The sequence below is a fragment of the Citrobacter telavivensis genome (assembly GCA_009363175.1).
In the GTDB taxonomy this organism is placed as follows: domain Bacteria; phylum Pseudomonadota; class Gammaproteobacteria; order Enterobacterales; family Enterobacteriaceae; genus Citrobacter_A; species Citrobacter_A telavivensis.
On sequence record CP045205.1, the window covers coordinates 1,955,158 to 2,012,466 of the forward strand.

The window sequence follows — 57,309 nt, forward strand, 5'->3', positions numbered from 1 at the left end:
TATGGCGGCTGGCGCAACCGGAAGCTGATCGACTTTTTTGTCCGCTTCGCAAAAGTGGTCTTTACCCGCTATCAGCATAAAGTGAAGTACTGGATGACCTTCAATGAGATCAACAACCAGGCCAATTTCCATGAGGATTTTGCGCCGTTTACGAACTCTGGTCTGAAGTATCAGCCTGGCGAAGATCGTGAACCCGTGATGTACCAGGCCGCGCATTACGAGCTAGTGGCCAGTGCGCTGGCGGTGAAGGTCGCACGAGACATTAACCCGTCGTTACAGATAGGCTGCATGATTGCCATGTGCCCAATCTACCCACTGACCTGTGCGCCGAATGACATGATGATGGCGATGAATGCCATGCACCGTCGCTACTGGTTTACCGACGTGCATGTGCGGGGGAAATATCCGCAGCATATCCTCAACTATTTTGCGCGCCGCGAGTTTGACCTTGATATTACTGAGGAAGACCGCGTTGCCCTGTCTGAAGGCTGTGTGGATTACATCGGCTTCAGCTACTACATGTCGTTTGCTACCAAAGCGACGGACGATAATCCACAGCTCGATTATGACGAGAGTAAAAGCCTCGTTTCCAACCCCTACGTACAGAAATCGGACTGGGGCTGGCAGATTGATCCGGTGGGGCTGCGCTATTCGCTGAACTGGTTCTGGGATCACTACCAGCTACCGTTGTTTATCGTTGAGAACGGGTTTGGCGCGATTGATGTTCAGCAACCGGACGGCACCGTGGACGACAGTTATCGTATTGAATACATGGCCGCGCACATTCGCGAGATGAAAAAAGCGGTCGAAGAGGATGGCGTGGACCTGATGGGTTATACCCCATGGGGATGTATCGATCTGGTCTCTGCGGGAACGGGTGAAATGAAAAAACGCTACGGGTTTATCTACGTCGATAAAAATAATGACGGTAGCGGGACGCTGGCACGGCGGCCTAAAAAATCTTTCGCCTGGTATCAGCAGGTGATAAAAAGCAACGGTGAATCCCTCTGATTTCAGCCACTTGACACCCAGCCCCGCACAGAATGCGGGGCGTGTTTTATACTCATCACCCAAACGTATACCACTTTGCTTGATCCAGGTCATGCATACGTTATGTTGCGCCAGAGAGGAAAAGCGGTATAATCCGGCGATTTTTTTGTGGTTGCCACTCGTCTGAGGAAAGGAGAAGAGTATGAAGATCGTGGAAGTCAAACACCCACTCGTCAAACACAAGCTGGGTCTGATGCGTGAGAACGATATCAGCACCAAACGCTTTCGTGAACTCGCCTCGGAAGTAGGCAGTCTGCTGACCTACGAAGCGACTGCGGGCCTGGAAACTGAAAAAGTGACCATTGAAGGCTGGAATGGTCCGGTCGAAGTGGATCAAATCAAAGGCAAAAAAATTACCGTCGTGCCTATCCTGCGCGCAGGCCTGGGGATGATGGACGGCGTGCTGGAAAACGTGCCAAGCGCGCGTATCAGCGTGGTCGGCATGTACCGTAACGAAGAGACGCTGGAGCCGGTCCCGTATTTCCAGAAGCTGGTTTCTAACATTGACGAGCGCATGGCGCTGATCGTCGACCCGATGCTGGCGACCGGGGGGTCCGTTATCGCAACCATCGATCTGCTGAAAAAAGCGGGCTGCAGCAGCATTAAAGTGCTGGTGCTGGTGGCGGCACCGGAAGGCATCGCCGCGCTGGAAAAAGCGCATCCGGATGTGGAACTGTACACCGCATCGATCGACCAGGGCTTAAACGAGCACGGATACATTATTCCGGGGCTTGGTGATGCCGGCGATAAGATTTTTGGTACCAAGTAAGTGAATAATGACTAAATAGCCGACTTTAAGAGTCGGCTTTTTTTTGAATAAAACAACTCAACAGCTAATGACCATCACACTCAGAGGAAAACACTATGACGCGCCGTGCTATCGGGGTGAGTGAAAGACCGCCGCTTTTACAGACAATCCCGCTTAGTTTGCAACACCTGTTCGCCATGTTTGGCGCAACCGTGCTGGTGCCAGTTCTGTTTCATATTAACCCGGCCACCGTTCTGTTATTCAACGGGATCGGGACATTGCTGTATCTCTTTATCTGTAAAGGAAAAATCCCGGCCTATTTAGGCTCAAGCTTCGCCTTTATCTCACCGGTTTTGCTGTTGCTGCCGTTGGGATATGAAGTGGCGCTGGGCGGCTTCATCATGTGTGGCGTGCTGTTCTGCCTGGTGTCTTTCATTGTGAAGAAAGCCGGTACCGGCTGGCTGGACGTTATGTTTCCTCCTGCGGCAATGGGCGCAATCGTTGCCGTCATCGGTCTGGAACTGGCAGGCGTTGCCGCCGGAATGGCCGGACTGCTGCCTGCGGAAGGACAAACTGCGGACTCAAAGACCATCATTATCTCGATGGTGACGTTGGCGGTTACCGTGTTCGGCTCGGTGCTGTTCCGCGGTTTCCTCGCGATCATCCCTATCCTGATTGGGGTACTGGCAGGTTATGCGTTGTCATTTGCGATGGGCGTGGTCGATACCACACCGATTGCCGAGGCGCACTGGTTTGCACTGCCGACCTTCTACACTCCTCGCTTTGAGTGGTTCGCTATTCTGACCATTCTGCCTGCGGCGCTGGTGGTGATTGCCGAACACGTTGGTCACCTGGTGGTGACAGCGAATATCGTCAAAAAGGATCTGGTTCGCGATCCGGGCCTGCATCGCTCGATGTTTGCTAACGGTCTGTCGACGGTGATTTCCGGCTTCTTTGGCTCCACGCCGAACACCACTTACGGTGAGAACATTGGCGTAATGGCGATCACGCGTGTTTACAGCACCTGGGTGATCGGCGGTGCGGCGATTTTTGCCATTCTGCTCTCCTGCGTCGGCAAACTGGCGGCGGCTATCCAGATAATCCCACTGCCGGTTATGGGCGGGGTGTCATTGCTGTTGTACGGAGTGATCGGCGCGTCCGGTATTCGCGTGCTGATTGAATCGAAAGTGGATTACAACAAAGCGCAGAACCTGATCCTGACCTCCGTTATCCTGATAATCGGCGTCAGCGGGGCGAAGGTACACATTGGTGCGGCGGAGCTGAAAGGGATGGCGCTGGCGACAATCGTTGGGATCGCGCTGAGCCTGATCTTCAAGCTGATCTCTGTCCTGCGCCCGGAAGAAGTGGTGCTGGACGCGGAAGATGCGGATACGCCGCAACAGTAACATGGGATCCGGGCAGTGATGCTGCCCGGTTCTAACACGACAGAATTCTGTGATAAACTCATCGCGATTGAATGAAATCTGGATTGAGGTCTCTCTGAACACACCGGCACAGCTCTCTTTGCCACTTTATCTTCCTGACGACGAAACTTTCTCAAGTTTCTGGCCGGGGGATAACGCCTCTTTACTGGCTGCACTGCAAAACGTGCTGCGCCAGGATCATAGCGGATACATCTATCTCTGGTCGCGTGAAGGCGCGGGCCGTAGTCATTTACTGCACGCCGCGTGCGCTGAACTGTCTCAGCGTGGTGATGCGGTGGGCTATGTGCCGCTGGACAAACGCACCTGGTTTGTCCCGGAAGTGCTCGACGGGATGGAACATCTTTCATTAGTCTGCATCGACAATATCGAATGCGTCGCCGGGGACGAACTGTGGGAGATGGCCATTTTTGATCTCTACAATCGCATTCTGGAATCTGGAAAAACGCGGTTGCTGATCACCGGCGATCGTCCGCCGCGTCAGTTAAACCTCGGTCTGCCCGATCTGGCCTCGCGTCTGGACTGGGGACAAATCTACAAGCTACAACCTCTGTCGGATGAAGACAAACTGCAGGCGCTGCAGTTGCGCGCGCGGCTGCGTGGATTTGAACTCCCGGAAGACGTGGGACGCTTCTTGCTCAAGCGACTCGACAGGGAAATGCGCACGCTGTTTATAACGCTCGATCAGCTTGATCATGCGTCCATCACCGCGCAGCGCAAATTAACCATCCCGTTCGTGAAAGAGATCCTGAAGCTGTAGCCGGAATACAAGGTTACGTATCACAGTAGGCCTGATAAGCGTAGCGCCATCAGGCATCCGCTGCCGAACAAACGCCGTAACGCCGGGGTTTACTTCTCAACTGCCAGCTCGTTAAACAAATGCTGCATCAGCAGTGGAATGGGCCTGCCCGACGCCACGCTTTTCCCTCCTTCGCGCCACAACGCCGTACCGCTGACGTCGAGATGCGCCCACGGGATAGTTGCCGGACAAAAATGATGCAACAGCCAGGCCGCTGACGCGCTGATCGCGGCATTGTTCGTGGGCGTATTACAGAGATCGGCAATCGCGCTTTCGGTTTGTTTCTGCAAGCGCGCGTCCAGTGGCAAAGACCAGACTTCATCGCCACATTTTTTCCCTGCCCGGGTGAGATTATCCCGTAGCGACTCATCCTGTGTCATCAGCCCGCTCAGTTCGTATCCCAGTGCTTTCACTACCGCGCCGGTTAAGGTCGCCATATCGATGATATAACGCGCCTGCGGATGGCGTTGGCTGGTCCAGGCGATGGCGTCAGCGAGCACCAGTCGCCCTTCGGCATCGGTATTATTAATCTCCACCGTCATACCGTTGCAGGCGCGCGCCACATTGCCCGGTTGCATCGCATTCGGCCCGATGGCATTTTCAGCCAGCGCCAGTACGCCCATCATGCGCACCGGCAAATTTAACTCTGCTGCGCTAAGCAGCAGACCCAACACATTTGCCGCGCCGCACATATCGTATTTCATGGTGTACATGCCTGCGCCTTCTTTCAGCCAAAGTCCTCCTGTATCGAAGGTGATGCCTTTTCCGACATAGCAGCGGACAGGGCCGTCGGCTGCGCCATCGTAATGAATGGCAACCAGACGCGGGGGGCATGCCGCGCCTTTGCCAACCGCATGTAACAATCCGAGGCCCTGCTCAACAATCTGCTGCTCATTCAGCACTTCGCAACGCAGAGTGGGGAAGGCGGCGCAAAGCGCTTGCGCCTGGTCGGCGACAAACTGTGGCGTACAGCAGTCGGATGGGATGTCGGCAAGACGGCGGGCGGCGACCATTCCGTTGGCAATGGCCTGCTGTTGACGAAAAATTATCTCTAATGCTTCCTGCTGCCCGGGTAAACAAAGCGCGTCGATGTGGGAGAGTCGCACCGTCGCGTTGTCTGCTGTTTTCAGCTGTAGATCATTCAGGCGATAAACCTGATTGAACAGAAAACGCAGAACCTGAAGCAGCACGGCTTCGTGAATGTCGCGGATATCAATAATCACGCGGGCACTGGCCGGCGTGGCGAACAGTGGACGCAGGGCCTTCAGTAAACCGTCAGTCAGGTTGTCCTGCCACAGCGCTGGCGGAATAAGGGTAATACGTTTGAAGGGGGCGCAGCCGAAACAGGCGTCCGCTATGTTACCCGTTGCACGCATTTCGTTTATCAGCGTGCTGTCCGGTAACGGTTGGCTTGTGGACGGAGCAATCAGGTGCGCGTTGGGTTGCGCCTCTGAAAGGGAATGAATCAACTGATAGGTAATCATTATTCTTCCTCTATTGGCGCACGGATCCGTGCCGCATAGGCCTGCATCCAGGCCTCATCGACAGGCTGGTAGTGGGTCTTTTCGTGTCGACGTTCAGCGAGATAAACGGTGAGCGGCTGGCTGGCTGTGGCAACGGTAAACGTGAAGGTTTTGATATTGGTCGCCGCGCCAAACTCTCCCCGGTTGTTCATACAAACGACAGACAAATCGCCCACCCGACCAAAGCGGGACATCAGGTTGTCCTCAAGTTCAAAAACCACCGAGTCCGCTGCCTGCTGCGGCGTCATGCCTTGCGCCATACGGCGAACGATCTCGTAACTGGTGCAGCCCTTCATCAGGTCTTCGCCGACGCCCGTGGCGGTTGCAGCGCCGATTTGACTATCACAGTAGAAACCGGAGCCAATAATCGGTGAGTCCCCCAGACGACCGCGTTTTTTCATAAACAGACCGCTGGTGGAGGTCGCCACGCTCATCGAACCGTGTGCGTCCAGCCCGATGATTCCGACGGTATCGTGGCCGTCATAAGGACTCAGCCCCTTATCCAGCGTTTCGCGACAGCGTTTGCGATAGTGCTGGATGGCGCGATCGGTAAGCATGGTTTTTTCAGCAAACCCCTGGCTAAGCGCCCATTCGCGAGCACCCTCGCCAACAAGCAGGCTGTTATAGCGCTGGCGGCTCAGGGCGTGCGCTACGCGTACCGGATTCGCGATGTCCACGAGATTTCCCACGGCGCCGAACGCCAGCGTGTCGCCATCCATAAATGCGGCATCCAGTTCCACCTCACCATTTTCTGTTGGCAGCCCGCCGTAGCCAACGGACTTGTACAATGGGAAGTCCTCAACAGCGGCAACGGCATCCACCACCGCGCGGGCAGTCGGTTGTCCTGCAGACAGCGCAGAAGCGGCCTCCGTAACGCCTTCAAGCGCCATTCGCCAGGTGGCGATAATTCCCCACATGTTTTACTCCTGTTTAACGGGTGTGCTCTCGTTTTGTGTCAGTGTGGCGATTTCCGCCGCGCGGTATTGTTTATCGACAATGCGCATGAAGGGCAGATAGAGCATTGCGCCAATCAGTAAATTAATGATTTGCATGACGCTGCCGCTGAGATGGCCTGTGACGATAAAACCACTGATAACCGGCGGCAGTGTCCACGGGATGAACACCCCGGTAGTGACGGCGACAGCCCCGATTTTCATTGCGACGTACTGGATGGTGACTAATACCAGAGGCACCAGGTTGAACGGGATAAGCATGATAGGGTTCATGATAACCGGCAGACCGAACAGAATGGGTTCATTAATATTGAAAATCGATGCGCCGGCCCCCAGTCGGGCTACTTCCCGCATATTTTTACTGCGAGCAAAAATCAGCATCGCGATGACCAGCGATAAGGTTGCGCCAGCCCCGCCCATCCAGATCATGTCAAAAAACTGCTCGGTGATAATATGCGGCGGCGTAACGCCCGCCTGAATTGCGGCGATGTTATCCGTTTGGTTCTCCATCCACAATGGACGAATAATGCCATTGATCATCGACCCGGAGTTGATGCCCACCGACCATAAAATGGTGATGCTGAATACGGTCATCAACGCGCCAAAATAAGAGGTGCCATAGTGGCGAACCGGCGTTGCAACCACGTCGTAGATAAACCGGTGAATGGTCTGGTAGTGAGTATTTTCAAACAGGATGCGAATGACCAGCACCAGGATCATCACTAACAGGGCCGGGATCAGCGCGGCGAACGATTCCTGTACGGCAGGCGGAACCCCTTCGGGCATCTTGATGACCAGCTTTTTGCGTTTCAGCCAGCAGAACAATTCCGTCCACAGCAATGAGCCAATCATCGCAACGAACAGCCCTTTAGTGCCGATCCACTCCACAGGTATCACGGTGATACCGCCGTTATCCGCAACTTTGATAAACGGGGTGAGGATCAAAAAGCTGACCAGCGCCAGAATGCCGCAGGAGATACGGTCTTCAGCGTAGTGTTCCGCCAGACGGTAGGCAACCAGGAAACTGATAAACAGTGACATTGTTGAGAACACCGCGTTGAACGGGATCTCAATAATGCTGCTCCAGCTTTCGCCAAACGCGCCAGACATAAATTGCTGATAGGTCTGGTTCGGAAAAGAGGAGATAACCAACAGAATGGAGCCGACGATAATAAACGGCATAAAGGAAACATAGGCACCGCGGATCGCACCCAGGTGACGCTGCTGCGCCGTTTTGGCCGCAAGCGGCATCAGTTTTGCTTCAAGAAATCCCAGAACATTGTTCATTGTGAACTCCGTACAAGATCGGCTGAGGGTAGTTGTGTTATGCCAATGGATTATCAGTGAAGGATGCTGGTCGAAAGGTGAGTCTGGTCACAATGTGTTCGCTACATAAATGTAAATCTCATATGATTAGTTATCTTTGCGAAAAAGGATTTGGCGATGGAAATAAAACTACATGCCAATGCCACCACCACACCGCGTATCCGACGTTATCTGCAGCAGTCGGATAAAAGCGACAGGGCGCTGGCCGCTGAGCTGGGGATTTCGGTCACTACGGTCAGACGCTGGCGTCAACGTGAGCAGACTGCCGATCGGCAAACCACCCCGAAAGTGATACATAAAGCGATGAGACAGGAACAAATTGCGCTGGTTAACGGACTGCGGGATGCCACCGGCGCGCCGTTAGATGAACTTCTGTTGCTGGTCAATGAGGGACTGGGAATTCGCGTCTCTCGTGCGACGCTAAATCGTTATCTTAAACCGGCGATGGTGCAGCGTCAGGGGGCGTGTTTGCAGGGAAAAAAAGCACTGAAGGCCGGGCAGTTCCCTCATTTGCTTGAGGTACGCCATCTCCCGCTGTCATTGCATATGGAGGATGGCGGGGAGCATCATCTGCTCTGGGCTCGCGAACCGGTGAGCGGCTGGTGTTATGCGCGTTTGTATGCGGGGATTTCGCCGCATCTGGTCATGAAATGGCTGGATGCGCTACTGGCGGCCTGTCCTGTTGATATACAATCTATTGAGACTTTCATTACTGACGCGAATTGCGTTGGGCTGGAACAGAGGCTGATAGCGCGGGGGATAACGCACAAAATAAACCGGAACGTGCAGAATGCTGTCCAGGTCAATCTTCCGCTGGCGGCGATCGTTCCACGGGTAAAGGATGTATCGGCCAGCCGGCTGCTGATAGAGATTAGCGAAAGTTACAATACTGGCAAGGCGCAAAAAAAACTGGGGGAGATGACGCCGCAGGCTTTTCTTGAAGCGCTACGGCGTAGTGATTAGCCGATAATGTCCAGTACCTGCTCCGGCGGACGGCCGATGCGCGCCTGGCCGTTCGCAACGACAATGGGGCGCTCCATCAGTTTCGGGTTTTCCACCATTGCCTGAATCAGTTCCTCTTCGCTCAGGCTGCTGTCTGCCAGGTTGAGTGATGCGTAGAGATCTTCTTTCCGGCGCATCAGTTCCCGGGCGCTGGACATACCCAACATCTTCAACAGCTGACGCAGCGTTGCGGCATCTGCGGGCGTTTCCAGGTAAAGCACCACTTCCGGTTCCACCCCGTGCGATTGCAGCAGATTCAGCGTTTCGCGGCTCTTTGAGCAACGCGGGTTATGGTAGATTTTTACGGCCTTTGACATGGTGAGTCCTTATTACATTTTCGTGTACGGCTTAAAGCGTTCCTGCAACTGGCGTAACTGGTCGATGCGTGCATCGTAACGTGCCTGCTGTTGGCTACCCAGTTTCACCTGCGAACTGGCACTGCTCAGTAACGAAATGGCCTGATCGAGACGGCCCGCCAGCGCATACCCTTCCGCACGGGCGGCCAGTTCCTGATCGCGGTTAAACAGCGCCGCTTCCGCCTGCGCCAGCAGATCCCAGCCGTTGGCGTCGTCTTTGTTAGTAAACGTATAGCGGTTGAGGATGGTCGCCGCTTCTTGTGGCTGACCGCCCTGCAGCAGGGCGTTTGCAAGGTTGAGTTGCAGGACCGGGTTGACGCGCAAATCACGCGCCTTTTTCAGTCGGGCAATGGCGTCGTTGGTTTTCTTCTGTCCGAGGTCGATATCGGTTGCCAGATCCAGATACCAGGCGTTATTCGGTTCTGCAGACAGCAGCGGTTGCAGCGCTTTGCGAGCGTCGTCGTATTTACTGGCTTCCATCGCCTGTAACGCACGACCATACTGCGCCGCGCGCTGTTGTCGGACATTCCCTTTTGCCCACTCGTCCAGCATGTCGCTGGTCAGTTGGTTGCGCCCGGAATTATACATTCCCAGCGTTCGCGCTTTCGCCAGGTAGAAATCTTCAGAGGATTGCACGACCACCGGACGCATCTGGTTTGCGCGGTTGCGGGTATCCGAGAGACGGCTTTCTGGCAGGGGGTGGGTCAGCAAAATTTCAGGCGGACGAGAGGAGTAACGCGCCTGGTCGAGCAGTTTTTCCAGGAAGGTTGGCATTGCCTGAGGATCGAATCCGGAACGTTGTAAGACTTGAATGCCGATACGGTCGGCTTCCTGTTCGTTCTGCTGGGTAAAACTGATCATCCCCTGACGACTTCCCGCCAGCGTACCGGTGAGTGCGGCCATCCCGGCCTGTGGGTTAGCCATCGCTAACAGAATGGAGCCTAGTGCGCCAACCCAGGTCAGCGGTGCGTTGCGTTTCTGATCTTCCATAGCGCGCGCCAGGTGGCGCTGGGTGACGTGTGAGATTTCGTGCGCCATGACGGAGGCGAGCTGACTTTCGTTGTCGGAATAGCGAAACAGCGCGGAGTGCAGCACGACGTTACCGCCAAAAAAAGCAAAGGCGTTGATTTCATCGTTATTGATCAAAAAGAAATGGAAGGGCGTCTTAACCGAATCGGCGTGTGAAACCAGACGCATACCTAAGCTATTAATGTACTGAACCAGTAGCGGATCGTTAATCAGCGGCGCGCTGCCGCGCAACTGGCGTACATAATAATCTCCCATCTGCATTTCCTGCCCGATGGAGAGCGTGCTGGCCGCCGAGGTTCCCATGTCCGGCAGGTTGTCCGCAGAGTCTGCGAACGCGGGAGCCACCTGACCCAGGGTCAGCGCGGCAATGAGGGTCGCCACCAGGTTTTTCTTGAACTGCCTGAACATAACCTCTGTCCTGTTTTCTTTGAGATAGTCATTTGACCGATGCCGGGCTGTATCGTTCCGTTTAGCCGACACAGGCAGTGTAACGGCGAAATTTGTCGATGAATACCCTGCACAAATGACTTTTCAGTTTCCAGAATCAGCAATAAAAAGCGAAGTCTTTTTTGTGACATTTCGATACAATTCGGGATCGCAATCCCGCTATTGAGGTTCAGGGAAGGTTTTATGCTCGAAATGTTGATGCAATGGTATCGCCGTCGCTTTAGCGACCCCGAGGCGATTGCCTTGCTGGTTATTCTGGTCGCCGGGTTTGGCATTCTTTTCTTTTTTAGCGGATTACTGGCGCCGCTGCTGGTCGCCATTGTGCTGGCTTATCTGCTGGAATGGCCAACGGTGCGTCTCGAAGCCATCGGCTGCTCGCGCCGCTGGGCGACCTCTCTTGTGCTGATTGTATTTGTCGGCATTCTATTGCTCATGGCCTTTGTGGTGATGCCAGTGGCATGGCAACAGGGGATCTTACTGATTCGCGACATGCCTGGCATGTTGAATAAACTGTCGGATTTTGCCGCCACCCTGCCGCGTCGTTATCCGGCCTTAATGGATGCGGGCATCATCGATGCCATGGCGGAAAACATGCGCACTCGCATGCTGACAATGGGCGATTCGGTGGTGAAGTATTCGCTGGCCTCTCTGGTCGGCTTGCTGACCCTGGCAGTTTATCTGGTGCTGGTGCCGCTAATGGTGTTCTTCCTCGTTAAAGACAAAGATCAGATGCTAAACGCCGTGCGTCGCGTGCTGCCGCGCAATCGCGGTCTGGCAGGACAGGTCTGGAAGGAGATGAACCAGCAAATTACCAACTATATTCGCGGTAAAGTGCTGGAGATGATGGTGGTGGGCGTAGCGACCTGGCTTGGTTTCCTGCTGTTTGGCCTGAACTACTCGCTGCTGCTGGCTGTGTTGGTAGGGTTTTCTGTGCTCATTCCCTATATCGGCGCTTTTGTGGTGACCATCCCAGTGGTTGGCGTGGCGCTGTTCCAGTTTGGTCTGGGGACCGAATTCTGGAGTTGTTTCGCCGTCTATTTGATTATCCAGGCGCTGGACGGCAACCTGCTGGTGCCGGTGCTGTTTTCTGAAGCGGTGAATCTGCATCCGCTGGTGATTATCCTGTCGGTAGTGATCTTTGGCGGACTGTGGGGATTTTGGGGGGTTTTCTTCGCTATTCCGTTGGCGACTCTCATCAAGGCCGTTGTCCATGCCTGGCCGGATGCGCAGGTTGTTGACGAGTCGTAATGCGCTCCGGGCGAAAGATAAGCGGATGGTGCGAGATAAAAAGGCGTGCGTAAAAAGGACGTTTGAACAGGCAGCAAATTACCCGGCCTACACACTGTAGGCCGGACAGAACGTTAGCCGTCATCCGGCAGCGCGAAAATCAGGCGTTTTCTTTCAGCCAGTTCAGCACCACATCGTGGTGATTGCTGGTTTTAAAATCATCGAAAACGTGTTCAACCTTGCCGTTCGCGTCAATCAGGAAGCTGATGCGATGGATCCCGTCATAGGTTTTCCCCATAAAGGATTTCTCGCCCCAGACGCCAAACTGCTCGCAGACCTGATGATCCTCGTCGGACAGCAGGGTAAAGTTAAGCAGCTCTTTTTCGGCAAAACGGGAAAGCTTTTCAGGTTTATCCGTGCTGATACCCAGCACGTCCACACCCGCTTTTTTCAGCTCATCCATGTTATCTCGCAGGCCACAGGCCTGAACGGTACAGCCTGGCGTCATGGCTTTCGGATAGAAATAGACCAGCACACGCTGTCCCTGGAAGTCGGTCAAATTTACTTGTTCCCCGTCTTGATCCGGCAAGCTAAATTTCGGTGCGATGTCACCGGCTTTCAGTGGATTCATTACTTAACTCCATCCTGTTCATCATGTTGTGAATAATTAACAACGTTAATACTGCCTTGTGCATTGAGTTCTGTACATAGTGCTTTGAAGGCCTGCTCAATATTTGCAGCATCATCTGACGCCGGACTGTGGGCGGTAATCTGGATGTATAACTGCGCCACCTTATCATTTTCAGCAGGTTGCGTGCGCGAAACCAGTTCCGCGATGTTCATACGATGGTTATCGAACAGGGCCGTAAATCGTTCAATTAAATGTGGCGAATCCGGCACATCGACCTGTACCCATACCGTTGCCGGCATTGGCGGGCGGGGATGCGCCGTCGTACGTTTCATCACAATCAGTAAATCCAGCTCTGCACCTTTCAACGGCAGGGTCGATTCGATCAGGGTGATGGCATTCCAGGTACCCGACAGCAGCATGATAAACGTAAACTCATCGCCCAACATGGCCAGGCGACTGTCTTCGATATTACAGCCGCAACTGCTGACATGGCGGGTGATCGTGTTCACAATTCCCGGGCGATCGGCACCCAGCGCAGTAATAACCAGGTAATGTTGCGATGAAGGTGTCAAACCTGTTCTTCCTTTGAGAGGTGGGGTAATCATAAGGAAAGCATAAAAAAAACCTGCATACAACAATCAGAAGGGCTCTCGTCGCTTGCTTTTATTGTCGTACCAAACGTAACATTGAGACACTTGTTTGCACAGAGGATGGCCCATGTTCACGGGAAGTATTGTCGCGCTTGTTACACCGATGGATGAAAAAGGTAATGTCTGCCGGTCAAGCCTGAAAAAACTGATTGATTATCATGTCGCCAGCGGCACCTCGGCGATCGTTTCTGTTGGCACCACCGGTGAGTCTGCCACGCTTAGTCATGACGAACATGGCGACGTGGTGATGATGACGCTGGAGCTGGCTGATGGACGTATCCCGGTGATTGCCGGAACGGGCGCAAACGCGACCGCAGAAGCCATTAGTCTGACGCAGCGTTTCAATGACAGCGGGATTGTCGGCTGTCTGACGGTGACGCCTTACTACAACCGTCCGACTCAGGAAGGTCTGTTCCAGCATTTCAAAGCCATCGCTGAACATACTGACCTGCCACAAATTCTGTATAATGTGCCATCCCGTACCGGTTGCGATATGCTGCCGGAAACCGTTGGCCGTCTGGCGGAATTAAAAAATATTGTCGCAATTAAAGAGGCGACAGGGAACTTAAGTCGGGTTCACCAGATCAAAGAGCTGGTTTCAGATGATTTTCTGCTGCTCAGCGGCGATGACGCGACCGCGATGGATTTTATGCAGTTAGGCGGTCATGGCGTGATCTCCGTGACGTCTAACGTTGCGGCGCGTGACATGGCGGAAATGTGCAAACTGGCAGCAGAAGGGCACTTTGCCGAGGCGCGTGCCATTAACCAGCGTCTGATGCCGTTACATAACAAACTGTTTGTCGAACCCAACCCTATCCCAGTGAAATGGGCATGTAAGGCGTTGGGCCTTGTGGCGACCGATACGCTGCGCTTGCCGATGACACCGATCACGGACAATGGTCGTGAAATTGTCAAAGCGGCGCTCAAGCATGCCGGTTTGCTGTAAAGTTTAGGGAGATTTGATGGCTTACTCAGTACAAAAGTCGCGCCTGGCCAGGGTTGCGGGTGTTTCGCTTGTTTTGCTGCTCGCGGCCTGTAGTTCTGACTCGCGCTATAAGCGCCAGGTGAGTGGTGATGAATCCTATCTGGAAGCCGCACCGCTTGCTGAACTTCATGCGCCTGCCGGTATGATTTTGCCGGTGACCACGAGCGACTACAACATTCCGGTCACCAACGGCAGTGGTGCGGTAGGAAAAGCGCTGGATATCCGTCCGCCGGCACAGCCGCTGGCGCTGGTCTCCGGGGCCCGGACCCAGTTTGCGGGCGATACTGCAACGCTGCTGGTGGAGAATGGGCGTGGAAATACGCTGTGGCCGCAGGTGGTCAGCGTGATTCAGTCTAAAAACTACACGATTGAAAAACGTGATGATGCCAGCCAGACGCTGACGACAGGTTGGATTGACTGGAACCGTCTGGACGAAGACGAGCAGTATCGTGGTCGTTATCAAATCTCGGTTAAACCGCAGGGCTATCAGCAGGCGGTGATGGTGAAACTGGTGAACCTTGAGCAGGCTGGTAAACCTGTTGCGGACGCCGCTTCACTGCAGCGTTACAGCACTGAGATGATGAACGTGATTTCTGCGGGGCTCGATAAGACCGCGACAGATGCCGCGAATGCCGCGCAGAACCGTTCTACCGCTACGATGGACGTGCAGAGCGCCGCCGATGACACCGGTTTACCGATGCTGGTGGTGCGTGGTCCGTTCAACGCCGTTTGGCAGCGCCTCCCGGCAGTACTGGAGAAAGTCGGTATGAAAGTGACCGACAGCACGCGTTCGCAGGGGAGCCTGGCAGTAACCTACAAACCGCTGTCCGACAGCGGCTGGCAGGAACTGGGCGCTCGCGATCCTGGGCTCTCTTCCGGTGACTACAAACTGCAGGTCGGTGATTTAGATAACCGCAGCAGCTTGCAGTTTATCGATCCGAAGGGGCATACCCTGACGCAGAGCCAGAACGACGCGCTGGTTGCTATCTTCCAGGCAGCGTTTAGCAAGTAAAAAAACAGGGCTGGAGAAATCCGGCCCTTTTTATTTCCGTGCTACGCAAACGTGTGCGTGGCATAATATTCCCCGTTTTGAATACAAATGATCACACCCAGGAGTAATGAAGATGCAAAAGCAAGCTGAGTTGTATCGTGGTAAAGCGAAGACCGTATACAGCACGGAAAACCCGGACCTGTTGGTGCTCGAATTCCGCAATGATACGTCAGCAGGGGATGGCGCACGCATTGAGCAGTTTGATCGTAAAGGCATGGTAAATAATAAGTTTAATTATTTCATCATGACCAAACTGGCCGAAGCGGGTATCCCGACGCAGATGGAGCGACTGCTTTCCGATACCGAATGTCTGGTGAAAAAGCTGGATATGGTGCCGGTCGAGTGCGTGGTGCGTAACCGTGCGGCAGGCTCTCTGGTTAAACGTCTGGGTATTGAAGAGGGCATCGAACTGAATCCGCCGTTATTCGACCTGTTCCTGAAAAACGATGCAATGCATGACCCGATGGTCAACGATTCCTACTGCGAAACCTTTGGTTGGGTGAGCAAAGAGAATCTGGCACGAATGAAAGAGCTGACCTATAAAGCGAATGACGTGCTGAAAAAACTGTTCGATGATGCGGGGCTGATCCTCGTCGACTTCAAACTGGAGTTCGGTCTGTACAAAGGTGAAGTGGTTCTCGGTGATGAATTCTCTCCGGACGGCAGCCGTCTGTGGGATAAAGAGACCCTCGAAAAAATGGACAAAGACCGTTTCCGTCAGAGCCTGGGTGGCCTGATTGAAGCCTATGAAACCGTCGCACGTCGTCTGGGTGTGAATCTCGACTAACTCGCCTTTCGGGCCGGGGAACATTCTCCGGCCTGCTCTGCGCACTTCAATCGCGCTTTCCTGTGGTAATCTTGCGCTGAACCGCCTACGATCATCATCATAACGAATATATTGTTGAGGTGAGTATGCGCTGGCAAGGGCGTCGTGAAAGTGACAATGTGGAAGACAGGCGCAGCAACTCGGGTGGCGGTCCTTCTCTGGGCGGGCCAGGGTTTCGTCTGCCGAGCGGCAAAGGCGGGATTATTCTGCTCATCGTCGTGCTGGTTGCCGGGTATTACGGTGTCGATTTAACGGGACTGATGACGGGACAACCGGTCTCACCGCAGCAGTCTTCGCGTTCCATTAGCCCGAATGAAGACGAAGCGGCAAAATTTACCTCGGTGATTCTGGCGACAACGGAAGACTCCTGGGGTCAACAGTTTGAAAAAATGGGCCGCACCTACCAACCGCCAAAACTCGTGATGTACCGTGGGGCGACGCGTACCGGTTGCGGTACCGGACAATCCATTATGGGGCCGTTTTACTGCCCGGCGGATGGCACGGTCTATATCGATCTCTCCTTCTACGATGACATGAAAGAAAAACTGGGCGCGGAGGGGGATTTCGCTCAGGGCTATGTGATTGCTCACGAAGTGGGACATCACGTCCAGAAACTGCTGGGCATCGAACCGAAAGTACGTCAGATGCAGCAGAACGCCTCGCAGGCGGAAGTCAACCAACTCTCTGTGCGTATGGAACTGCAGGCGGACTGCTTTGCTGGCGTCTGGGGTAACAGTATGCAGCAGCAGGGCGTTCTGGAGTCTGGCGATCTGGAAGAGGCGCTGAATGCCGCCGAAGCGATTGGTGACGATCGTCTCCAGCAGCAAAGTCAGGGCCGCGTCGTTCCGGACAGTTTCACCCATGGAACGTCAGAGCAGCGCTATAGCTGGTTTAAGCGCGGTTTTGATAGCGGCAACCCGGCGCAATGTAATACCTTTGGCAAAGGTTTTTAACTTCTGAGGCAGGGATGTCTGGTTATACCGCGCTGAATGCGTTAACCGCACAAATGACCCGGGAGGGGATTCGTCGTCTGCTGGTGCTGAGCGGCGAGGCGTCCTGGTGTCATGAACAGGCGCAGCGCCTGCGTAACACATTACCCGGCGACTGGCTATGGGTTTCCCCTGGTGCGTCCGCTGAACCCTGCTGCACGCCGCTGGCGCTGCAAACGCTCCTGGGGCGCGAATTCCGCCATGCCATCTTCGATGCGCTGGCAGGGTTTGATGCGGCGGCCTTTGCCGCGTTAAGCGGAACGCTGCGAGCGGGCAGTTGGCTGGTGCTACTTGCGCCGCCACTGGCGCGCTGGCATCACTGCCCTGATACGGATTCGCTGCGCTGGAGCGACTGCGCGCAACCTATTGCGACCCCCCATTTTATCGATCACATCCGTCGACTCATTGCGGCGGATGAGCAGACGCTGTGCTGGCAGCAGTCTCAGCCGTTTTGTGTACCACATTTTCCTGAACGTCCCCACTGGCAGTCCGCAACCGGTGCGCCGCTGCCTGAACAGGCGGCTATTCTGGCGCAGTTGTTACAGATGCCCGAAGGGATCGCCACGGTCACCGCCGCGCGTGGGCGCGGTAAATCGGCGCTGGCGGGGCAGTTGATTTCGCGCATCAAGGGCAGCGCTATCGTGACCGCGCCGGCAAAAGCGGCAACGGACGTGCTGGCTCAGTTTGCCGGCGACAACTTCTGCTTTATGGCACCGGATGCGCTGCTGAGTACGGAGGTGCGCGCCGACTGGTTGGTGGTAGACGAAGCCGCGGCGATCCCCGCGCCGCTCCTTCTGCGCCTTGTTTCCCGTTTCCCGCGCACCCTGTTGACCACAACGGTACAGGGCTACGAAGGTACCGGACGCGGCTTTTTGTTGAAGTTCTGCGCCCGCTTTCCAAAACTACAGCGTTATGAACTCCGGCAACCCGTTCGCTGGGCGCAGGGCTGCCCGCTGGAGAAATGGGTCAGCGACGCGCTGGTTTTTGATGATGACCGTTTTGCGGCCACGCCGCAGGGCAGCATTACGATTGCCCCTTTCGAACAGGACGCCTGGCGTACAAGGCCGGAAATGCCTCTGGCGGTCTATCGACTGCTTTCCGGGGCGCATTACCGCACCTCTCCACTGGATCTACGCCGAATGATGGATGCGCCGGGCCAGCATTTTTTCAACGCCGCCTGTGATGGGCAAATCGTCGGGGCGCTTTGGCTGGTTGAGGAAGGCGGCCTTGCTCCCGAACTCAGCCAGGCCGTCTGGGCGGGATTTCGGCGACCTCGGGGGAATCTCGTCGCGCAGTCGCTGGCGGCGCACGGCGGCGATCCGCTGGCGGCGACCTTGACTGGTCGTCGGATCAGCCGCATCGCCGTCCATCCGGGACGTCAGCGCGAGGGTATTGGACAACAGCTGATCGCGCAGGCTCATGCGGCAAACTGTGACTACCTTTCCGTTAGTTTTGGCTATACGCCTGAGCTGTGGCGCTTCTGGCAGCGCTGCGGTTTCATCCTGGTGCGCGTAGGGAATCACAAGGAGGCCAGCAGCGGCTGCTATACCTCAATGGCACTCCTGCCGCTAAACGCGGCGGGAAGACGTCTGGCTGAATATGAGCATCACCGCTTACGTCGCGATGCCGACATTCTTGCGCGGTGGAATGGGGAGGCGATTCCGGTTGAGCCGTTGAAAACGACTACGCTTAATGAAGATGACTGGCTGACGCTGGCGGGGTTTGCCTTCGCACATCGTCCGTTGTTGACCTCGCTTGGCGGTTTGAGCCGCCTGCTGGCGACCAGCACGCTGCCGTTACCGGCGCTGCGGGGCAGCCTGCAAGCGCGGCTTAGCGATGCAGATCTCTGTCTGACGTTGCGCCTTTCAGGGCGTAAAGCACTGCTGAAGCGTCAGCGAGAAGAGGCGACGCAGGCGTTAACCGCGCTGGACCCCGAGCGGACCGATCATGACCGTAATCGCATTCTGCAATGGCAATTTTTTCACTAACTCCTTCAATTTTCTGGCATGGTCATTGCGATTGAGCAGCGTAGAATTAACGGCATCAGTTAAGGAGACCGCCATGAAACATGACCATTTTGTTGTTCAAAGTCCGACCCAACCTGCTCAACAGCTGTTGCTGCTGTTTCATGGCGTGGGCGATAACCCCGTCGCAATGGGTGAGATCGGTTCGTGGTTTGCCCCTCTCTTCCCGGACGCGCTGGTGGTCAGCATCGGTGGCGTTGAGCCGAGCGGTCCGGCATCCGGGCGTCAGTGGTTTTCAGTGCAAGGGGTGACGGAAGAGAATCGCCAGGCGCGGATTGACGCGATCATGCCGGTATTTATCGAAACGGTGCGCTACTGGCAAAAACAGAGTGGCGTAGGGGCTAATGCCACGGCGCTGATTGGTTTCTCTCAGGGGGCAATTATGGCGCTGGAGAGCATCAAAGCCGAGCCGGGCCTTGCCTCGCGGGTGATTGCGTTTAACGGACGCTATGCCAGCCTGCCGGAAACCGCGTCGACCGCCACCACTTTCCATCTGATCCACGGTGGTGAAGATCGGGTGATTGAACTTTCGCATGCGGTGGCCGCTCAGGACGCGCTGTTAAGTGTAGGTGGAGATGTCACGCTGGATATCGTGGAAGACCTCGGTCACGCGATAGACGACCGTAGCATGCAGTTTGCCCTCGATCATTTGCGCTATACCGTGCCGAAGCACTACTTTGATGAAGCGCTCAGCGGCGGTACGCCAAATGATGATGACGTGATTGAGATGATCTAAAAGACAAGGCCGGAAGGGATCCCTTCCGGCCTTTGGTTATTTCTTCGGTTGGTCTTTCTTCGGCCAATCGTCGTCGTCATCCCACTTATCGTTAAAGTCACGATGCGGAGGAAGTTCCGGCTTATTGGCGAGGAATTTTTTGTGGTCGACGCGTTTGAGATCCTTGATCACGTTCAGCAGCACACCTACCAAAAACACCAGCACCAGAATCCACCAATATTTTGCCAACCAGTCCATGCGCGTTACCTCTTGCAGGAACCTCGTCAGGCGACGAGTTGTTCCATAATACGTTGATACATACGGGCAAGTAGCTGCAGGTCGGCGGCGTTCACGCATTCATTGATTTTATGAATCGTGGCATTCACCGGACCCAGCTCCACGACCTGTGCTCCCATGCGAGCGATAAACCGTCCATCAGACGTACCGCCCGTGGTCAGCAACTGCGGTTTAATTTCATTATAGTGCTCGATGGCGTTCACGACGGCATCCACCAGCTTCCCGCGATCGGTCAGGAACGGCTGACCGGAGAGCCACCAGTCTACCGTATAGCGCAACTGATGTTTTTCGAGCAGCGCGTGCACCCGCGCTTTGATCATCTCATCGGTCAGTTCGGTACTGAAACGGAAGTTGAACTGCACGAACAGTTCCCCGGGGATGACGTTATTGCTACCGGTGCCAGCCTGGACGTTGGCAATCTGCATGCTGGTGGCCGGGAAAAATTCATTGCCCTGATCCCACTCAATGCTTACCAGTTCATTAAGCATCGGCGCGGCGCGGTGTACCGGGTTATCCGCCAGATGCGGATAGGCGACATGCCCCTGCACGCCATGAATGGTCAGGTTGCAGGTCAGTGAGCCGCGACGACCGTTCTTCACCACGTCACCAACCACTTCGGTGCTTGAGGGTTCGCCGACCAGACAGTAATCCAGGCGCTCATTACGCGCCATCAGCGCGTCGACAACCTTGACGGTGCCGTTTTTTGCGCTGGCCTCTTCATCTGAGGTGATCAGAAACGCCAGACGTCCTTTGTGGTTTGGGTGCTGAGCGACAAAGCGCTCTGCCGCCACCACCATGGCCGCCAGCGAACCTTTCATATCCGCCGCGCCGCGACCGAACAACATCCCGTCGCGAATAGTTGGCTCAAAAGGCGGGTTGATCCAGCGATCGGCATCGCCCGCAGGCACAACGTCGGTGTGACCGGCAAACGCCAGCGTCTCACCCTGTCCGCGCCATGCCCAAAAATTCTGAGTATCGGCAAAATCCATACGCTCAACGGTAAAACCGATCGCGCGCAGGCGTTCAATCATCAACGCCTGACATCCCGCATCATCTGGGCTCAGGGAAGGGCGGCGAATAAGCTGCTGTGTCAGCTCAATAACCGGGCACGACATAGACTACACCTCGTCAAAAAACTGCTGATAACTGGATTCACTAAAACCCAGCAGCATAGGCTTCCCGGGCGCGCAGAGCAATGGGCGTTTGATGATTGCCGGCATTTCAGTCATTAATGCGGCGGCAGACGCTGCATCTGTGATGTGACTGCGCGTGGTTTCGTCCAGCTTGCGCCACGTTGTTCCACGGGTGTTGAGAAGCGACTCCCAACCTAATTCATTGATAAATGAAGTGAGAAGTGTGTTGTCCAGACCATCGACACGATAATCGTGAAAACGGTAGTCAATGCCACGCGCTTCCAGCCAACGGCGGGCCTTTTTAATGGTGTCGCAATTTTTAATACCGTAGAGGGTAATCATTTGCATCCTTATTAACGTAAATTGACTATATAGTCATCAATATCGTTACGTCCGATAATACATTTTGTCATTTAATCGTGATCGGTAAATATAACATTGTTGAAGTAATGTGAATAATAATTCCTGAATCCGGGGAGATTTACGGCTTAATCAAAATTCGGAATTTCCCACTTGCAGCCACCTGTTTTTTAATCAAAATTGAAGGAGTACCAGATAACGTATGATTGTGTCGAATTATTGCTGTATGTCACATAAAATTTATGGGTAGCGCGCCATAGTGATGACATTACCCCACACCCCGGAGGATGTAATCACAGCAATTGGTTAATTTGTCTTCACCAGGAGATAATATTTTTGTAGAATGCCCATAATAAAAAGCAGAGGTTGTTATGATTGAACGCGAACTGGGGAACTGGAAAGATTTTATTGAAGTGATGCTTCGCAAATAAATTTCTGGAAGGATGACCAAATAACAGAACATACCGTGTGAGATTCATCACACAGAAAGGGCGACCCGTTGGCAGGTCGCCTTTTTTTATCGCTTATTCCTGGCGCGGTTTCAATGGGAAACGGCGACGGACCAGGACGAAGAACAGTGGCACAAAATAGATAGCCAGCACCGTTGCCGAGATCATCCCGCCCATGACGCCCGTCCCGACGGCGTGTTGACCGCCGGAACCTGCCCCGTTGCTGATAGCCATCGGCAGCACGCCGAAGATAAACGCCAGCGAGGTCATCAGGATCGGACGTAAGCGCTGCCGACAGGCGTGCAGCGTCGCATCCAGAAGATCGTGTCCTTTCTCGTTCATCTCATTGGCAAATTCAACAATCAGAATGGCGTTTTTGGCGGAGAGACCAATGACCGTCAGTAGCCCGACCTGGAAATAGACATCGTTTTCCAGACCGCGGATCCAGGTAGCGAGCAGCGCACCAATGACCCCCAGCGGCACCACCAGCATAACCGAGAACGGTACCGACCAGCTTTCATACAGCGCGGCCAGGCACAGGAATACCACCAGCAGAGAAATGGCATACAGGGCCGGTGCCTGCGCCCCGGAGAGCCGATCCTGGTATGACATGGCAGTCCATTCCAGACCAAATCCGGTTGGCAACTGACGCACCAGCGACTCCATCACATCCATCGCCGTCCCGGTGCTCACACCGGGCGCAGCTTCACCGACAATCTCGATGGCAGAATAGCCGTTGTAGCGCTCCAGGCGCGGAGAACCGGTCTCCCAGCGTGAGGTGGCGAAGGCAGAGAAAGGCACCATGCCGCCGCTGTTATTGCGCACGTACCACAGGTTGATATCGTCTGGCAGCATGCGGTATTTCGCAGCAGCCTGGACGTAAACCTTCTTCACGCGGCCGCGATCCATAAAGTCGTTGACGTAGCTCGACCCCCAGGCGGTCTGCAACGTATCGTTGATATCGTCAATGGATACGCCCAGCGCCTGGGCTTTGCGCTGGTCGACATCAATTTGCAACTGTGGGCTGTCGTCCAGACCGTTGTGGCGCACACGGGTCAGGGCGCTATCCTGCGACGCCAGACGAATCAACTGGTCGCGTGCGGCCATTAAGGCGTCATGACCGGCACCGGCGTGATCCTGCAGTTCCATGTCAAAGCCTGCGGAACTGCCGAGACCGCTGATGGCTGGCGGGCTGCTGGCGAATACGCGCGCCTCTTTGATTTTGTTAAAAGCCTTCGTCGCACGTTCGATAATGGCAAACGAGGTGCCGGTGGTGGAGTCGCGTTCGCCCCAGTCTTTCAGGCGTACGAACATACGCGCCACGTTCTGACCGTTGCCACCCGGCCCGGAACCGACTGTCGCAAACACGGACTGGACATTATCTTTTTCGTGGGTGGAGTAATATTTCTCGACTTCCTGCACCACTTTTAAGGTTTGCTGCTGCGTAGAGCCACTCGGCAACTGAATCGACGTGGTAAACATGCCGCGGTCTTCCAGCGGCAGGAACGAGGTTGGCAGACGCAGGAACAGAACCACCATCGCGCCAAGCAGCAACACATAGATCAGGATCCAGCGCAGGCTGCGATGCAGAATTTTGGCTACGCCTTTCTCGTAACGCTCGGCGTTACGGTTGAAGGTGCGGTTAAACCAGCCGAAGAAACCGGTTTGCCCGTGATGCTCGCCTTTGTGCAGCGGTTTAAGCAAGGTGGCGCACAGGGCAGGGGTGAGGATCATCGCCACCAGAACGGAAAGCACCATTGCCGCCACAATGGTAATGGAGAACTGACGATAGATTGCCCCGGTGGTCCCGCCAAAGAAGGCCATCGGCACAAAGACGGCTGACAGCACCATCGCGATACCGACCAGCGCGCCCTGAATTTGTCCCATCGATTTTCGCGTTGCCTCGCGCGGCGTGAGACCTTCCTCACTCATAATACGCTCGACGTTTTCCACTACCACGATGGCGTCATCCACCAGCAGACCGATCGCCAGTACCATCGCAAACATGGTCAGGGTGTTGATGCTGTAACCGAAGGCATAGAGCACCGAGAAGGTGCCCATCAGCACCACCGGTACGGCAATCGTCGGGATCAATGTGGCGCGGAAATTTTGCAGGAACAGGTACATCACGAGGAATACCAGCGCGATGGCTTCCAGCAACGTTTTCACCACGTCTTCAATGGAGGCTTTAACGAAAGAGGTGGTTTCATAGGCCACCTTGTACTCCAGACCGTGCGGGAAGTATTGCGCCAGCTCATCAAGGCGCTTAATCACCTGCGTCGCGGTGGACATTTCGTTGGCTCCCGACGCCAGTTTAACCCCAAGCCCGGACGCCGCATTGCCATTGAAGCGGCTGAGATAGTCATACTTCTCAGCCCCCATTTCGACGGTGGCGACATCGCCCAGGGTCACTTCTGAACCATCCTGATTGACGCGCAGCGTAATGGCGCGAAACTGTTCCGGCGTTTGCAGCAGCGACTGGGCGTTAATGGTGGCGTTCAGCGCCTGGGTATCAATGGAAGGGGTTCCACCTAACTGTCCGACGGCGATCTGCGCGTTTTGCGACTCAATGGCGTCAGTGACATCTTTCGCGGTCATCTGGAAACTGTTGAGCCTGGCCGGATCCAGCCAGATGCGCATGGAATATTGCGAGCCGTAGGCATCGATATCGCCGACGCCGTTCACCCGGCTGAGTGGATCCTGAATATTACTGGCAACGTAGTCCGCAATATCCTGCTTATCCATCGAACCGTCAGTGGAGACAAAGGCAATCGTCAGGATGTTGGTATCCCCGGTCTTACGTACCGTCACGCCCTGGTTCTGTACCGCCTGCGGCAGTTTACGCATCGCTGACTGCAGCTGATTCTGGACCTGCTGTACGGCTTCATCCGGATCGGTGCCGGCAACGAAGCTCAGCGTCACCGACGCTTGTCCGGTACCGCTGCTTTGCGATGACATGTACATCAGATTATCGAGGCCGGTCATGTTCTGTTCAATGACCTGGGTGACGGTGTTTTCCAGCGTTTGCGCGGAGGCGCCGGGATAGTTCGCGGTGATGCGCACGTTTGGCGGCGCCAGATCCGGATATTGTTCCACCGGCAACGAGAAAATAGCCAGGGTACCTGTCAGACACAACAGGATAGCCAGCACCCAGGCAAATATGGGGCGATCGATAAAGAAATTCGCCATCAGAAAGAGGACCTCATTATTCTACATATCTTTATAGGTATGACTTGCTTCACTGTAGCGGGAAGGTACGAGCCAAACGTGGAGAAAAAAAGGAGATAATGTAAATTATCATGCCTGATTACAGCGTTTGTCAGCTTCCCGCACGCTCACGTCCGGTTTTGTGCGAATTTATGTCAGATGACTCGCGTCCTCTTCTGATTCCGTCGAGCGAAAGCTAATGCTCACTAACGTCCCGCCGCCGGAAGGCTGCGAGAAACTTAATGTACCGCCAAGACGTTCCGCACGCTCGCGCATAATGTTCAGGCCATAATGCCCCGCTGGTTCGTTAGGCTCGCCGATGCCCACTCCGTTATCACGGATATACACCGTGTGATTACCATCAGGTGCCGTCACACAGCTGACGGCAATCTCACTGGCATTGGCGTGCTTCATCGCGTTGAGCACCGCTTCACGGATAATCTGCAATAAATGGACCTGCATCTGCGCGTCGAGAGCCAGCGTCGGCAGGCGGCAGTCCAGAGAGAGTTTAGCAGCGGTCTGTCCCTGCAGCGCTTCGAGCATCTCATGCAGGGCAGAAGGTAAATCAGCCTGCTGTAACGTCAGGCGGAAGGTGGTCAGCAGTTCTCGCAACTGACGATAGGCATCGTTCAGCGCCCGCGAGAAATCATCCATAATGGCCTGCGCCGGGGCGTTATCTTCCGGAATGGCGCGTTTGAGCAGCGTCAACTGAATGCGCAGATACGAGAGCACCTGCGCCAGCGAATCATGCAGCTCGCGGGCAATGGTGGCGCGTTCCTCCATCAGCAACAGTTGCTGGAAGTGTTTCTGCGCGTGGTTGAAGTACAGGCCGCGGCCCAGCATTGTCGATACGCTATTTAACAGCGGGATCGCGCTGGCGACATGCTGACTTTGCCAGTGCAGCTCGCCGTAGACCGTCTCCTGCATGGTTACCGGCAGGATTTGCATGGGCAGGTTGGTCTGTTTTTCGCCCTCGCTGATGCGCCAGTTTTCACCGACGGTAAGTTCGAGGAATTGCGCCGCTTCGTTATCACGGACAATCTGCAAAATATGACGGAAGCAGTGCACATCAATCTGACTGGTATTCAGCGCCTGAGAGCACTGGTACAGCACTTCCAGACGACGTTTGGCTTCATGGAGATCGTGGGTCTTTTCTTCGACCGTTGCTTCCAGCGAGCGATACAGCTTGTGCAGTTCGCTCGACATCTGATTAAAGGTTTTCGCCAGCAGCCCCAGTTCATTGGGGAGGTGCGTGTCCAGCGGCGGTGAGTCAAACTGACCGTGTTCAATGCGCTGACTGGCCATTACCAACTGAGTAAGCGGGCGCACAACCTGATGACGAATACGTCGCAGGGTGAAGAAGACGAGGGTAAAGATCCCGAAACCGCCCGCCAGCGAGATCCCCACCACCAGCATCACTTTGCGTTCGGCATAGTGTTGCAATGCCAGCACGAAGAGATCGATCTTATCGACGTAGGCGTTAATGTTGTCCTGATACCACTGCAGGTCGCCATCGATCAGGCGGTTGTTCATTTCCAGCCAGTTGGCATGCAGCTGCGCGTAGCGTCCTTTCACCGCCTGAGGCACATACCAGGCATTCAAATTGTTTAATGCCGGTGAGTTTAATGCCTGCTGAAAGAGTTGACGATGGGCGTTTAACTGTGGGCTTTGGCTTTGCAGATCGTACCCCAGACGATAGCTCTGCATGCGCAAAGACCCCGCCACGTTAATGGCCTCGGCATCCCGCAAGCTGCTTGCCAGCGTCAGTAGCGCAACGCCGGTCGAGAGAATCGAGAGCAGGACAATGTAAAAAAAGGCCCGGGCCAGACTGGCCGAGACAGGGCGTTTGACGATCACACGCGTAATTTCCTTTAAAAGTGCTTACGGCGAAAAATCTCTCGCAGATCTGAAACGTAATTTCACCTGGGCTGAAATAAATTGATCTGCCACAGGTTCTGTAGAAATAGTTGCGCTTCCTGGGCAAATGAACATTGCCGACGTGTGGTCAGTCGGTTAATAACAACACTTATATAAAGAATAAGGTTTTTACAACCAAAAAAGAAGGTCGCCATGAACCGTTTTATTATGGCCAACAGCCAACAGTGCCTGGGATGCCATGCCTGTGAAGTGGCTTGTGTCTTGGCCCACAATGAAGAGCAACATGTCCTTAGCCAACGTCACTACCAGCCCCGGATCACTGTCATCAAGCATCAGCATCAGCGGAGTGCGGTGACCTGCCACCATTGCGAAGATGCTCCTTGCGCCCGCAGTTGTCCGAATGGGGCGATAAGCCACGTCAACGACAGCGTGCAGGTTAATCAGCAAAAGTGTATCGGCTGTAAATCCTGCGTAGTGGCCTGTCCGTTTGGCACGATGCAGATAGTCCTGACGCCCGTCGCTAAAGATCAGGTCAAAGCGACGGCGCATAAATGCGACCTCTGTCTGGGGCGGGAAAATGGACCGGCCTGTGTGGAGAACTGTCCTGCTGACGCGCTGCAACTGGTGACGGAAGGGACGTTAACCCGACTGGCAAAAGCGCGACGTTTACGTACAGCCCGGCAGGAGAATCAGCCCTGGCATGCGGATGCGACGGCGACGGCCTCCCCCGGGATGAGCAAAATTGAGCAAATGCACGCGACGCCTGCGCGCGGTGAGCCGGATAAACTGGCTATCGACGCGCGAAAAGTCAGCTTTGACGAAATCTATCTGCCCTTTCGTACGGCTCAGGCGGAACAGGAGGCCTCTCGCTGCCTGAAGTGCGGTGAGCACAGCATTTGCGAATGGACCTGCCCGCTGCATAACCACATCCCCCAGTGGATTGAACTGGTGAAAGCCGGGAATATTGATGCGGCGGTAGAGCTGTCTCACCAGACGAACTGCTTGCCGGAAATTACCGGGCGCGTCTGTCCGCAGGATCGACTGTGCGAAGGGGCCTGTACGGTGCGCGACGAGCATGGCGCGGTGACGATCGGTAACATTGAACGCTACATCTCTGACCGCGCGTTGGGTAAAGGCTGGCGCCCGGATCTGAGCCATGTCCAGAAGGTTGATAAGCGCGTGGCGATTATTGGTGCTGGCCCGGCAGGGCTTGCCTGCGCGGACGTGCTGGCCCGTCACGGCGTCAGCGCCACCGTTTTTGACCGCCACCCGGAAATCGGCGGGCTGCTGACCTTTGGCATCCCGGCCTTCAAACTGGATAAATCACTGCTGGCGCGCCGTCGGGAAATCTTCAGCGCAATGGGGATCCATTTTGAGCTGAACTGCGAAGTGGGCAGAGACGTGAAAATGGAGGCGTTGCTGGAAGATTACGACGCCGTGTTTGTCGGCGTAGGAACCTACCGTTCGATGAAGGCTGACCTGCCCAATGAGGATGCACCGGGCGTCTACGACGCGCTGCCGTTCCTGATTGCCAATACCAAACAGGTGATGGGGCTGGACGAACATCCAGAAGAACCGTACATCGACACCGCCGGACTCAACGTGGTGGTGCTGGGCGGCGGTGATACGGCGATGGACTGCGTGCGTACCGCGCTGCGTCATGGCGCAAGTCAGGTAACCTGCGCCTATCGCCGCGATGAAGCCAACATGCCGGGTTCGAAAAAAGAGGTGAAAAACGCGCGCGAAGAAGGGGCCAACTTCGAGTTCAACGTGCAACCGGTCGATCTGGAACTGAGCGCGGACGGACGCGTTTGCGGCATTCGTTTCCTGCGTACGCAATTAGGTGAGCCGGATTCCCAGGGACGCCGCCGTCCGGTGCCGATCGCAGGCAGCGAGTTTGTGATGCCGGCAGACGCCGTAATCATGGCGTTTGGTTTCCATCCGCACGGGATGCCGTGGCTGGAGACCCACGGTGTCCAGGTGGATAGCTGGGGACGCATCGCGGCAAACGTCGAGAGCGCGTACCGGTATCAGACCAGTAACCCGAAGATCTTTGCCGGTGGCGATGCGGTTCGCGGCGCCGACCTGGTGGTTACGGCAATGGCGGAAGGACGTCATGCCGCGCAGGGCATCATCGACTGGCTGGGCATTAATTCGGTGAAATCTCACTAACCAAAACCGGCTTCACGGCGTAGTATGATTTCTCTTCTTACGCTGTGGAGCCGGTATGTCGCAAAAAATCACCCTCGTTAAAGACAAAGTCCTTTCTGATAATTATTTCATCCTGCGCAATATCACTTACGATCTCACCCGCTCGAACGGCGAGGTCATTCGCCACAAACGCGAAGTGTACGATCGCGGCAATGGGGCAACGATTCTGCTGTATAACGCAGAGAAAAAGACCGTCGTGCTGATTCGTCAATTCCGCGTAGCGACATGGGTGAACGGTAACGAAAGCGGGCAGTTGATTGAAACCTGCGCCGGATTACTGGACAACGATGAACCCGAAGCCTGCATTCGCAAAGAGGCCATTGAAGAGACGGGCTATGAAGTGGGCGAGGTGCGTAAGCTCTTTGAGCTGTACATGTCCCCCGGCGGCGTGACGGAGCTGATTCACTTCTTTATTGCCGAATACAGCGAAAGTCAGCGCGCCAGTGCAGGTGGCGGCGTTGAAGATGAAGATATTGCCGTGCTGGAACTGCCGTTTACCCAGGCACTGGAGATGATTAAAACCGGTGAGATACGAGACGGTAAGACCGTGTTATTGCTCAACTATTTGCAATCCTCTCATTTAATGGATTGATAAATAAGGTTTATATTTCTTTACGAATTATTGAATCTATCCGACAAATCCGATTGAGCATGGTGAACAGCACAACGAAGATACGACCTGTGTTGTTCGTTTGACTTCTGGGGTTATTACCGTCCATGCGCTATCGCGTTATTTTCCTTTTCCTGCTCGGTCTGATTCCGGCCCGCTTGCTGTGGGCCGCGCCCGCGCAACAGGCCTTTTCTGACTGGCAGGTAACCTGTAATAACCAGAATTTTTGCGTCGCGCGTAACACCGGGGAACACGGCGGGCTGGTGATGACCCTGAGTCGCAGCGCCGGGGCGCATACCGATGCTGTCCTGCGCCTCGATCTTGGCGGATTGACCGCGCCGTCCAATGAAGCGGACATTGCGCCCCGTCTGTTGCTGGACGGCAAACCGCTGGCGCTGAGCCCGGAACACTGGCGAATAACGTCGTGGCACCTGATGACGGACGACACGACAACCATTGCAGAATTTCTGGCGACGATTCAGGACGGGAAGGCAATCACCCTGCAAAAGGGCAATCAGATAATTTCGCTGGCTGGGCTGAAAGCCGCGCTGTTGTTCATCGACGCGCAGCAAAAGCGGGTAGGCAGTGAAACGGCGTGGATTGAGAAAGGTAACGATCCACCGCTCAGCGTTCCGCCCGCCCCGGCGCTGAAAGGCGTGGCCGTCGTTAACCCGACGCCAACACCGCTCTCCCTCGACGAACGCAACGACCTTCTTGATTACGGCAACTGGCGAATGAACGGCATCAAGTGTTCACTCGATCCTTCACGCCGCGAGGTACGGGTGACCGCCCTTACTGATGACAAAGCCTTGCTGATGATTGCCTGTGAAGCCGGGGCGTATAACACTATCGATCTGGCGTGGATCGTGTCGCGTAAAAAACCGCTGGCCTCACACGCCGTGCGGCTGCGTTTACCGTTCAACAGCGGTGCGGAAAGCAATGACATGGAGTTGATGAACGCCATGTTTGATGAGAAGTCGCGCGAACTGGTCACTCTGGCAAAGGGGCGGGGATTAACGGATTGTGGCATCCAGACGCGCTGGCGTTTTGACGGCCAGCGTTTTCGTCTGGTGCGTTATGCCGAAGAGCCGAGCTGTGATGGCTGGCATGGGCCAGATGCCTGGCCCACGCTATGGATCACGCGTTGATTTTCTGTCGGATGGCGACTGCGTCTTATCCGACCTACAGATAGCTTTTCGTAGGCCGGATAAGACGCGTTAGCGTCGTCATCCGGCGTTGCATACATCCGGCGTTGCATACATCAGGCGTTCAAAACCTTGTGTGCTTTCTCGACAATGTTCTCAACCGTAAAGCCGAAGTAAGGGAACAGCTTCTCTGCCGGCGCAGATTCACCGTAACCGGTCATTCCGACAATCGCCCCTTTTAAGCCCACATATTTGTACCAGTAATCGGCGATACCGGCTTCAACCGCGACGCGCGCGCTGACGTTGGACGGCAGAACCGACTCGCGGTATGCCTCGTCCTGGGCATCGAAAATATCCGTTGAGGGCAGGGAAACCACGCGAACATTGCGCCCTTCACCGGTGAGTTTCTCTGCGGCCAGCAGGGTTATCTCCATTTCCGAACCGGTGGCTATCAGGATGATATCCGGCTTACCGCCGCCATCTTTGAGCACATAACCGCCGCGGGCGATCGCGTTCACCTGCTCCGGCGTGCGTTCAACCTGTGCCAGGTTCTGTCGTGACAGGATCAGCGCCGTTGGGCCATCATGACGCTCGACGGCCAGCTTCCAGCCCACCGCCGCTTCAACCTGATCGCACGGTCGCCAGGTGCTGAAATTGGGTGTCAGACGCAGGCTGGCCAGTTGTTCCACCGCCTGGTGCGTCGGGCCATCTTCCCCCAGGCCGATAGAGTCATGGGTATACACCATAATCTGCCGCGCCTTCATCAGCGCCGCCATGCGCGCCGCATTGCGCGCATATTCGACGAACATCAGGAAGGTGGCGGTATAGGGCACGAATCCACCGTGATGGGCGATGCCATTAGCGATGGCAGTCATGCCAAATTCACGCACGCCATAGTGAATGTAATTGCCTGCAAGATCTTCTTTCAGTGAGGTCGAACCTTTCCAGATTGTCAGGTTACTCGGCGCAAGGTCCGCCGAACCGCCTAACAGTTCTGGCAGGAGCGGACCGTAGACGTTGAGGGCATTTTGCGATGCCTTGCGGGTGGCGATTTTGGCAGGATTCGCCTGAAGTTCGTTGATGTATTTCTGCGTGGTCTTTTCCCACGCCGCTGGCAGACCGCCGGTCATGCGGCGCGTGAACTCGGCGGCCAGCTCCGGATGCGCTTTCTGATAAGCGGCGAATTTTTCATTCCAGTGCTGCTGCGCTTTCTCGCCTTTTTCACGGGCGTCCCAGGCGCGATAAATCTCTTTTGGGATCTCAAACGCCGGGTGGTGCCAGCCCAGTTTCTGTCGCGTCAGCGCCACTTCCTCTTCGCCCAGCGCCGCGCCGTGGGATTCCTCTTTGCCCGCTTTGTTCGGCGAGCCAAAGCCAATCACCGTCCGGCAGATAATCAGCGAGGGTTTGTCCTTCACGCTCTGCGCTTCCTGAATCGCTTTCTTCACCGCTTGCGGGTCATGACCGTCGATGTCGTGGACGACGTGCCAGTGGTAGGCCTCAAAGCGTTTGCCTGTGTCATCGGTAAACCAGCCGTCGGTTTCACCATCAATGGAGATACCGTTGCTATCGTAAAAGCCGATCAGCTTGCCCAGTCCCAGCGTTCCCGCCAGCGAGCAGACCTCATGCGAAATGCCTTCCATCAGGCAGCCGTCGCCCATAAACACATACGTGAAATGATCGACAATCTCGTGACCCGGCTGGTTGAACTGCGCCGCCAGCGTGCGTTCGGCAATGGCTAAACCGACGGCGTTCGCCAGCCCCTGACCCAGTGGCCCGGTCGTGGTTTCCACCCCCGGCGTATAGCCGATTTCCGGGTGCCCCGGCGTTCTGGAATGTAACTGGCGGAAGTTTTTCAGCTCTTCAATCGGCAGATCGTAACCTGTCAGGTGCAGCAGGCTGTAGAGCAGCATTGAGGCATGACCGTTAGAGAGAATAAAACGGTCGCGATCGTACCAGCTCGGATCGGTCGGGTTGTGGCGGAGGAAGTCGTTCCACAGGACTTCGGCGATATCCGCCATTCCCATCGGCGCACCGGGGTGGCCGGAATTGGCTTTCTGAACAGCGTCCATACTGAGCGCACGAATGGCATTAGCAAGGTCTTTACGGGACATAGAACACTCCGTGGCAAGATTTAGAGTTTGGCTGCAAGCAGGTCTTCCAGTTTGCGTTGGTCAACGGCGAACAGACGGATACCGTCAGAGAGTTTCTCGACCGCCATCGCATCCTGGTTATGCTCCCAGCGGAATTCGGCTTCACTCATGGGGGCGGGGCGATGGAAGGTTTGTGAAGACGGCACCAGCTTGCGCTCGACCGGTTCTTCTTTTTCCTGCAGTTCTTTCAGGAGATTGGGGGCGATCGTCAGGCGATCGCAGCCGGCCAGCGCGAGGATCTGTTCAGTGCGGCGGAAACTGGCACCCATGACAATCGTCTCATAGCGATGCTGTTTGAAGTAATCGTAGATGTTGCGCACTGATTTCACGCCCGGATCTTCCTCTACAACGTACGGATCCATGGGGCTGCGCGCCTGATACCAGTCATAAATACGCCCAACAAACGGGGAGATCAAAAAGACGCCCGCTTCGGCGCAGGCGCGGGCCTGGGCAAAGGAAAACAGCAGCGTCAGGTTGCAGTTAATTCCCTCTTTCTCCAGTGTTTGCGCGGCGCGAATGCCTTCCCAGGTGGAAGCCAGCTTAATCAGAATGCGGGATTTATCGATTCCCTGCTGCTGGTACAAATCCACCAGATGGCGGGCCTTTTCGATGCTCTTTTGTTGATCGAAGGAGAGGCGGGCATCCACTTCGGTCGACACCCGGCCCGGAATACTTTTAAGAATTTCCGCACCAAAATTCACCGCCAGTTTGTCACAGGCTTCGACAACCTGCTGTTCCTGGGTTTTCCCCTGTTTCTTCCCCCACTGGATAGCATCGTCAATCAGATGTGCGTAATGCGCCAGTCCGGCAGCCTTCAGCAGCAGGGAGGGATTGGTGGTGGCATCCTGGGGTTGGTAATGACGAATAGACTCAATATCACCGCTATCGGCCACGACAGTGGTGAATTGTTTGATGCCGTCTAACTGGTTCATAGGAAATACTCCTTGAAAAGTAACGTGTTAGGTGAGTGCTTAACATCACACTTCTGAGAGATTCATGAGGTGCACCACAAAAAAGCATAGCAGACAGGCATGGTAATGCTGGCTCAGAGAGGTAACATGGTTGTTATGAGTTGATTACGAAATCTTTATTTAAGTCGTGATAGTTTGGGGACCTTCAAAGTTTGCGTCCCGCAGTGCGGTGATAATGTGCGACGCACCTGGCTGCGCGTGACTTTTTTGAACGATACGTGAAAGGAACAACAAGATGGATGACCAGTTAAAGCAAAGCGCCCTTGATTTCCATGAATTCCCGGTACCTGGTAAAATCCAGGTTTCCCCGACGAAGCCCCTTGCCACGCAGCGCGATCTGGCGCTGGCCTACTCGCCGGGCGTCGCAGCGCCGTGTCTTGAAATCGAAAAAGACCCGCTGGCTGCGTATAAATACACCGCGCGTGGCAACCTTGTTGCCGTTATCTCTAACGGGACGGCGGTGCTGGGCTTAGGCAATATTGGCGCGCTGGCCGGTAAACCGGTCATGGAAGGCAAAGGCGTTCTGTTTAAGAAATTCGCCGGTATTGATGTGTTCGATATCGAAGTCGATGAACTCGACCCGGACAAATTTATTAACGTCGTTGCCGCGCTGGAACCGACGTTCGGCGGGATCAATCTGGAAGACATCAAAGCGCCAGAGTGTTTCTACATCGAGCAGAAACTGCGCGAACGGATGAATATTCCGGTGTTCCATGACGATCAGCACGGCACTGCGATCATCAGTACCGCCGCCATTCTTAACGGCCTGCGGGTAGTTGAAAAAAATATCTCCGACGTGCGGATGGTGGTATCCGGCGCGGGGGCGGCGGCGATCGCCTGCATGAACCTGCTGGTGGCGTTGGGGATGCAGAAGCACAACATCGTGGTCTGTGACTCCAAAGGCGTCATCTACAAAGGTCGCGAGCCGAATATGGCCGAAACCAAAGCGGCCTACGCGGTAGAAGATGACGGCAAACGGACGCTGGATGACGTTATCGACGGTGCGGACATTTTCCTCGGTTGTTCAGGTCCGAAAGTGCTGACCCAGGAGATGGTCAAAAAGATGGCCCGCGCGCCGATGATTCTGGCGCTGGCTAACCCGGAACCGGAAATCCTGCCGCCGTTGGCAAAAGAGGTGCGTCCGGACGCCATCATCTGTACGGGTCGTTCCGACTACCCGAACCAGGTCAACAACGTCCTGTGCTTCCCGTTCATCTTCCGTGGCGCGCTGGACGTCGGCGCGACGGCGATCAACGAAGAAATGAAGCTGGCTGCGGTCCATGCGATTGCCGAACTGGCGCATGCCGAGCAGAGCGAAGTGGTGGCCTCGGCCTATGGTGACCAGGATCTGAGCTTCGGCCCGGAATACATCATTCCAAAACCGTTCGACCCGCGCCTGATTGTCAAAATCGCGCCCGCAGTTGCCAAAGCGGCGATGGATTCCGGCGTGGCGATGCGCCCGATTGCTGACTTTGACGCTTACATCGACAAGCTGACGGAGTTTGTCTACAAAACCAATCTGTTCATGAAACCTATCTTCTCGCAGGCGCGTAAAGCACCGAAACGCGTCGTGCTGCCGGAAGGGGAAGAGGCGCGCGTCCTGCACGCCACGCAGGAGCTGATCACGCTGGGTCTGGCGAAGCCGATCCTGATTGGTCGCCCAAGCGTGATCGAAATGCGCATTCAGAAACTGGGTCTGCAGATCAAAGCGGGCGTCGATTTTGAGATCGTCAATAATGAATCCGATCCGCGCTTTAAAGAGTACTGGAGCGAGTACTACCAGATCATGAAGCGTCGTGGCATTACCCAGGAGCAGGCGCAGCGTGCGGTGATCGCCAACACCACGGTGATTGGCGCGATCATGGTACAGCGCGGCGAAGCGGATGCGATGATCTGCGGCACCATTGGCGACTACCATGAACACTTCAGCGTGGTGAAAGAGGTGTTTGGCTACCGTGAAGGCGTCCATACCGCCGGGGCGATGAACGCCCTGCTGCTGCCAAGTGGTAACACCTTTATTGCCGATACCTACGTCAATGACGATCCTGAGCCGGAAGAACTGGCAGAAATCGCCGTGATGGCGGCGGAAACCGTGCGTCGGTTTGGTATCGAACCGAAAGTGGCGTTGCTGTCGCACTCTAACTTTGGTTCATCTAACTGCCCGTCTGCCGGCAAAATGCGTGCCGCGCTGGAGATTATCAAAGCACGTGCGCCTGACCTGATGATTGACGGTGAAATGCATGGCGATGCCGCGCTGGTGGAAAGCATCCGTAACGATCGGATGCCGGACAGTCCGCTGAAAGGGTCGGCCAATATTCTGGTGATGCCAAATATGGAAGCCGCACGCATTAGTTATAATTTGCTGCGCGTCTCCAGTTCAGAAGGTGTTACGGTTGGCCCAGTCCTGATGGGCGTGGCAAAACCGGTTCATGTATTAACGCCGATTGCCTCTGTTCGTCGAATCGTGAATATGGTGGCACTGGCGGTCGTTGAGGCACAAACACAACCGCTGTAATTTCACTTTAATTAATTCCGGCGCGGGTTTCTCCCGCGCCTTTTTATTTTCCCATTCTTAGTGATCCATCTCACCTTTTAAATCTCTTTGCCGAATTTTGTTATTTACCCTGACAAAAAATTGCCACGATAAGCCCTGTCTTAACACAGGCGGTGAGCAATGGATAAAGAACGCATTATTCAGGAATTTGTGCCGGGCAAACAGGTCACGCTGGCGCATCTCATTGCGCATCCTGGTGAAGAACTGGCGAAAAAGATCGGCGTTCCCGAAGCAGGTGCCATCGGCATTATGACCCTGACGCCGGGAGAAACCGCAATGATTGCCGGCGATCTGGCGATGAAGGCTGCCGACGTACACATCGGTTTTCTCGACAGATTCAGCGGCGCATTGGTTATCTACGGCTCGGTTGGCGCAGTAGAAGAGGCCTTATTGCAAACGGTCAGTGGGCTGGGGCGTTTATTAAATTTCACACTCTGCGACCTGACAAAAAGCTAATTCTGAGGTGCTTATGAAACGTATTGCGTTTGTTGGCACTGTCGGTGCGGGAAAAACAACGCTTTTTAATGCGTTACAGGGGAATTATACCCTCGCCAGAAAAACGCAGGCCGTGGAATTTAATGAAAATGGCGATATCGATACTCCTGGGGAATATTTCAGTCACCCCCGTTGGTATCACGCCTTAATTACCACGCTGCAGGACGTTGATACGTTGATTTATGTCCATGCAGCCAATGACAAAGAAAGTCGCTTACCTGCCGGGCTGTTAGATATCGGCGCCAGTAAACGACAAATCGCCGTGATCAGCAAAACGGATATGCCAGATGCTGACGTGATCGCAACGCGGGAATTACTGCGCGGAATTGGGTTTCAGGAGCCGATTTTCGAACTCAATAGCCATGACCCGCAAAGCGTGCAGCACCTGGTGGATTATCTGACTGAGCTCAGCCAAAAGGAGGAAGGGGCAGGTGAAAAAACTTATCACAGCTAACGATATACGTGCGGCGCACGCACGGGGCGAACAGGAAATGTCGGTGGTGCTGCGCGCCAGCATCATCACCCCGGAAGCCCGTGAAGTCGCGGAGCTACTGGGCATCACGATTGTGGAGTGCGAGGGTGCCGCCCCGACGGCAACGCGTTGCGCGGACGAGGCTAAATCTGAAACGCAGCGCATTCGCGAAACCATCATCGCGCAACTGCCGGAAGGGCAGTTTACCGAGAGTCTGGTCTCGCAGTTGATGGATAAAGTGCTGAAGGAAAAACAGTCGCTGGAGCAGGGCGGGATGCAACCGGGTTTTCATTCGGTGACCGGCAAAGGCGGTATCAAAGTGATCGACGGCAGCAGCGTTAAGTTTGGCCGCTTCGACGGTGCGCAGCCGCACTGCGTCGGCCTGACCGATCTCGTCACCGAGCAGGATGGCAGCAGCATGGCCGCCGGGTTCATGCAGTGGGATAACGCCTTTTTCCCGTGGACGCTGAACTACGACGAAATCGACATGGTGCTCGACGGTGAACTGCATGTGCGCCATGAAGGCGAAACGATGATCGCCAAAGCCGGGGACGTCATGTTTATCCCGAAAGGCTCAAGCATTGAATTTGGCACGCCGACGACCGTGCGCTTTCTGTACGTTGCGTGGCCTGCGAACTGGCAATCGGTATGAAAGATTTCATCACCGAAGCATGGCTCAGAGCGAACCATACGCTCAGCGAAGGGGCGGAAATCCATCTCCCTGCTGACGCTCGCCTGACGCCCTCTGCTCGCGAACTGTTGGAAGGCCGTCATTTGCGCATCAAGTTTCTGGATGAGCAGGGCAGTCTGTTTGTCGACGACGAGCAACAGCAGCCGCAACCGGTGCACGGGTTAACCAGCAGCGATACGCATCCACAGGCCTGCTGTGAACTGTGTCGCCAGCCGGTGGCGAAAAAGCCCGATACGCTGACCCACCTGACAGCGGACAAAATGGTCGCCAAAAGCGACCCGCGTCTGGGCTTTCGCGCCGCGCTGGACAGCACCATCGCGCTGGCGGTGTGGCTGCAAATTGAACTGGCGGAACCGTGGCAGCCGTGGCTGGCGGACATCCGTTCACGGTTGGGCAACATTATGCGCGCCGATGCCATGGATGAACCGCTGGCGGCACAGTCTATCGTTGGGTTGAACGAAGATGAGCTGCACCGCCTTTCCCATCAACCGTTGCGCTATCTGGATCACGATCATCTGGTACCCGAAGCCAGTCATGGTCGCGAGTCCGCGTTGCTGAACCTGCTGCGAACCAAAGTCCGCGAGACGGAAACGATCGCCGCCCAGGTCTTCATCACCCGCGGTTTTGATGTCCTGCGTCCGGATATTTTGCAGGCGCTGAACCGGCTCTCCAGCGCGGTCTACGTGATGATGATTCTGTGTGTCACCAAACGTCCACTCACCGTCAGCCAGATTCAACAGCGACTGGGAGGTGAACAATGATCATTGAACGCGCCCGTGAACGGGCTCAGCAATCCCCGGCTCGGGTGGTCTTCCCGGATGCGTTAGACGAACGGGTGCTGAAAGCCGCGCACTACCTGCAACAGCACGGTCTGGCGCACCCCATTCTGGTGGCCAGTCCGTTTGCGCTGCGCCAGTTCGCGCTCACACATCGGGTCGCGCTGGACGGTATTCAGGTTATTGACCCACACAGCAACCTGGCGATGCGTGAAGCGTTCGCTCAGCGCTGGCTCGCCCGGTCCGGGGAGAAAACGCCGCCGGATGCCCTTGAAAAGCTCAATGACCCGCTGATGTTTGCCGCGGCGATGGTCAGCGCGGGCCAGGCGGATGTCTGTATCGCTGGCAACCTCTCTTCCACGGCCAATGTGCTGCGCGCGGGCTTACGCATTATCGGCCTACAGCCGGGGTGTAAAACGCTGTCGTCTCTCTTCCTGATGCTGCCGCAGTACGTCGGACCGGCGTTAGGATTTGCTGATTGCAGCGTGGTGCCGCAGCCGACGGCAGCGCAACTGGCGGATATCGCGATCGCCAGCGCTGACACCTGGCGCGGCATCACTGGCGAGGAGCCGCGCGTGGCGATGTTGTCGTTCTCCAGTCAGGGCAGCGCGCGTCACCCGTGTGTGGCTAACGTACAGCAGGCAACGGAGATCGTTCGTGAACGCGCGCCTGAACTACTGGTGGATGGCGAACTGCAGTTTGACGCCGCTTTTGTACCGGAGGTCGCCGCGCAAAAAGCACCTGCCAGTCCGCTACGGGGTAACGCCAACGTGATGGTTTTCCCATCACTGGAGGCGGGCAATATTGGCTACAAAATCGCCCAGCGTCTGGGCGGATATCGTGCTGTCGGGCCGCTGATTCAAGGGCTTGCCGCACCGCTTCATGACCTCTCGCGAGGCTGTAGCGTACAGGAAATTATCGAACTGGCGTTGGTGGCAGCCGTGCCGCGCCAGACTGACGTGAGTCGCGAACGTGACTCACAAACCCTGGTTGTATAAATGGTCCCGTTCTGGACCCCATGAGAGGAAAACATAATGGAAGCTTTAGGAATGATTGAAACCCGGGGCCTGGTTGCACTGATTGAGGCCTCTGATGCGATGGTAAAAGCCGCACGCGTGAAGCTGGTTGGTGTGAAACAGATTGGTGGCGGTCTGGTGACTGCGATGGTTCGTGGCGATGTTGCGGCCTGCAAAGCGGCAACGGATGCTGGTGCTGCCGCCGCGCAGCGTATCGGCGAACTGGTCTCCGTTCACGTGATCCCGCGTCCGCATGGCGATCTGGAAGAAGTGTTCCCGATCAGCTTCAAAGGCGACAGCAACATCTAAGCATGACTGGGGCCGGATGGCGCTGCGCTTATCCGGCCTACAGGACAGCAGCAAAACTTAACCCACGGAGGCGGGTATGAAACTGGCAGTCGTCACAGGACAAATCGTTTGTACCGTACGCCATCAGGGACTGGCACACGACAAATTGTTGATGGTGGAGATGATCGATGCCCAGGGAAATCCCGACGGGCAGTGCGCCGTCGCCATTGACAGCATCGGGGCGGGAACCGGGGAGTGGGTGCTGCTGGTTAGCGGTAGTTCTGCTCGCCAGGCGCATCGCAGCGAAGCGTCCCCTGTCGATCTGTGCGTGATTGGTATCGTCGACGAAGTGGTGGCTGGCGGTCAGGTGATATTCCACAAATAGGACTGAACATCATGAATCAACAGGATATTGAACAGGTGGTGAAAGCGGTACTGCTGAAAATGAAAGACAGCAGCCAGCCGGCGACCGCCGTTCATGAAATGGGCGTCTTTGCCTCCCTGGATGATGCGGTGGCGGCAGCAAAAGTCGCTCAGCAGGGGCTGAAGAGCGTGGCGATGCGTCAGCTTGCCATTGCGGCTCTACGTGAAGCAGGCGAAAAGCACGCCAAAGAATTAGCGGAACTTGCCGTCGCAGAAACCGGCATGGGACGCGTTGACGATAAATTTGCCAAAAACGTGGCGCAGGCGCGCGGTACACCGGGCGTGGAGTGTTTATCGCCACAGGTATTGACCGGCGATAACGGCCTGACGCTGATCGAAAATGCGCCGTGGGGCGTTGTCGCGTCGGTGACGCCATCCACAAACCCGGCGGCAACGGTGATTAACAACGCCATTAGCCTGATTGCGGCGGGAAATAGCGTCGTGTTTGCTCCCCACCCCGCGGCGAAAGGGGTTTCACAACGTGCGATTACGCTGCTTAACCAGGCGGTGGTTGCAGCGGGTGGCCCGGAAAATTTACTGGTGACCGTTGCGAATCCGGATATTGAAACCGCGCAGCGGCTGTTTAAGTACCCAGGCATTGGCCTGCTGGTCGTGACCGGCGGTGAAGCGGTGGTCGACGCCGCGCGCAAACACACTAATAAACGTCTGATTGCCGCCGGTGCCGGTAACCCGCCGGTCGTCGTCGATGAAACCGCAGATCTGGCACGGGCTGCGCAATCCATCGTCAAAGGCGCGTCGTTTGATAACAACATCATTTGTGCTGATGAGAAGGTGCTGATTGTTGTCGACAGCGTAGCGGATGAGTTGATGCGCCTGATGGAAGGTCAGCAGGCGGTGAAACTGAGCGCCGCGCAGGCCGAACAGCTCCAGCCGGTACTGCTGAAAAATATCGATGAACGCGGCAAAGGTACCGTCAGCCGTGATTGGGTCGGACGCGATGCGACCAAAATCGCCGCCGCTATTGGTCTGCACGTCCCGGATCAAACCCGACTGCTGTTTGTTGAAACGCCTGCCACGCATCCCTTTGCCGTCACTGAACTGATGATGCCGGTTCTGCCGGTGGTACGGGTGGCAAATGTCGACGAGGCTATCGCGCTGGCGGTGCAACTGGAAGGCGGCTGTCACCATACCGCCGCGATGCACTCGCGCAACATCGACAACATGAACCAGATGGCAAACGCCATTGATACCAGCATCTTCGTCAAGAACGGGCCGTGCATTGCCGGACTGGGGCTGGGCGGTGAAGGCTGGACCACCATGACCATCACCACGCCAACCGGGGAAGGGGTGACCAGTGCGCGCACGTTTGTGCGTCTGCGTCGCTGTGTTTTGGTGGATGCGTTTCGCATCGTTTAAGTGCCTCAGGCCAACGGAGAGAAAGAGAGATGGCGCACGACGAAGAAAGTTGGCTCACCCCAAGACTGCAAAAAGCAGCCGACCTGTGTAATCAGGCGCCTGCAACGAGCGATTCCCCACTGTGGCTGGGCGTTGACCTGGGCACCTGTGATGTGGTGTCGATGGTTGTCGACGGCGACGGACAGCCGGTTGCGGTGTGTCTTGACTGGGCTGACGTCGTGCGCGACGGCATCGTCTGGGATTTCTTTGGGGCGGTCACCATCGTGCGTCGCCATCTCGATACGCTCGAACAGCAACTCGGCAGTCGGTTTACCCACGCGGCGACCTCGTTTCCGCCGGGCACCGACCCGCGCATCTCCATCAACGTGCTGGAGTCTGCCGGGCTGGAAGTCAGTCATGTGCTGGATGAACCGACCGCCGTTGCCGACCTGCTGCAACTGGATAACGCCGGCGTCGTGGATATCGGTGGCGGCACGACCGGGATCGCCATCGTTAAGCGGGGCAAGGTGGCGTACTCGGCGGATGAAGCGACGGGCGGTCACCATATTTCTCTGACTCTGGCCGGAAATCGTCGTATCCCACTGGAAGACGCCGAGCAGGTCAAGCGCAGCAACGCGCAGGATATCTGGCCGGTGGTGAAACCGGTCTACGAAAAAATGGCGGAGATCGTTGCCCGTCATATCGAAGGACAAGGAATAGCCGATTTATGGCTGGCGGGCGGCTCTTGTATGCAGCCGGGCGTGGAGGCGTTGTTTCGCCAGCGCTTCCCGGCACTCCAGGTGCATCTGCCCCGGCACAGCCTGTTTATGACACCGCTGGCGATCGCAAACAGCGGGAGAGAGAAAGCGGAGGGAATCTATGCAAGCTGAATTGCAGACGGCGCTCTTTCAGGCATTCGATACCCTGAATCTGCAACGCGTGAAAACGTTCAGCGTACCGCCGGTCACGCTGTGCGGGCTCGGGGCGCTCAGTTCCTGCGGACAAGAAGCGCAATCACGAGGCTTAAGCCATCTGTTCGTGATGGTCGACAGTTTCCTGCATCAGGCGGGAATGACCGCGTCGTTAGAGCGCAGTCTGGCGATGAAAGGCGTGGCGATGACGGTCTGGCCGTGTCCGATGGGCGAGCCATGCATCACCGACGTCTGCGCGGCGGTAGCCCAACTGCGTGAGTCAAAATGCGACGGCGTCGTCGCCTTTGGCGGTGGTTCGGTGCTGGATGCGGCAAAAGCGGTCGCGCTGCTGGTAACCAATCCGAATCAGACGCTGGCGGAGATGACGGAATACAGCGCGTTACGTCCTCGTCTGCCGCTGATTGCCGTGCCGACGACGGCCGGAACCGGATCGGAAACCACCAACGTGACGGTGATTATCGACGCGGCGACGGGACGCAAGCAGGTACTGGCGCATGCGACGCTGATGCCGGACGTGGCGATCCTCGACGCCGCGCTGACCGAAGGGGTACCACCTCATGTGACGGCAATGACCGGGATTGACGCGCTGACGCATGCGGTTGAGGCTTACAGCGCGCTGAATGCGTCACCGTTCACCGACAGCCTGGCGATTGGCGCGATTGCGATGATCGGCAAATCGCTGCCGAAGGCGGTGGGCTACGGTCACGACCTCGCGGCGCGGGAGAGCATGCTGCTTGCCTCCTGCATGGCGGGGATGGCGTTTTCCAGCGCCGGACTGGGACTGTGCCATGCGATGGCGCATCAACCGGGCGCGACATTACACATTCCGCACGGCCAGGCGAACGCCATGCTGTTGCCGACGGTGATGGGCTTTAACCGCATGGTATGTCGGGAACGCTTCAGCCATATCGGGCGGGCGCTGACCAATAAGAAATCAGACGATCGCGATGCGATCAATGCGGTCAGTGAACTGATTGCTGAAGTGGGCCAGAACAAACGGCTCGCCGACGTCGGCGCAAAACCAGAACACTACAGCGCCTGGGCGCAAGCCGCGCTGGAGGATATTTGTATTCGCAGTAACCCACGCACCGCTACGCAGAGCGACATTATCGATTTGTACGCGGCGGCACAATAAAAGCATACCAGGACGTAGGCCGGATAAGGCGTTCGCGCCGCCATCCGGCAAAACGCGGCATCATTGCCTGATGGCGCTGCGCTTATCAGGCCTACGAAGACCCTGGCAAATGGAGACAAGGGTATGGGAATTAACGAAATCATCATGTACATCATGATGTTCTTTATGCTGATTGCCGCCGTTGACAGGATCCTGTCACAGTTCGGCGGGTCAGCGCGCTTCCTTGGAAAGTTCGGCAAAAGCATCGAGGGATCCGGCGGTCAGTTCGAAGAAGGGTTTATGGCGATGGGCGCCCTGGGGCTGGCGATGGTCGGTATGACCGCGCTGGCACCGGTGTTAGCTAAATTGCTCGGGCCAGTGATTATTCCGCTGTATGAAATGCTGGGCGCAAACCCGTCCATGTTCGCCGGCACGCTGTTGGCGTGCGATATGGGCGGCTTCTTCCTCGCCAAAGAACTGGCGGGTGGCGATATCGCGGCGTGGCTCTACTCCGGGCTGATTCTGGGGGCAATGATGGGACCAACCATCGTCTTCTCTATCCCCGTTGCGCTGGGCATTATTGAACCGTCTGACCGCCGTTATCTGGCGCTTGGCGTGCTGGCAGGCATTGTCACCATACCTATCGGCTGTATCGCCGGCGGTCTGGTCGCGATGTACTCGGGGGTTGAGATCAACGGGCAGCCCGTCGAGTTCACCTTCGCGCTGATCCTGATGAACATGATCCCGGTGATCATCGTCGCCGTGCTGGTGGCGCTGGGGCTGAAGTTCATCCCGGAAAAAATGATCAGCGGCTTCCAGATCTTCGCGAAATTCCTTGTTGCGCTGATCACCATTGGCCTCGCGGCGGCAGTCATCAAGTTCCTGCTGGGTTGGGAACTGATCCCCGGTCTTGACCCGATCTTCATGGCGCCTGGCGACACTCCCGGTGAAGTGATGCGCGCTATTGAAGTCATCGGTTCCATCTCCTGCGTGCTGCTCGGGGCGTATCCGATGGTGCTGTTGCTGACCCGCTGGTTTGAAAAACCGCTGATGCGCGTCGGCAGCCTGCTGAAAATCAACAATATGGCGGCAGGTGGCATGGTCGCGACGCTGGCAAACAACATCCCGATGTTCGGCATGATGAAGCAGATGGATACCCGCGGCAAAGTGATCAACTGTGCTTTCGCCGTCTCTGCGGCCTTCGCGTTGGGTGACCACTTAGGCTTCGCGGCTGCCAACATGAACGCCATGATCTTCCCAATGATTGTCGGCAAATTGATTGGCGGTGTGACGGCGATTGGCGTGGCCATGATGCTGGTGCCAAAAGATGAAAACGTTCCGGCAGAAACGGAAGCGGAGGCGCAATCGTGAACACCCGCCAGCTACTGAGCGTCGGTATCGATATCGGCACCACGACCACTCAGGTGATCTTCTCGCGCCTGGAATTGGTTAACCGTGCGGCAGTGTCGCAGGTGCCCCGTTACGAATTTATTAAACGCGACATTAGCTGGCAAAGCCCGGTCTTCTTTACTCCCGTCGATAAGCAGGGCGGGTTACGGGAGGACGAACTAAAAGCGCTGATCCTTGCACAGTATCAGGCGGCGGGGATCGCCCCGGAATCGGTTGATTCAGGCGCGATCATCATCACCGGCGAGAGTGCGAAAACCCGCAACGCGCGTCCGGCGGTGATGACGCTCTCTCAGTCGCTCGGTGACTTTGTGGTCGCCAGCGCCGGACCGCATCTGGAATCAGTGATTGCCGGTCACGGCGCCGGGGCGCAGACCCTGTCTGAGCAGCGGATGTGCCGGGTACTGAATATTGACATCGGCGGTGGCACCTCGAATTACGCCCTGTTCGATGCCGGAAAGGTAAGCGGTACCGCCTGCCTGAACGTTGGCGGACGTCTGCTGGAAACCGACGGTCAAGGGCGCGTCGTGCATGCCCATCAGCCCGGACAGCAGATTGTCGACGAGGTGTTCGGTACCGGTACCGACGCCCGTTTGTTGACCGTCTCGCAGTTAGGGCAGGTTGCGCAGCGGATGGCGAGTCTGATCGTGGAAGTGATCGACGGTACGTTGTCGCCGCTGGCGCAAGCGCTGATGCAAACCGGGTTACTGCCGACGGGCGCGAAGCCGGAGGTTATCACCCTGTCCGGCGGCGTGGGGGAGTGCTATCGCAACCTTCCTGCCGACCCGTTCTGTTTTTCTGATATTGGGCCGCTGTTGGCGACGGCGCTGCATGAGCACCCGCGTTTGCGCGAAATGAACGTGCAGTTCCCGGCGCAAACCGTGCGCGCCACGGTGATTGGCGCGGGGGCGCACACGCTTTCGCTCTCCGGCAGCACCATCTGGCTGGAAGGGGTTCAACTGCCGCTGCGCAATCTGCCGGTGGCGATCCCGGTGGATGACGCCGATCTGGTGAACGCGTGGCAACAGGCGTTGATACAGCTCGATCTGGATCCACAGACTGACGCATACGTACTGGCGCTTCCCGCCTCGTTGCCGGTGCGTTATGCCGCATTACTCACGGTCATCGACGCGCTGCTCGCGTTTATCGCGCGTTATCCGAATCCGCATCCCCTGCTGGTGGTGGCCGAGCAGGACTTTGGTAAAGCGCTGGGCATGCTGTTGCGCCCACAGTTACAGCAACTCCCGCTGGCGGTCATTGACGAAGTGATTGTCCGGGCGGGCGACTATATCGACATTGGTACGCCTTTATTTGGCGGATCGGTTGTGCCGGTGACGGTGAAATCACTCGCATTTCCTTCCTGAGGGAACGACTTATGAAACTAAAGACTACATTGTTCGGCAATGTTTATCAGTTTAAGGATGTAAAAGAGGTGCTGGCAAAAGCCAACGAACTGCGTTCGGGGGATGTGCTGGCTGGCGTCGCGGCGCAAAGCTCGCAGGAGCGCGTGGCGGCGAAACAGGTGTTGTCGGAAATGACGGTGGCGGATATTCGCAACAACCCGGTGATTTCCTATGAAGAGGACTGCGTCACGCGTCTGATTCAGGACGACGTCAACGAAACGGCTTATAACCGCATTAAGCACTGGAGCATCAGCGAGCTGCGTGAGCACGTGCTGAGCGATGAAACCTCGGTTGATGATATTGCCTTTACGCGTAAAGGGTTGACCTCGGAAGTGGTCGCGGCGGTGGCGAAGATCTGTTCTAACGCCGATCTGATCTACGGCGGCAAGAAAATGCCGGTTATCAAAAAGGCCAACACCACGATCGGTATTCCGGGCACCTTTAGCTGTCGTCTACAGCCGAACGATACCCGTGACGATGTGCAGAGTATTGCCGCACAAATCTACGAAGGACTCTCTTTCGGTGCCGGCGATGCGGTGATTGGCGTCAACCCGGTGACCGATGACGTGGAGAACCTAAGCCGCGTACTTGACACGGTTTATGGGGTGATCGACAAGTTCAACATCCCGACCCAGGGCTGCGTGCTGGCACACGTCACTACGCAGATTGAAGCTATTCGTCGCGGCGCGCCGGGCGGACTGATCTTCCAGAGTATCTGCGGCAGCGAAAAAGGCTTAAAAGAGTTCGGCGTGGAACTGGCAATGCTGGACGAAGCGCGTGCGGTGGGGGCGGAGTTTAACCGCATCGCCGGGGAAAACTGCCTGTACTTCGAAACCGGACAGGGCTCGGCGCTCTCCGCCGGGGCGAACTTCGGCGCGGACCAGGTGACGATGGAAGCCCGTAACTACGGTCTGGCGCGCCACTACGATCCGTTCCTGGTAAACACCGTGGTGGGCTTTATCGGGCCAGAGTATCTCTACAATGACCGGCAGATCATTCGTGCCGGCCTGGAAGACCACTTTATGGGCAAGCTGAGCGGCATCTCGATGGGCTGTGACTGCTGCTACACCAACCATGCCGATGCCGATCAGAACCTCAACGAAAACCTGATGATTCTGCTCGCCACTGCGGGCTGTAACTACATCATGGGTATGCCGCTTGGCGACGACATCATGCTCAACTACCAGACCACCGCTTTCCACGATACCGCGACCGTACGCCAGTTGCTGAATCTGCGCCCGTCGCCGGAATTTGAACGCTGGCTGGAAACAATGGGCATTATGGCAAATGGTCGCCTGACCAAACGGGCGGGCGATCCGTCACTGTTCTTCTGATGACGCGGGGATGACAAACAATGGATCAAAAACAGATTGAAGAAATTGTACGCAGCGTGATGGCGTCAATGGGACAGACCGAGCCGCAGACCGCCGCCCCGTCGCCGCAGTCCTGCAGCCAGTCACAGTGCGCGGCACCGTCCAGCGCAGAAAGCTGTGCGCTGGATCTGGGCTCCGCAGAAGCGAAAGCGTGGATTGGCGTGGAGAATCCGCACCGTGCCGAAGTGCTGACTGAACTGCGGCGCAGTACTGCGGCGCGCGTCTGCACCGGCCGTGCCGGTCCGCGTCCGCGCACTCAGGCGCTGCTGCGCTTTCTTGCCGACCACTCGCGCTCGAAAGACACCGTACTGAAAGAGGTGCCGGAAGAGTGGGTGAAAGCCCAGGGACTGCTGGAAGTGCGTTCGGAAATCAGCGATAAAAATCTCTACCTGACGCGCCCGGATATGGGTCGCCGACTGAGCCAGGAAGCCATTGACGCGCTGAAATCGCAGTGCGTCGCGAACCCGGATGTCCAGGTCGTGGTGTCTGACGGTCTGTCTACCGATGCGATCACCGCGAACTATGAAGAGATCCTGCCACCGCTGCTGTCCGGTCTGAAGCAGGCCGGGCTCAAGGTCGGGACACCGTTCTTTGTTCGCTATGGCCGCGTGAAGATTGAAGACCAGATCGGCGAAATCCTCGGCGCGAAGGTGGTGATTCTGCTGGTCGGTGAACGTCCGGGGCTGGGGCAATCAGAAAGTCTCTCCTGCTATGCGGTCTATTCACCGAAAGTGGCGACCACCGTTGAGGCCGACCGTACCTGTATTTCCAACATCCACCAGGGCGGCACGCCGCCGGTAGAAGCGGCCGCCGTGATCGTGGATTTGGCCAAACGTATGCTGGAGCAGAAAGCGTCCGGCATCAACATGACCCGTTAAGGAGGCATCATGCCAGCATTAGATTTGATTCGACCCTCGGTCAGCGCGATGCGCGTGATTGCTTCCGTGAACGACGGGTTTGCGCGCGAACTTAAATTACCGCCGCATATACGTAGCCTCGGTCTCATCACGGCAGATTCTGATGACGTCACGTATATTGCCGCAGACGAAGCGACGAAACAGGCGATGGTCGAAGTGGTGTATGGCCGTTCGCTGTACGCCGGGGCGGCTCACGGGCCGTCACCGACGGCTGGTGAAGTATTGATCATGTTGGGGGGACCGAACCCGGCGGAAGTGCGCGCCGGTCTGGATGCGATGGTCGCCCATATTGAAGGCGGCGCGGCGTTCCAGTGGGCGAATGATGCAGAAAACACGGCGTTTCTGGCGCACGTGGTCTCGCGCACCGGTTCTTATCTCTCGTCAACGGCAGGCATTGCGCTGGGCGATCCGCTGGCTTATCTGGTGGCACCGCCGCTGGAAGCGACGTATGGCATTGATGCGGCGATGAAATCTGCCGATGTACAACTGGTGACCTACGTGCCGCCACCGTCGGAAACCAACTACTCGGCGGCATTTTTGACCGGCAGCCAGGCTGCCTGTAAAGCCGCCTGCAATGCCTTTGCCGATGCGGTTCTGGATATCGCCCGTAACCCTGTTCAGCGCGCGTAACGGAGGTCATCGATGATCAATGCACTGGGGTTACTGGAAGTGGAGGGCATGGTTGCCGCCGTTGACGCGGCGGATGCCATGCTGAAAGCCGCCAACGTCAACCTGCTGAGCCATGAAGTGCTTGACCCGGGCAAGGTGACGCTGGTGGTGGAAGGCGATCTGGCGGCGTGCCGCGCGGCGCTGGATGCCGGAAGCGCCGCGGCGCAGCGGACAGGTCGCGTCATCAGCCGCAAAGAAATTGGTCGGCCAGAAGACGACACCCAGTGGCTGATCGGCGGATTTAAGCGTGCGTCGAAACCCCCTGAGCAGAAGAAAGCGCCGAAGCCTGAAGCGCCTGCACGGTCTGAGTACGCCGACGCGCTGTTGGCACAGCTCGCCACAGTGCGTCAGGGCATGACGGCAGGAGAAGTCGCCGCGCACTTTGGCTGGCCGCTTGAAGAGGCCAGAAACGCGCTGGAACAGCTCTTTACTGACGGGGCGTTGCGTAAACGCAGTAGTCGCTATCGCTTAAAAAATTAACCTGTCGGAGGGCCGGGCGTCTTACCAGGCGTCCGGCATAAAAGATCATGAAAAAGACCCGTTCAGCCAGTTTGCACCATCTTTATCATGAAGCGTTACCCGAAGACGTTAAACTCACGCCAAAGGTTGAAGTGGATAACGTTCACCAGCGGCGGACCACGGATGTTTATGAGCACGCCCTGACGATCACCGCCTGGCAGCAGATTTACGATCAGCTGCATCCGGGGAAATTTCATGGCGAATTCACGGAAATCCTGCTCGATGACATTCAGGTTTTTCGCGAATACACCGGGCTGGCGCTGCGTCAGTCTTGCCTGGTATGGCCGAACTCGTTCTGGTTTGGCATTCCGGCCACGCGAGGGGAGCAGGGATTTATTGGCGCGCAGTGTCTTGGCAGCGCCGAGATTGCTACCCGCCCGGGCGGTACGGAGTTCGAGCTGAGCACGCCGGATGATTACACGATCCTCGGGGTAGTTATCTCAGAAGATGTGATTTCCCGTCAGGCACAGTTTTTACATAATCCGGAAAGGGTGCTGCATATGCTGCGCAACCAGTCGGCGCTGGAGGTCAAAGAGCAGCACAAGGCGGCGCTGTGGGGCTTCGTCCAGCAGGCGCTGGCGACCTTTAGCGAGAACCCGGAGAATCTTCATCAACCCGCAGTGCGTAAGGTGCTGGGGGATAATCTGCTGTTGGCGATGGGGATGATGCTGGAGGACGCGCATCCCATCAACTCGGCGGAAAGTATCAGCCATCAGGGCTACCGCAAACTGCTCTCCCGGGCGCGGGAGTATGTGCTGGAAAATATGTCGGAGCCGTTGACGGTACTCGACCTCTGCAACCAGCTCCACGTCAGCCGTCGTACGTTGCAGAATGCATTTCACGCCATTTTAGGCATTGGGCCGAATGCGTGGCTGAAGCGGATCCGCCTGAATGCGGTGCGGCGAGAATTAATCAGCCCGTGGTCGCAGAGTACCACGGTCAAGGATGCGGCAATGCAGTGGGGGTTCTGGCATTTAGGGCAGTTCGCCACCGACTACCAGCAACTGTTCGCCGAGAAGCCGTCGCTGACGTTGCACCAGCGAATGCGCCAGTGGATGTAGTGGCGTGCCTGATGGCGCTTCGCTTATCAGGCCTACAAAGCCGGACCCCGTAGTGCCTGATGGCGCTTCGCTTATCCGGCCTGTAAAGCCGGGCCCCGTAGGCCGGATAAGGCGAAGCCGCCATCCGGCAATCACACCCACTCGCGTACCTGAATAAAATCGTGCAGGGCAGCCTCCGGGCTGTCGGCGTCCGGCTGCCAGTCATATTCCCAGCGCACCAGCGGCGGCATTGACATCAGAATGGATTCGGTGCGCCCGCCGGTTTGTAGCCCGAACAGGGTGCCGCGATCCCATACCAGATTAAACTCCACGTAACGACCACGACGATAGAGCTGGAAGTTACGCTCACGTTCACCCCAGCTCATCGCCTGGCGGCGCTCAACGATCGGCAGATACGCCTCGGTATAACCTTGACCAACGGCCTGCATGAAGGCAAAACAGCGGTCAAAATCTGGCGTGTTCAGATCGTCGAAAAAGAGCCCGCCGATGCCGCGCTGCTCGTTGCGATGTTTGAGGAAGAAATAGTCGTCGCACCACTTTTTGTAACGCGGATAGACATCGTCGCCAAACGGCTGGCACACATCGCGCGCGGTGCGATGCCAGTGAACGGCATCTTCTTCAAAGCCGTAGTAGGGCGTTAAGTCGAAGCCGCCACCAAACCACCAGACCGGATCGGCACCCGGCTTTTCGGCAATAAAAAAACGGACGTTGGCATGGCTGGTAGGAATATAAGGGTTGAGGGGATGCACGACCAGCGAGACGCCCATCGCTTCAAAACGGCGTCCCGCCAGTTCCGGGCGATGCGCGGTGGCTGACGCTGGCATAGCGTCACCGTGTACGTGCGAAAAATTGACCCCCGCCTGTTCGAAGATACCGCCGTTACGCAGCACCCGACTGCGTCCGCCGCCGCCCGCGTCACGCTGCCAGCTATCCTCAATAAACTCTGCGCCGTCAATGGCGGTGAGTTGCTGGCAAATGGCATCCTGCAGGTTCAGCAGGAACTGTTTTACGCGTAGAGCATCGGGTTTCATGATTAACGTTTCTTCGAGTGTGCTTTCTGATTATCAAACCAGTGGAAATAGCTGATCACGCCGTTGGCGATGGCGGTGGCAATCTTCTGGCGAAACGCCGTGGTGCCCAGCAGTCGCTCTTCTTCCGGGTTGGTGATGAACGACGTTTCCACCAATACCGAGGGGATTGACGGTGATTTTAGCACCACAAACGCCGCCTGTTCCGTATTGCGACTGTGCAATTTATGTACGGGTTTGATCTTCCTGAGAATATGCGAACCCAGCGTCAGGCTGTTTTTGATGGTATCCGTCTGCACCAGGTCAAATAACACCTGTTGCAACAGGTGATCTTTGTCGGTCGCTTTCTTGCCTGCTGCTTCGTCGGCGCGGTTTTCGCGATCGGAAAGGTATTTCGCCATGGCGCTACTGGCTCCGCGATTAGAGAGGGCAAACACCGACGCGCCCGCCGCGCTGGGATTGGTAAAGCCGTCGGCGTGGATCGACATAAATAGATCCGCGCCGTGCTTATGGGCGATTTCAACGCGATCGTACAGGGGGATAAAGGTGTCGCCCGAACGCGTCAGGCGGCAATCGATCCCCTGACTGCGTAAAATAGAACGCACATTTTTCGCAATCGCCAGCACGACGTGCTTTTCTTTGGAGCCGTTGCGGCCAATAGCGCCGGTGTCGATACCGCCGTGTCCGGGGTCCAGCACGACAATGCGCTTGCCGCCCGATTTTTTCGTGGGCTGACTGTGACCATTGCTGGTTTTCAGTGGGGCTTCTTTGGCTGTGGCGTTCGACATCCCTGTTAATGTCAGCGCCGCCAGTCCGGCTTTCAGCACCTGGCGGCGCGATGTGAGAGTTTTTAGCGGTTTAAAAGTGCTCATACGGCCTGAGTTGTAAAAAAAATAATCCTGATGTTATATCGTATCGCGTAATCCGTTACGACGCTTGATGTTGAGAATTGTTTTACTTTTCATTTCAATACGTGACAATTCGCTATTATGCCATTTTTTCCGCCGTTTCGCGTCAGATATTGGCTAAATCAGTTGTTCACGCCATAATCATTATTTTTAAGGCTAAAAGGGTCTCAATACCATGGAGATACGCGTTTTTCGCCAGGAAGATTTCGAAGAGGTGATCACCCTCTGGGAGCGCTGCGATTTGCTGCGGCCGTGGAATGACCCGGAAATGGATATCGAGCGGAAGGTGAATCATGACGTCAGCCTGTTTCTCGTCGCGGAAGTGAACGGGGAAGTCGTGGGGACGGTGATGGGCGGTTACGACGGCCATCGCGGGTCGGCCTATTATCTCGGCGTGCATCCGGAATTTCGCGGTCGCGGCATCGCCAATGCGCTGCTTAACCGACTCGAGAAGAAACTCATTGCGCGCGGTTGCCCGAAGATTCAGATCATGGTGCGTGAAGATAACGATGTCGTGCTGGGGATGTATGAGCGACTCGGCTATGAGCATTCCGACGTGCTGTGTCTGGGAAAACGCTTGATCGAAGATGAAGAATACTGATTCCCCTGCCGCGTATCGGGACAGGGGATAATTGATTAACGTGCAACGCGGCTGGCGATTTGCGCGATATCATCTTCACTGAAAGAGATATTACAATCCTTGCCTGTATCCTGGAGGATTTTCTGGGCGATCATTTCAGTCACTGGCGCGATGATATTAAAATGATCGGCTTGAGGTATTTTGTGGATTTCGATGGGTATGTTGTCTTTCCTGGCTAGCTTCGCAATGTTATCGAACGCAGACCAGTAGCTCTCCTCTCCTTCAAAATACCATGTGGGCTTCTTAATCGAGGTAATAAACGTTGCTGGCGAACGTAAACGGTATTCTTGATCCGTTTGTTCAAACGGCACGGGCACCATCATTTTTCCTCCTTCTACCCGGGCCTTCAAATCAGGGATTGCACCAAGGCTGAAGTAGGCGCGAAATTTGTTACCATATTCGCTGGAGAGTAAAACGCGGGTGCCGCCAGTACTGTGTCCCGCCAGATAGATGCGCTCCGGATCGACCCATGACTGCTTTGCTAACCAATCATAAGCTGCTTCGATATCATCAAGCTCACCGTAGAACATCTCATAACTGCCGGGATTATGGTCTTCGCCGCGAAAGCTGGGCACCATCTCAACTAGCCCAGCTTTGCGAAATGCGCTGCCGCTCTGGTCGTTATTTCTTTCCTGCGGTTCCCAGAAATAATCACTGTCGCTCAGTCCGCCATAGCCGCCGTGTACCCAGATAACCGCCGGGTGCTGCTTTCCATCTTTCGGATCGGGCGTGACATAAGCCGACATGTTTCCCGATTTTGTCGGGTAGTGTGTCAGCACATAAGCGTCTGCCGGGGCTGTCAGCAGGTCGCCTGAATCCGTAAAACTGCTTTGTATAATATGGGTAGTAAAATTGCTGCGTGCATCGCGAAGTGACTGGCGACTGACGGTGATCTGATGGCCGGTATCCGGGATCTCAATAACGTCATCGGCCTGGTTACAGGAAATGGTTGAAAATAATATTCCTGTAAGCAGACCATAGCGGAAAAAAAGCATGTACAACTCCCTGTCATAGAAAAATATCAGGATAATATAGATTAACTCTGTCAGAGAAAGACAGACTGTAACCGGACAAAGAGCATCCGAATTAGTTAAGATGCATAACGCTATTTTATTGCCAGGGATACGAATGTATTTTCCTTCAGATTATGATCGTAATGGGGTACTGAAGTTACCCTTTTTATTCTGGTTTGTGCTGCTGCTCCAGGCGCGAACCTGGGTGCTGTTTGTGATCGCGGGTTCCTCTCGCGAGCAGGGCACCACGCTGCTAAATCTGTTTTATCCCGATCACGACAACTTTTGGCTGGGACTGCTGCCCGGCATTCCGGCGGTGCTGGCGTTTTTGCTGAGCGGGCGACGTTACTCCTTTGTGCGTCTGTGGCATGCGTTGCGACCGCTGCTGATCGCGGCTCAGGTGGCGCTACTCTGCTGGCAGCCCGTGCTGTGGTTAAATGGCTCCCCTGTCAATGGCGTAGGTCTGGCGCTGGTGGTGGCGGATATCGTGGCGCTTTTGTGGCTATTGACCAACCGACGGCTGCGCGCCTGTTTTGCTCTGGAAAAAGAATAACGGAACTTTTTGCTGAAGCCGGACTCCAGGTAACGTTGAATATTAATGAAAGGAAGTGAGATGAAATCGCTGCGTATCTTGTTATGTGCCATGCCGCTGGCGCTGACCGGCTGTTCGACGCTGTCGTCGGTAAACTGGTCTGCCGCTAATCCGTGGAACTGGTTTGGTTCATCGACAGAAGTGACCGAGCAGGGCGTTGGTGCACTCACGGCGTCGACGCCGCTGGATGAGCAGGCTATTGCCGATGCGCTGGACGGCGACTATCGCCTGCGTAGCGGCATGAAAACCGAGAACGGCAATGTGGTGCGCTTTTTCGAAGCCATAAACGGTGACAAGGTGGCGATGGTCATCCACGGCGAGCAGGGTCACATCAGCCGCATTGATGTCCTGGATAGCGAAATTCCTTCCGAGGCCGGTGTTGAGGTTGGCGCACCGTTTAGCGACCTCTACAGCAAAGCGTTTGGCCATTGTCAGCCTGCCGCCGGTGACGATCCTGGTACCGTGGAATGCAAAGCCGAAGGCAGCCAACATATTAGCTATCTCTTTACCGGTGAATGGAAGGGACCGGAAGGATTAATGCCGCCGGACGATACGCTGAAAGTGTGGAAAGTGAGCAAAATTATCTGGCGTCGTTAATTTGCGTCTGAACAAACCCTCGAGCGTAAAAAGAGGGTAAAATAACGCCCATCAATGCCACGATTGCGTGGCATTCTCATTTTTCAGGAGGAATGATGTCTCAGGTTCAGAGTGGCATTTTGCCAGAACATTGCCGTGCGGCGATTTGGATTGAAGCGAATGTGAAAGGCGACGTTGACGCCCTGCGTGGGGCCAGCAAAGCGTTCGCCGATAAACTGGCGACCTTCGAAGCGAAATTCCCTGACGCTCATCTGGGCGCGGTTGTGGCGTTCGGCAACAAAACCTGGCGCGCCCTGAGCGGCGGGGTCGGGGCTGAAGAGCTGAAAGACTTCATCCCTTATGGTAAAGGTCTGGCTCCGGCCACGCAGTACGACGTGTTGATCCACATTCTTTCTCTTCGTCACGATGTCAACTTCTCTGTCGCCCAGGCGGCCATGGAAGCCTTTGGCGACTGCATTGAGGTACAAGAAGAGATCCATGGTTTCCGCTGGGTGGAAGAGCGTGACCTCAGCGGCTTTGTCGACGGCACAGAAAACCCGGCAGGTGAAGAAACGCGCCGCGACGTGGCGGTTATCAAAGACGGTGTGGATGCTGGCGGCAGCTACGTTTTTGTTCAGCGCTGGGAACACAATCTGAAGCAGCTCAATCGTATGAGCATTCACGATCAGGAGATGATGATCGGGCGTACCAAAGAAGCCAACGAAGAGATCGATGGCGACTCCCGTCCGGCCACATCGCACCTGAGCCGTGTGGATCTGAAAGAAGACGGTAAAGGGTTGAAAATTGTTCGCCAGAGCTTGCCATACGGGACGGCCAGCGGCACTCACGGTCTCTATTTCTGTGCTTACTGTGCGCGTTTGCACAATATCGAACAACAATTG

55 protein-coding genes and 1 pseudogene (2 of these 56 cut by a window edge) are annotated in these 57,309 nt (G+C 55.9%); 39 read left to right on the forward strand and 17 right to left on the reverse strand.

The features are described from left to right. The 4 genes from GBC03_11540 to hda all read left to right on the forward strand — a co-directional run. Positions 1-1,011: the 3' portion of a 6-phospho-beta-glucosidase gene (locus tag GBC03_11540; protein ID QFS70794.1), read on the forward strand. Its footprint begins 420 nt before the window's first position; 1,011 of the gene's 1,431 nt are visible here — the last part of the coding sequence; the start codon falls outside the window, past its left edge; it ends in the stop codon at positions 1,009-1,011. A gap of 181 nt (positions 1,012-1,192) precedes the next feature. After that, the gene (locus GBC03_11545; protein QFS70795.1) at positions 1,193-1,819 is read left to right on the forward strand and encodes a uracil phosphoribosyltransferase; all 627 of its coding nucleotides are present in this window, start codon (positions 1,193-1,195) and stop codon (positions 1,817-1,819) included. Positions 1,820-1,914: 95 nt separating this feature from the next. Further along, positions 1,915-3,204, forward strand: a complete 1,290-nt coding sequence (uraA, locus tag GBC03_11550) for a uracil permease (GenBank protein QFS70796.1) — start codon at positions 1,915-1,917, stop codon at positions 3,202-3,204. Between the two features lie 49 nt (positions 3,205-3,253). Beyond that, positions 3,254-4,000 (forward strand): DnaA inactivator Hda, encoded by a 747-nt coding sequence (gene hda, locus GBC03_11555; protein QFS70797.1) that lies wholly within the window; start codon positions 3,254-3,256, stop codon positions 3,998-4,000. Positions 4,001-4,089: 89 nt separating this feature from the next. Here hda and GBC03_11560 read toward each other — a convergent pair whose 3' ends face one another. From GBC03_11560 to celB, 3 genes are read right to left on the reverse strand one after another with little or no spacing between them, the layout of a single operon-like run. Continuing rightward, the gene (locus GBC03_11560) at positions 4,090-5,523 is read right to left on the reverse strand and encodes a leucyl aminopeptidase family protein (protein ID QFS70798.1); all 1,434 of its coding nucleotides are present in this window, start codon (positions 5,521-5,523) and stop codon (positions 4,090-4,092) included. Further along, positions 5,523-6,479, reverse strand: a complete 957-nt coding sequence (locus GBC03_11565; protein QFS70799.1) for a N(4)-(beta-N-acetylglucosaminyl)-L-asparaginase — start codon at positions 6,477-6,479, stop codon at positions 5,523-5,525. The genes GBC03_11560 and GBC03_11565 overlap by 1 nt, the downstream gene beginning before the upstream one ends. Before the next feature lie 3 nt (positions 6,480-6,482). Continuing rightward, the gene (gene celB / locus GBC03_11570) at positions 6,483-7,802 is read right to left on the reverse strand and encodes a PTS cellobiose transporter subunit IIC (GenBank protein ID QFS70800.1); all 1,320 of its coding nucleotides are present in this window, start codon (positions 7,800-7,802) and stop codon (positions 6,483-6,485) included. Positions 7,803-7,958: 156 nt separating this feature from the next. On the opposite strand from celB, the gene GBC03_11575 reads away from it, so the two are divergent. After that, entirely contained in the window at positions 7,959-8,804 is an 846-nt protein-coding gene (locus tag GBC03_11575) for an XRE family transcriptional regulator (GenBank protein ID QFS70801.1), read from the forward strand. Here the strand turns inward: GBC03_11575 and arsC are convergent. Together arsC and GBC03_11585 are read right to left on the reverse strand one after the other, a co-directional pair. Then, positions 8,801-9,160, reverse strand: coding sequence for an arsenate reductase (glutaredoxin) (arsC, locus tag GBC03_11580; GenBank protein QFS70802.1), 360 nt, complete (start codon positions 9,158-9,160; stop codon positions 8,801-8,803). The two genes, GBC03_11575 and arsC, sit on opposite strands and share 4 nt — an antisense overlap. Before the next feature lie 12 nt (positions 9,161-9,172). Further along, the gene (locus tag GBC03_11585) at positions 9,173-10,636 is read right to left on the reverse strand and encodes a beta-barrel assembly-enhancing protease (protein QFS70803.1); all 1,464 of its coding nucleotides are present in this window, start codon (positions 10,634-10,636) and stop codon (positions 9,173-9,175) included. A gap of 222 nt (positions 10,637-10,858) precedes the next feature. On the opposite strand from GBC03_11585, the gene GBC03_11590 reads away from it, so the two are divergent. Further along, positions 10,859-11,923, forward strand: a complete 1,065-nt coding sequence (locus GBC03_11590; protein QFS70804.1) for an AI-2E family transporter — start codon at positions 10,859-10,861, stop codon at positions 11,921-11,923. Between the two features lie 139 nt (positions 11,924-12,062). Here the strand turns inward: GBC03_11590 and GBC03_11595 are convergent, their stop codons facing one another. Both GBC03_11595 and GBC03_11600 read right to left on the reverse strand, forming a co-directional pair. Then, positions 12,063-12,533 (reverse strand): thioredoxin-dependent thiol peroxidase, encoded by a 471-nt coding sequence (locus GBC03_11595; protein ID QFS70805.1) that lies wholly within the window; start codon positions 12,531-12,533, stop codon positions 12,063-12,065. Then, a complete protein-coding gene (locus tag GBC03_11600) occupies positions 12,533-13,171 on the reverse strand; it encodes a glycine cleavage system transcriptional repressor (protein ID QFS70806.1) in 639 nt (212 codons plus the stop codon). The genes GBC03_11595 and GBC03_11600 overlap by 1 nt, the downstream gene beginning before the upstream one ends. A gap of 79 nt (positions 13,172-13,250) precedes the next feature. Here GBC03_11600 and dapA point away from each other — a divergent pair, with 79 nt between their 5' ends. From dapA to GBC03_11630, 6 genes are all read left to right on the forward strand, one after another. Then, on the forward strand, positions 13,251-14,129 hold the full coding sequence (gene dapA, locus GBC03_11605) for a 4-hydroxy-tetrahydrodipicolinate synthase (protein QFS70807.1): 879 nt from the start codon (positions 13,251-13,253) through the stop codon (positions 14,127-14,129). 16 nt (positions 14,130-14,145) lie between these two features. Then, entirely contained in the window at positions 14,146-15,180 is a 1,035-nt protein-coding gene (gene bamC, locus GBC03_11610) for an outer membrane protein assembly factor BamC (GenBank protein QFS70808.1), read from the forward strand. A gap of 112 nt (positions 15,181-15,292) precedes the next feature. Continuing rightward, positions 15,293-16,006 carry a phosphoribosylaminoimidazolesuccinocarboxamide synthase gene (gene purC, locus GBC03_11615; protein ID QFS70809.1) on the forward strand — a complete coding sequence of 238 codons (714 nt, stop codon included), beginning with the start codon at positions 15,293-15,295 and terminating at the stop codon, positions 16,004-16,006. Positions 16,007-16,131: 125 nt separating this feature from the next. Next, positions 16,132-16,998: a hypothetical protein gene (locus GBC03_11620; protein QFS70810.1), complete on the forward strand. Its 867-nt coding sequence runs from the start codon at positions 16,132-16,134 to the stop codon at positions 16,996-16,998. Positions 16,999-17,012: 14 nt separating this feature from the next. Next, a complete protein-coding gene (locus GBC03_11625; GenBank protein ID QFS70811.1) occupies positions 17,013-19,022 on the forward strand; it encodes a GNAT family N-acetyltransferase in 2,010 nt (669 codons plus the stop codon). A gap of 73 nt (positions 19,023-19,095) precedes the next feature. Next, entirely contained in the window at positions 19,096-19,794 is a 699-nt protein-coding gene (locus GBC03_11630; GenBank protein QFS70812.1) for an esterase, read from the forward strand. 36 nt (positions 19,795-19,830) lie between these two features. Here the strand turns inward: GBC03_11630 and GBC03_11635 are convergent, their stop codons facing one another. The 3 genes from GBC03_11635 to GBC03_11645 are packed head-to-tail and all read right to left on the reverse strand — an operon-like array spanning position 19,831 to position 21,545. Then, entirely contained in the window at positions 19,831-20,031 is a 201-nt protein-coding gene (locus GBC03_11635) for a hypothetical protein (GenBank protein ID QFS70813.1), read from the reverse strand. Positions 20,032-20,057: 26 nt separating this feature from the next. Next, entirely contained in the window at positions 20,058-21,185 is a 1,128-nt protein-coding gene (gene dapE / locus GBC03_11640) for a succinyl-diaminopimelate desuccinylase (protein QFS70814.1), read from the reverse strand. A gap of 3 nt (positions 21,186-21,188) precedes the next feature. Further along, positions 21,189-21,545: an ArsC family reductase gene (locus tag GBC03_11645; protein QFS70815.1), complete on the reverse strand. Its 357-nt coding sequence runs from the start codon at positions 21,543-21,545 to the stop codon at positions 21,189-21,191. A 389-nt stretch (positions 21,546-21,934) separates the two neighbouring features. On the opposite strand from GBC03_11645, the gene ypfM reads away from it, so the two are divergent. Continuing rightward, entirely contained in the window at positions 21,935-21,994 is a 60-nt protein-coding gene (gene ypfM / locus GBC03_11650) for a protein YpfM (protein ID QFS73980.1), read from the forward strand. Between the two features lie 93 nt (positions 21,995-22,087). Here the strand turns inward: ypfM and acrD are convergent, their stop codons facing one another. Beyond that, complete coding sequence (acrD, locus tag GBC03_11655; protein QFS70816.1) at positions 22,088-25,201, reverse strand: multidrug efflux RND transporter permease AcrD; 3,114 nt, start codon at positions 25,199-25,201, stop codon at positions 22,088-22,090. Between the two features lie 168 nt (positions 25,202-25,369). Next, entirely contained in the window at positions 25,370-27,076 is a 1,707-nt protein-coding gene (narQ, locus tag GBC03_11660) for a nitrate/nitrite two-component system sensor histidine kinase NarQ (protein QFS70817.1), read from the reverse strand. A 213-nt stretch (positions 27,077-27,289) separates the two neighbouring features. Between narQ and GBC03_11665 the strand changes: the two genes are divergently transcribed. From GBC03_11665 to GBC03_11675, 3 genes are all read left to right on the forward strand, one after another. Continuing rightward, complete coding sequence (locus GBC03_11665; GenBank protein ID QFS70818.1) at positions 27,290-29,269, forward strand: oxidoreductase FeS-binding subunit; 1,980 nt, start codon at positions 27,290-27,292, stop codon at positions 29,267-29,269. Positions 29,270-29,324: 55 nt separating this feature from the next. Next, positions 29,325-29,900 (forward strand): GDP-mannose pyrophosphatase NudK, encoded by a 576-nt coding sequence (nudK, locus tag GBC03_11670; GenBank protein ID QFS70819.1) that lies wholly within the window; start codon positions 29,325-29,327, stop codon positions 29,898-29,900. A 125-nt stretch (positions 29,901-30,025) separates the two neighbouring features. After that, on the forward strand, positions 30,026-31,066 hold the full coding sequence (locus tag GBC03_11675; GenBank protein QFS70820.1) for a DUF1176 domain-containing protein: 1,041 nt from the start codon (positions 30,026-30,028) through the stop codon (positions 31,064-31,066). 113 nt (positions 31,067-31,179) lie between these two features. Here GBC03_11675 and tkt read toward each other — a convergent pair whose 3' ends face one another. Then, complete coding sequence (gene tkt / locus GBC03_11680; protein ID QFS70821.1) at positions 31,180-33,174, reverse strand: transketolase; 1,995 nt, start codon at positions 33,172-33,174, stop codon at positions 31,180-31,182. 20 nt (positions 33,175-33,194) lie between these two features. Further along, on the reverse strand, positions 33,195-34,145 hold the full coding sequence (tal, locus tag GBC03_11685; GenBank protein ID QFS70822.1) for a transaldolase: 951 nt from the start codon (positions 34,143-34,145) through the stop codon (positions 33,195-33,197). A 274-nt stretch (positions 34,146-34,419) separates the two neighbouring features. On the opposite strand from tal, the gene GBC03_11690 reads away from it, so the two are divergent. From GBC03_11690 to eutR, 18 genes are all read left to right on the forward strand, one after another. Next, positions 34,420-36,699 (forward strand): NADP-dependent oxaloacetate-decarboxylating malate dehydrogenase, encoded by a 2,280-nt coding sequence (locus GBC03_11690; GenBank protein ID QFS70823.1) that lies wholly within the window; start codon positions 34,420-34,422, stop codon positions 36,697-36,699. A gap of 159 nt (positions 36,700-36,858) precedes the next feature. After that, positions 36,859-37,194, forward strand: a complete 336-nt coding sequence (gene eutS / locus GBC03_11695) for an ethanolamine utilization microcompartment protein EutS (protein ID QFS70824.1) — start codon at positions 36,859-36,861, stop codon at positions 37,192-37,194. Between the two features lie 13 nt (positions 37,195-37,207). After that, the gene (gene eutP / locus GBC03_11700; protein ID QFS70825.1) at positions 37,208-37,687 is read left to right on the forward strand and encodes an ethanolamine utilization acetate kinase EutP; all 480 of its coding nucleotides are present in this window, start codon (positions 37,208-37,210) and stop codon (positions 37,685-37,687) included. Further along, entirely contained in the window at positions 37,665-38,357 is a 693-nt protein-coding gene (gene eutQ, locus GBC03_11705; protein ID QFS70826.1) for an ethanolamine utilization acetate kinase EutQ, read from the forward strand. Before eutP ends, eutQ begins: the two co-directional genes overlap by 23 nt. Then, positions 38,354-39,157, forward strand: coding sequence for an ethanolamine utilization cob(I)yrinic acid a,c-diamide adenosyltransferase EutT (eutT, locus tag GBC03_11710; protein QFS70827.1), 804 nt, complete (start codon positions 38,354-38,356; stop codon positions 39,155-39,157). The genes eutQ and eutT overlap by 4 nt, the downstream gene beginning before the upstream one ends. After that, on the forward strand, positions 39,154-40,170 hold the full coding sequence (pta, locus tag GBC03_11715) for a phosphate acetyltransferase (protein ID QFS70828.1): 1,017 nt from the start codon (positions 39,154-39,156) through the stop codon (positions 40,168-40,170). The genes eutT and pta overlap by 4 nt, the downstream gene beginning before the upstream one ends. Positions 40,171-40,206: 36 nt before the next feature. Beyond that, a complete protein-coding gene (gene eutM, locus GBC03_11720) occupies positions 40,207-40,497 on the forward strand; it encodes an ethanolamine utilization microcompartment protein EutM (GenBank protein QFS70829.1) in 291 nt (96 codons plus the stop codon). Between the two features lie 76 nt (positions 40,498-40,573). After that, on the forward strand, positions 40,574-40,861 hold the full coding sequence (gene eutN, locus GBC03_11725; GenBank protein ID QFS70830.1) for an ethanolamine utilization microcompartment protein EutN: 288 nt from the start codon (positions 40,574-40,576) through the stop codon (positions 40,859-40,861). Between the two features lie 11 nt (positions 40,862-40,872). Further along, positions 40,873-42,276 carry an aldehyde dehydrogenase family protein gene (locus GBC03_11730; protein ID QFS70831.1) on the forward strand — a complete coding sequence of 468 codons (1,404 nt, stop codon included), beginning with the start codon at positions 40,873-40,875 and terminating at the stop codon, positions 42,274-42,276. 29 nt (positions 42,277-42,305) lie between these two features. Next, positions 42,306-43,145 (forward strand): ethanolamine utilization protein EutJ, encoded by an 840-nt coding sequence (gene eutJ / locus GBC03_11735; protein QFS70832.1) that lies wholly within the window; start codon positions 42,306-42,308, stop codon positions 43,143-43,145. Further along, positions 43,135-44,322, forward strand: coding sequence for an ethanolamine utilization ethanol dehydrogenase EutG (eutG, locus tag GBC03_11740; protein QFS70833.1), 1,188 nt, complete (start codon positions 43,135-43,137; stop codon positions 44,320-44,322). Before eutJ ends, eutG begins: the two co-directional genes overlap by 11 nt. A 123-nt stretch (positions 44,323-44,445) precedes the next feature. Then, positions 44,446-45,672 (forward strand): ethanolamine utilization protein EutH, encoded by a 1,227-nt coding sequence (gene eutH / locus GBC03_11745; GenBank protein ID QFS70834.1) that lies wholly within the window; start codon positions 44,446-44,448, stop codon positions 45,670-45,672. Next, the gene (gene eutA, locus GBC03_11750) at positions 45,669-47,072 is read left to right on the forward strand and encodes an ethanolamine ammonia-lyase reactivating factor EutA (protein ID QFS70835.1); all 1,404 of its coding nucleotides are present in this window, start codon (positions 45,669-45,671) and stop codon (positions 47,070-47,072) included. Before eutH ends, eutA begins: the two co-directional genes overlap by 4 nt. A gap of 11 nt (positions 47,073-47,083) precedes the next feature. After that, positions 47,084-48,445 carry an ethanolamine ammonia-lyase subunit EutB gene (gene eutB / locus GBC03_11755; GenBank protein ID QFS70836.1) on the forward strand — a complete coding sequence of 454 codons (1,362 nt, stop codon included), beginning with the start codon at positions 47,084-47,086 and terminating at the stop codon, positions 48,443-48,445. 20 nt (positions 48,446-48,465) lie between these two features. Continuing rightward, positions 48,466-49,362, forward strand: a complete 897-nt coding sequence (gene eutC / locus GBC03_11760; GenBank protein ID QFS70837.1) for an ethanolamine ammonia-lyase subunit EutC — start codon at positions 48,466-48,468, stop codon at positions 49,360-49,362. A 9-nt stretch (positions 49,363-49,371) separates the two neighbouring features. Continuing rightward, the gene (gene eutL / locus GBC03_11765) at positions 49,372-50,031 is read left to right on the forward strand and encodes an ethanolamine utilization microcompartment protein EutL (GenBank protein QFS70838.1); all 660 of its coding nucleotides are present in this window, start codon (positions 49,372-49,374) and stop codon (positions 50,029-50,031) included. Positions 50,032-50,043: 12 nt separating this feature from the next. Further along, entirely contained in the window at positions 50,044-50,550 is a 507-nt protein-coding gene (eutK, locus tag GBC03_11770; GenBank protein ID QFS70839.1) for an ethanolamine utilization microcompartment protein EutK, read from the forward strand. Between the two features lie 47 nt (positions 50,551-50,597). Continuing rightward, the gene (eutR, locus tag GBC03_11775) at positions 50,598-51,650 is read left to right on the forward strand and encodes an HTH-type transcriptional regulator EutR (protein ID QFS70840.1); all 1,053 of its coding nucleotides are present in this window, start codon (positions 50,598-50,600) and stop codon (positions 51,648-51,650) included. Positions 51,651-51,781: 131 nt separating this feature from the next. On the opposite strand, the gene hemF is transcribed toward eutR, so the two are convergent. Together hemF and amiA are read right to left on the reverse strand one after the other, a co-directional pair. Next, entirely contained in the window at positions 51,782-52,681 is a 900-nt protein-coding gene (gene hemF / locus GBC03_11780; GenBank protein QFS70841.1) for an oxygen-dependent coproporphyrinogen oxidase, read from the reverse strand. A gap of 2 nt (positions 52,682-52,683) precedes the next feature. Further along, positions 52,684-53,550 carry an N-acetylmuramoyl-L-alanine amidase AmiA gene (gene amiA, locus GBC03_11785; GenBank protein ID QFS70842.1) on the reverse strand — a complete coding sequence of 289 codons (867 nt, stop codon included), beginning with the start codon at positions 53,548-53,550 and terminating at the stop codon, positions 52,684-52,686. Positions 53,551-53,627: 77 nt separating this feature from the next. Between amiA and GBC03_11790 the strand changes: the two are divergent. Both GBC03_11790 and GBC03_11795 read left to right on the forward strand, forming a co-directional pair. Next, positions 53,628-53,738 (forward strand): annotated as a pseudogene (locus tag GBC03_11790) (acetyltransferase GCN5). A gap of 23 nt (positions 53,739-53,761) precedes the next feature. Then, on the forward strand, positions 53,762-54,187 hold the full coding sequence (locus GBC03_11795) for a GNAT family acetyltransferase (GenBank protein ID QFS70843.1): 426 nt from the start codon (positions 53,762-53,764) through the stop codon (positions 54,185-54,187). Between the two features lie 35 nt (positions 54,188-54,222). Here GBC03_11795 and GBC03_11800 read toward each other — a convergent pair whose 3' ends face one another. Next, positions 54,223-55,221 (reverse strand): prolyl oligopeptidase family serine peptidase, encoded by a 999-nt coding sequence (locus tag GBC03_11800; GenBank protein QFS70844.1) that lies wholly within the window; start codon positions 55,219-55,221, stop codon positions 54,223-54,225. A gap of 133 nt (positions 55,222-55,354) precedes the next feature. Here GBC03_11800 and GBC03_11805 point away from each other — a divergent pair, with 133 nt between their 5' ends. The 3 genes from GBC03_11805 to yfeX all read left to right on the forward strand — a co-directional run. Beyond that, entirely contained in the window at positions 55,355-55,792 is a 438-nt protein-coding gene (locus GBC03_11805; GenBank protein ID QFS70845.1) for a DUF2919 family protein, read from the forward strand. A 60-nt stretch (positions 55,793-55,852) separates the two neighbouring features. Next, a complete protein-coding gene (locus GBC03_11810; protein QFS70846.1) occupies positions 55,853-56,428 on the forward strand; it encodes an RpoE-regulated lipoprotein in 576 nt (191 codons plus the stop codon). A 95-nt stretch (positions 56,429-56,523) separates the two neighbouring features. After that, positions 56,524-57,309: the 5' portion of a porphyrinogen peroxidase gene (gene yfeX, locus GBC03_11815; protein ID QFS73981.1), read on the forward strand. The gene runs 114 nt beyond the window's last position; 786 of the gene's 900 nt are visible here — the first part of the coding sequence; the start codon lies at positions 56,524-56,526; its stop codon lies beyond the right edge, outside the window.

What these genes read in the sequence shown, in the direction of transcription:
- GBC03_11545 (QFS70795.1), top strand. Translation starts at nt 1,193, where the DNA reads ATGAAGATCGTGGAAGTCAAACACCCACTCGTCAAACACAAGCTGGGT.
- uraA (QFS70796.1), top strand. Translation starts at nt 1,915, where the DNA reads ATGACGCGCCGTGCTATCGGGGTGAGTGAAAGACCGCCGCTTTTACAG.
- GBC03_11560 (QFS70798.1), bottom strand. Translation starts at nt 5,523, where the DNA reads ATGATTACCTATCAGTTGATTCATTCCCTTTCAGAGGCGCAACCCAAC.
- GBC03_11565 (QFS70799.1), bottom strand. Translation starts at nt 6,479, where the DNA reads ATGTGGGGAATTATCGCCACCTGGCGAATGGCGCTTGAAGGCGTTACG.
- celB (QFS70800.1), bottom strand. Translation starts at nt 7,802, where the DNA reads ATGAACAATGTTCTGGGATTTCTTGAAGCAAAACTGATGCCGCTTGCG.
- GBC03_11575 (QFS70801.1), top strand. Translation starts at nt 7,959, where the DNA reads ATGGAAATAAAACTACATGCCAATGCCACCACCACACCGCGTATCCGA.
- arsC (QFS70802.1), bottom strand. Translation starts at nt 9,160, where the DNA reads ATGTCAAAGGCCGTAAAAATCTACCATAACCCGCGTTGCTCAAAGAGC.
- GBC03_11585 (QFS70803.1), bottom strand. Translation starts at nt 10,636, where the DNA reads ATGTTCAGGCAGTTCAAGAAAAACCTGGTGGCGACCCTCATTGCCGCG.
- GBC03_11590 (QFS70804.1), top strand. Translation starts at nt 10,859, where the DNA reads ATGCTCGAAATGTTGATGCAATGGTATCGCCGTCGCTTTAGCGACCCC.
- GBC03_11595 (QFS70805.1), bottom strand. Translation starts at nt 12,533, where the DNA reads ATGAATCCACTGAAAGCCGGTGACATCGCACCGAAATTTAGCTTGCCG.
- dapA (QFS70807.1), top strand. Translation starts at nt 13,251, where the DNA reads ATGTTCACGGGAAGTATTGTCGCGCTTGTTACACCGATGGATGAAAAA.
- bamC (QFS70808.1), top strand. Translation starts at nt 14,146, where the DNA reads ATGGCTTACTCAGTACAAAAGTCGCGCCTGGCCAGGGTTGCGGGTGTT.
- purC (QFS70809.1), top strand. Translation starts at nt 15,293, where the DNA reads ATGCAAAAGCAAGCTGAGTTGTATCGTGGTAAAGCGAAGACCGTATAC.
- GBC03_11620 (QFS70810.1), top strand. Translation starts at nt 16,132, where the DNA reads ATGCGCTGGCAAGGGCGTCGTGAAAGTGACAATGTGGAAGACAGGCGC.
- GBC03_11625 (QFS70811.1), top strand. Translation starts at nt 17,013, where the DNA reads ATGTCTGGTTATACCGCGCTGAATGCGTTAACCGCACAAATGACCCGG.
- GBC03_11630 (QFS70812.1), top strand. Translation starts at nt 19,096, where the DNA reads ATGAAACATGACCATTTTGTTGTTCAAAGTCCGACCCAACCTGCTCAA.
- GBC03_11635 (QFS70813.1), bottom strand. Translation starts at nt 20,031, where the DNA reads ATGGACTGGTTGGCAAAATATTGGTGGATTCTGGTGCTGGTGTTTTTG.
- dapE (QFS70814.1), bottom strand. Translation starts at nt 21,185, where the DNA reads ATGTCGTGCCCGGTTATTGAGCTGACACAGCAGCTTATTCGCCGCCCT.
- GBC03_11645 (QFS70815.1), bottom strand. Translation starts at nt 21,545, where the DNA reads ATGATTACCCTCTACGGTATTAAAAATTGCGACACCATTAAAAAGGCC.
- acrD (QFS70816.1), bottom strand. Translation starts at nt 25,201, where the DNA reads ATGGCGAATTTCTTTATCGATCGCCCCATATTTGCCTGGGTGCTGGCT.
- GBC03_11665 (QFS70818.1), top strand. Translation starts at nt 27,290, where the DNA reads ATGAACCGTTTTATTATGGCCAACAGCCAACAGTGCCTGGGATGCCAT.
- nudK (QFS70819.1), top strand. Translation starts at nt 29,325, where the DNA reads ATGTCGCAAAAAATCACCCTCGTTAAAGACAAAGTCCTTTCTGATAAT.
- GBC03_11675 (QFS70820.1), top strand. Translation starts at nt 30,026, where the DNA reads ATGCGCTATCGCGTTATTTTCCTTTTCCTGCTCGGTCTGATTCCGGCC.
- tkt (QFS70821.1), bottom strand. Translation starts at nt 33,174, where the DNA reads ATGTCCCGTAAAGACCTTGCTAATGCCATTCGTGCGCTCAGTATGGAC.
- tal (QFS70822.1), bottom strand. Translation starts at nt 34,145, where the DNA reads ATGAACCAGTTAGACGGCATCAAACAATTCACCACTGTCGTGGCCGAT.
- GBC03_11690 (QFS70823.1), top strand. Translation starts at nt 34,420, where the DNA reads ATGGATGACCAGTTAAAGCAAAGCGCCCTTGATTTCCATGAATTCCCG.
- eutS (QFS70824.1), top strand. Translation starts at nt 36,859, where the DNA reads ATGGATAAAGAACGCATTATTCAGGAATTTGTGCCGGGCAAACAGGTC.
- eutP (QFS70825.1), top strand. Translation starts at nt 37,208, where the DNA reads ATGAAACGTATTGCGTTTGTTGGCACTGTCGGTGCGGGAAAAACAACG.
- eutT (QFS70827.1), top strand. Translation starts at nt 38,354, where the DNA reads ATGAAAGATTTCATCACCGAAGCATGGCTCAGAGCGAACCATACGCTC.
- pta (QFS70828.1), top strand. Translation starts at nt 39,154, where the DNA reads ATGATCATTGAACGCGCCCGTGAACGGGCTCAGCAATCCCCGGCTCGG.
- eutM (QFS70829.1), top strand. Translation starts at nt 40,207, where the DNA reads ATGGAAGCTTTAGGAATGATTGAAACCCGGGGCCTGGTTGCACTGATT.
- eutN (QFS70830.1), top strand. Translation starts at nt 40,574, where the DNA reads ATGAAACTGGCAGTCGTCACAGGACAAATCGTTTGTACCGTACGCCAT.
- GBC03_11730 (QFS70831.1), top strand. Translation starts at nt 40,873, where the DNA reads ATGAATCAACAGGATATTGAACAGGTGGTGAAAGCGGTACTGCTGAAA.
- eutJ (QFS70832.1), top strand. Translation starts at nt 42,306, where the DNA reads ATGGCGCACGACGAAGAAAGTTGGCTCACCCCAAGACTGCAAAAAGCA.
- eutG (QFS70833.1), top strand. Translation starts at nt 43,135, where the DNA reads ATGCAAGCTGAATTGCAGACGGCGCTCTTTCAGGCATTCGATACCCTG.
- eutH (QFS70834.1), top strand. Translation starts at nt 44,446, where the DNA reads ATGGGAATTAACGAAATCATCATGTACATCATGATGTTCTTTATGCTG.
- eutB (QFS70836.1), top strand. Translation starts at nt 47,084, where the DNA reads ATGAAACTAAAGACTACATTGTTCGGCAATGTTTATCAGTTTAAGGAT.
- eutC (QFS70837.1), top strand. Translation starts at nt 48,466, where the DNA reads ATGGATCAAAAACAGATTGAAGAAATTGTACGCAGCGTGATGGCGTCA.
- eutL (QFS70838.1), top strand. Translation starts at nt 49,372, where the DNA reads ATGCCAGCATTAGATTTGATTCGACCCTCGGTCAGCGCGATGCGCGTG.
- eutK (QFS70839.1), top strand. Translation starts at nt 50,044, where the DNA reads ATGATCAATGCACTGGGGTTACTGGAAGTGGAGGGCATGGTTGCCGCC.
- eutR (QFS70840.1), top strand. Translation starts at nt 50,598, where the DNA reads ATGAAAAAGACCCGTTCAGCCAGTTTGCACCATCTTTATCATGAAGCG.
- hemF (QFS70841.1), bottom strand. Translation starts at nt 52,681, where the DNA reads ATGAAACCCGATGCTCTACGCGTAAAACAGTTCCTGCTGAACCTGCAG.
- amiA (QFS70842.1), bottom strand. Translation starts at nt 53,550, where the DNA reads ATGAGCACTTTTAAACCGCTAAAAACTCTCACATCGCGCCGCCAGGTG.
- GBC03_11795 (QFS70843.1), top strand. Translation starts at nt 53,762, where the DNA reads ATGGAGATACGCGTTTTTCGCCAGGAAGATTTCGAAGAGGTGATCACC.
- GBC03_11800 (QFS70844.1), bottom strand. Translation starts at nt 55,221, where the DNA reads ATGCTTTTTTTCCGCTATGGTCTGCTTACAGGAATATTATTTTCAACC.
- GBC03_11805 (QFS70845.1), top strand. Translation starts at nt 55,355, where the DNA reads ATGTATTTTCCTTCAGATTATGATCGTAATGGGGTACTGAAGTTACCC.
- GBC03_11810 (QFS70846.1), top strand. Translation starts at nt 55,853, where the DNA reads ATGAAATCGCTGCGTATCTTGTTATGTGCCATGCCGCTGGCGCTGACC.